43 protein-coding genes, 1 tRNA gene and 1 pseudogene (1 of these 45 only partly in view) are annotated in these 48,927 nt (G+C 60.8%); 20 read left to right on the top strand and 25 right to left on the bottom strand.

Annotation, left to right across the window (positions count from 1 at the left end):
* The coding region (locus I6E74_RS05155; RefSeq protein ID WP_231604471.1) for a hypothetical protein at positions 1 to 873 on the top strand (873 nt) is incomplete at its 5' end.
* A gap of 22 nt (positions 874 to 895) precedes the next feature.
* Here the strand turns inward: I6E74_RS05155 and glf are convergent.
* From glf to I6E74_RS05140, 3 genes are read right to left on the bottom strand one after another with little or no spacing between them, the layout of a single operon-like run.
* A complete protein-coding gene (gene glf, locus I6E74_RS05150) occupies positions 896 to 2,053 on the bottom strand; it encodes a UDP-galactopyranose mutase (protein WP_197123553.1) in 1,158 nt (385 codons plus the stop codon).
* A gap of 10 nt (positions 2,054 to 2,063) precedes the next feature.
* Positions 2,064 to 2,903 carry a glycosyltransferase gene (locus I6E74_RS05145; RefSeq protein WP_197123551.1) on the bottom strand — a complete coding sequence of 280 codons (840 nt, stop codon included), beginning with the start codon at positions 2,901 to 2,903 and terminating at the stop codon, positions 2,064 to 2,066.
* The gene (locus tag I6E74_RS05140) at positions 2,900 to 3,823 is read right to left on the bottom strand and encodes a glycosyltransferase (protein WP_307784387.1); all 924 of its coding nucleotides are present in this window, start codon (positions 3,821 to 3,823) and stop codon (positions 2,900 to 2,902) included. Before I6E74_RS05140 ends, I6E74_RS05145 begins: the two co-directional genes overlap by 4 nt.
* A 182-nt stretch (positions 3,824 to 4,005) precedes the next feature.
* Between I6E74_RS05140 and I6E74_RS05135 the strand changes: the two genes are divergently transcribed.
* Together I6E74_RS05135 and I6E74_RS05130 are read left to right on the top strand one after the other, a co-directional pair.
* Positions 4,006 to 5,976: a DUF6541 family protein gene (locus I6E74_RS05135; RefSeq protein ID WP_197123547.1), complete on the top strand. Its 1,971-nt coding sequence runs from the start codon at positions 4,006 to 4,008 to the stop codon at positions 5,974 to 5,976.
* Between the two features lie 16 nt (positions 5,977 to 5,992).
* Positions 5,993 to 7,150 (top strand): glycosyltransferase family 1 protein, encoded by a 1,158-nt coding sequence (locus tag I6E74_RS05130; protein WP_231604470.1) that lies wholly within the window; start codon positions 5,993 to 5,995, stop codon positions 7,148 to 7,150.
* A 32-nt stretch (positions 7,151 to 7,182) separates the two neighbouring features.
* Here I6E74_RS05130 and I6E74_RS05125 read toward each other — a convergent pair whose 3' ends face one another.
* The 3 genes from I6E74_RS05125 to I6E74_RS05115 all read right to left on the bottom strand — a co-directional run bounded on the left by I6E74_RS05125 (position 7,183) and on the right by I6E74_RS05115 (position 10,214).
* Positions 7,183 to 8,487, bottom strand: a complete 1,305-nt coding sequence (locus I6E74_RS05125) for an LCP family protein (RefSeq protein WP_197123545.1) — start codon at positions 8,485 to 8,487, stop codon at positions 7,183 to 7,185.
* A 47-nt stretch (positions 8,488 to 8,534) separates the two neighbouring features.
* Positions 8,535 to 9,029, bottom strand: a complete 495-nt coding sequence (gene purE, locus I6E74_RS05120) for a 5-(carboxyamino)imidazole ribonucleotide mutase (protein WP_197123543.1) — start codon at positions 9,027 to 9,029, stop codon at positions 8,535 to 8,537.
* 72 nt (positions 9,030 to 9,101) lie between these two features.
* Positions 9,102 to 10,214 (bottom strand): 5-(carboxyamino)imidazole ribonucleotide synthase, encoded by a 1,113-nt coding sequence (locus I6E74_RS05115; protein ID WP_197123541.1) that lies wholly within the window; start codon positions 10,212 to 10,214, stop codon positions 9,102 to 9,104.
* Positions 10,215 to 10,317: 103 nt separating this feature from the next.
* Between I6E74_RS05115 and I6E74_RS05110 the strand changes: the two genes are divergently transcribed.
* Positions 10,318 to 10,893 (top strand): GtrA family protein, encoded by a 576-nt coding sequence (locus tag I6E74_RS05110; RefSeq protein WP_197123539.1) that lies wholly within the window; start codon positions 10,318 to 10,320, stop codon positions 10,891 to 10,893.
* On the opposite strand, the gene I6E74_RS05105 is transcribed toward I6E74_RS05110, so the two are convergent.
* The 3 genes from I6E74_RS05105 to I6E74_RS05095 all read right to left on the bottom strand — a co-directional run bounded on the left by I6E74_RS05105 (position 10,792) and on the right by I6E74_RS05095 (position 13,497).
* Complete coding sequence (locus I6E74_RS05105) at positions 10,792 to 12,093, bottom strand: UDP-glucose/GDP-mannose dehydrogenase family protein (RefSeq protein WP_197123537.1); 1,302 nt, start codon at positions 12,091 to 12,093, stop codon at positions 10,792 to 10,794. The two genes, I6E74_RS05110 and I6E74_RS05105, sit on opposite strands and share 102 nt — an antisense overlap.
* An 84-nt stretch (positions 12,094 to 12,177) precedes the next feature.
* Positions 12,178 to 12,717 carry a PH domain-containing protein gene (locus I6E74_RS05100; RefSeq protein ID WP_197123535.1) on the bottom strand — a complete coding sequence of 180 codons (540 nt, stop codon included), beginning with the start codon at positions 12,715 to 12,717 and terminating at the stop codon, positions 12,178 to 12,180.
* A gap of 3 nt (positions 12,718 to 12,720) precedes the next feature.
* Positions 12,721 to 13,497, bottom strand: a complete 777-nt coding sequence (locus I6E74_RS05095) for a biotin--[acetyl-CoA-carboxylase] ligase (protein WP_197123533.1) — start codon at positions 13,495 to 13,497, stop codon at positions 12,721 to 12,723.
* 153 nt (positions 13,498 to 13,650) lie between these two features.
* Between I6E74_RS05095 and I6E74_RS05090 the strand changes: the two genes are divergently transcribed.
* Positions 13,651 to 15,222 (top strand): acyl-CoA carboxylase subunit beta, encoded by a 1,572-nt coding sequence (locus I6E74_RS05090; RefSeq protein ID WP_197123675.1) that lies wholly within the window; start codon positions 13,651 to 13,653, stop codon positions 15,220 to 15,222.
* A complete protein-coding gene (locus tag I6E74_RS14355; protein WP_197123531.1) occupies positions 15,219 to 15,455 on the top strand; it encodes an acyl-CoA carboxylase epsilon subunit in 237 nt (78 codons plus the stop codon). Before I6E74_RS05090 ends, I6E74_RS14355 begins: the two co-directional genes overlap by 4 nt.
* Positions 15,456 to 16,017: 562 nt before the next feature.
* On the opposite strand, the gene I6E74_RS05080 is transcribed toward I6E74_RS14355, so the two are convergent.
* The 4 genes from I6E74_RS05080 to I6E74_RS05065 all read right to left on the bottom strand — a co-directional run bounded on the left by I6E74_RS05080 (position 16,018) and on the right by I6E74_RS05065 (position 20,367).
* Entirely contained in the window at positions 16,018 to 17,067 is a 1,050-nt protein-coding gene (locus tag I6E74_RS05080; RefSeq protein WP_307784385.1) for a hypothetical protein, read from the bottom strand.
* The gene (locus I6E74_RS05075) at positions 17,064 to 18,353 is read right to left on the bottom strand and encodes a sensor histidine kinase (RefSeq protein WP_197123529.1); all 1,290 of its coding nucleotides are present in this window, start codon (positions 18,351 to 18,353) and stop codon (positions 17,064 to 17,066) included. The genes I6E74_RS05080 and I6E74_RS05075 overlap by 4 nt, the downstream gene beginning before the upstream one ends.
* Positions 18,343 to 19,053, bottom strand: a complete 711-nt coding sequence (locus I6E74_RS05070; RefSeq protein ID WP_197123527.1) for a response regulator — start codon at positions 19,051 to 19,053, stop codon at positions 18,343 to 18,345. Before I6E74_RS05070 ends, I6E74_RS05075 begins: the two co-directional genes overlap by 11 nt.
* Positions 19,054 to 19,134: 81 nt before the next feature.
* Positions 19,135 to 20,367: a class I SAM-dependent RNA methyltransferase gene (locus I6E74_RS05065; RefSeq protein WP_197123525.1), complete on the bottom strand. Its 1,233-nt coding sequence runs from the start codon at positions 20,365 to 20,367 to the stop codon at positions 19,135 to 19,137.
* Between the two features lie 21 nt (positions 20,368 to 20,388).
* On the opposite strand from I6E74_RS05065, the gene I6E74_RS05060 reads away from it, so the two are divergent.
* Positions 20,389 to 21,027 (top strand): nucleoside triphosphate pyrophosphatase, encoded by a 639-nt coding sequence (locus I6E74_RS05060; protein ID WP_197123523.1) that lies wholly within the window; start codon positions 20,389 to 20,391, stop codon positions 21,025 to 21,027.
* A gap of 84 nt (positions 21,028 to 21,111) precedes the next feature.
* On the top strand, positions 21,112 to 22,866 hold the full coding sequence (locus I6E74_RS05055; RefSeq protein WP_197123521.1) for a biotin carboxylase N-terminal domain-containing protein: 1,755 nt from the start codon (positions 21,112 to 21,114) through the stop codon (positions 22,864 to 22,866).
* A 72-nt stretch (positions 22,867 to 22,938) separates the two neighbouring features.
* Here the strand turns inward: I6E74_RS05055 and I6E74_RS05050 are convergent.
* Together I6E74_RS05050 and I6E74_RS05045 are read right to left on the bottom strand one after the other, a co-directional pair.
* Positions 22,939 to 23,014 (bottom strand) — tRNA-Ala (locus I6E74_RS05050).
* 77 nt (positions 23,015 to 23,091) lie between these two features.
* The gene (locus tag I6E74_RS05045) at positions 23,092 to 23,946 is read right to left on the bottom strand and encodes a LuxR C-terminal-related transcriptional regulator (protein WP_197123519.1); all 855 of its coding nucleotides are present in this window, start codon (positions 23,944 to 23,946) and stop codon (positions 23,092 to 23,094) included.
* A 119-nt stretch (positions 23,947 to 24,065) separates the two neighbouring features.
* Between I6E74_RS05045 and I6E74_RS05040 the strand changes: the two genes are divergently transcribed.
* The 3 genes from I6E74_RS05040 (at position 24,066) to I6E74_RS05030 (ending at position 28,161) form a co-directional block, all read left to right on the top strand.
* A complete protein-coding gene (locus tag I6E74_RS05040) occupies positions 24,066 to 26,072 on the top strand; it encodes an AMP-binding protein (RefSeq protein WP_197123517.1) in 2,007 nt (668 codons plus the stop codon).
* A gap of 65 nt (positions 26,073 to 26,137) precedes the next feature.
* The gene (locus I6E74_RS05035; protein ID WP_197123515.1) at positions 26,138 to 26,530 is read left to right on the top strand and encodes a DUF485 domain-containing protein; all 393 of its coding nucleotides are present in this window, start codon (positions 26,138 to 26,140) and stop codon (positions 26,528 to 26,530) included.
* The gene (locus tag I6E74_RS05030) at positions 26,527 to 28,161 is read left to right on the top strand and encodes a cation acetate symporter (RefSeq protein WP_197123513.1); all 1,635 of its coding nucleotides are present in this window, start codon (positions 26,527 to 26,529) and stop codon (positions 28,159 to 28,161) included. The genes I6E74_RS05035 and I6E74_RS05030 overlap by 4 nt, the downstream gene beginning before the upstream one ends.
* Before the next feature lie 79 nt (positions 28,162 to 28,240).
* On the opposite strand, the gene I6E74_RS05025 is transcribed toward I6E74_RS05030, so the two are convergent.
* The 3 genes from I6E74_RS05025 to galU form a co-directional block, all read right to left on the bottom strand.
* Entirely contained in the window at positions 28,241 to 29,179 is a 939-nt protein-coding gene (locus I6E74_RS05025) for a hypothetical protein (RefSeq protein WP_197123511.1), read from the bottom strand.
* 188 nt (positions 29,180 to 29,367) lie between these two features.
* Positions 29,368 to 30,027 carry a GNAT family N-acetyltransferase gene (locus I6E74_RS05020; protein ID WP_197123509.1) on the bottom strand — a complete coding sequence of 220 codons (660 nt, stop codon included), beginning with the start codon at positions 30,025 to 30,027 and terminating at the stop codon, positions 29,368 to 29,370.
* 3 nt (positions 30,028 to 30,030) lie between these two features.
* Complete coding sequence (gene galU / locus I6E74_RS05015; RefSeq protein WP_197123507.1) at positions 30,031 to 30,921, bottom strand: UTP--glucose-1-phosphate uridylyltransferase GalU; 891 nt, start codon at positions 30,919 to 30,921, stop codon at positions 30,031 to 30,033.
* A gap of 39 nt (positions 30,922 to 30,960) precedes the next feature.
* Between galU and I6E74_RS05010 the strand changes: the two genes are divergently transcribed.
* Together I6E74_RS05010 and I6E74_RS14705 are read left to right on the top strand one after the other, a co-directional pair.
* A complete protein-coding gene (locus I6E74_RS05010; protein WP_197123505.1) occupies positions 30,961 to 31,551 on the top strand; it encodes a 5-formyltetrahydrofolate cyclo-ligase in 591 nt (196 codons plus the stop codon).
* Positions 31,552 to 31,558: 7 nt separating this feature from the next.
* Positions 31,559 to 31,699: pseudogene (locus tag I6E74_RS14705) on the top strand (FmdB family zinc ribbon protein); the annotation flags it as partial.
* Between the two features lie 14 nt (positions 31,700 to 31,713).
* Here the strand turns inward: I6E74_RS14705 and I6E74_RS14700 are convergent.
* Entirely contained in the window at positions 31,714 to 31,929 is a 216-nt protein-coding gene (locus tag I6E74_RS14700; protein WP_307784388.1) for a hypothetical protein, read from the bottom strand.
* Between I6E74_RS14700 and mscL the strand changes: the two genes are divergently transcribed.
* The gene (mscL, locus tag I6E74_RS05000) at positions 31,928 to 32,329 is read left to right on the top strand and encodes a large conductance mechanosensitive channel protein MscL (protein ID WP_197123501.1); all 402 of its coding nucleotides are present in this window, start codon (positions 31,928 to 31,930) and stop codon (positions 32,327 to 32,329) included. The two genes, I6E74_RS14700 and mscL, sit on opposite strands and share 2 nt — an antisense overlap.
* Positions 32,330 to 32,638: 309 nt before the next feature.
* On the opposite strand, the gene I6E74_RS04995 is transcribed toward mscL, so the two are convergent.
* Entirely contained in the window at positions 32,639 to 36,436 is a 3,798-nt protein-coding gene (locus I6E74_RS04995) for an AAA family ATPase (protein ID WP_197123499.1), read from the bottom strand.
* A gap of 115 nt (positions 36,437 to 36,551) precedes the next feature.
* Here I6E74_RS04995 and I6E74_RS04990 point away from each other — a divergent pair, with 115 nt between their 5' ends.
* Entirely contained in the window at positions 36,552 to 37,850 is a 1,299-nt protein-coding gene (locus I6E74_RS04990) for a hypothetical protein (RefSeq protein WP_197123496.1), read from the top strand.
* 62 nt (positions 37,851 to 37,912) lie between these two features.
* On the opposite strand, the gene I6E74_RS04985 is transcribed toward I6E74_RS04990, so the two are convergent.
* Entirely contained in the window at positions 37,913 to 38,194 is a 282-nt protein-coding gene (locus tag I6E74_RS04985) for an iron-sulfur cluster assembly accessory protein (protein WP_197123494.1), read from the bottom strand.
* Positions 38,195 to 38,437: 243 nt separating this feature from the next.
* Here I6E74_RS04985 and nhaA point away from each other — a divergent pair, with 243 nt between their 5' ends.
* Together nhaA and pdxH are read left to right on the top strand one after the other, a co-directional pair.
* On the top strand, positions 38,438 to 39,703 hold the full coding sequence (gene nhaA / locus I6E74_RS04980) for a Na+/H+ antiporter NhaA (protein ID WP_307784384.1): 1,266 nt from the start codon (positions 38,438 to 38,440) through the stop codon (positions 39,701 to 39,703).
* A gap of 36 nt (positions 39,704 to 39,739) precedes the next feature.
* Complete coding sequence (gene pdxH / locus I6E74_RS04975; RefSeq protein WP_197123492.1) at positions 39,740 to 40,381, top strand: pyridoxamine 5'-phosphate oxidase; 642 nt, start codon at positions 39,740 to 39,742, stop codon at positions 40,379 to 40,381.
* 200 nt (positions 40,382 to 40,581) lie between these two features.
* Here pdxH and I6E74_RS04970 read toward each other — a convergent pair whose 3' ends face one another.
* A complete protein-coding gene (locus tag I6E74_RS04970; protein WP_197123490.1) occupies positions 40,582 to 41,799 on the bottom strand; it encodes an ammonium transporter in 1,218 nt (405 codons plus the stop codon).
* Between the two features lie 327 nt (positions 41,800 to 42,126).
* Here I6E74_RS04970 and I6E74_RS04965 point away from each other — a divergent pair, with 327 nt between their 5' ends.
* Positions 42,127 to 42,426, top strand: coding sequence for a hypothetical protein (locus I6E74_RS04965; protein ID WP_197123488.1), 300 nt, complete (start codon positions 42,127 to 42,129; stop codon positions 42,424 to 42,426).
* A gap of 42 nt (positions 42,427 to 42,468) precedes the next feature.
* Here the strand turns inward: I6E74_RS04965 and I6E74_RS04960 are convergent, their stop codons facing one another.
* Positions 42,469 to 43,146, bottom strand: a complete 678-nt coding sequence (locus I6E74_RS04960; RefSeq protein WP_197123485.1) for a response regulator transcription factor — start codon at positions 43,144 to 43,146, stop codon at positions 42,469 to 42,471.
* A complete protein-coding gene (locus I6E74_RS04955; protein ID WP_197123483.1) occupies positions 43,143 to 44,381 on the bottom strand; it encodes a histidine kinase in 1,239 nt (412 codons plus the stop codon). Before I6E74_RS04955 ends, I6E74_RS04960 begins: the two co-directional genes overlap by 4 nt.
* A 132-nt stretch (positions 44,382 to 44,513) precedes the next feature.
* Between I6E74_RS04955 and I6E74_RS04950 the strand changes: the two genes are divergently transcribed.
* Positions 44,514 to 45,212, top strand: a complete 699-nt coding sequence (locus tag I6E74_RS04950; RefSeq protein WP_197123481.1) for an ABC transporter ATP-binding protein — start codon at positions 44,514 to 44,516, stop codon at positions 45,210 to 45,212.
* A complete protein-coding gene (locus I6E74_RS04945) occupies positions 45,209 to 46,519 on the top strand; it encodes an ABC transporter permease (RefSeq protein WP_197123479.1) in 1,311 nt (436 codons plus the stop codon). The genes I6E74_RS04950 and I6E74_RS04945 overlap by 4 nt, the downstream gene beginning before the upstream one ends.
* 67 nt (positions 46,520 to 46,586) lie before the next feature.
* Here the strand turns inward: I6E74_RS04945 and I6E74_RS14560 are convergent, their stop codons facing one another.
* Positions 46,587 to 48,927, bottom strand: the 3' portion of a protein-coding gene (locus I6E74_RS14560) for an HAD-IC family P-type ATPase (RefSeq protein ID WP_197123477.1). The gene runs 317 nt beyond the window's last position; 2,341 of the gene's 2,658 nt are visible here — the last part of the coding sequence; its start codon lies off the right edge, out of view; the stop codon is at positions 46,587 to 46,589.

Genomic DNA, 48,927 nt, shown 5'->3' with positions numbered 1-48,927 from the left:
GTCGCCTGCTTTACTGGCGGCGTGGACTCCTTCTTCACGCTACTCAAACATCAGGATGAGATTACGAGTCTCGTCTACGTCCACGGGTTCGACATTCCTTTGACGCGAACCGACGCCTACGAGCAGACGGTGGCACATCTGCGAACTGTTGCCGATGACACTGGCAAGAATCTGATCGAGATGTCGACGAATCTCAAGTCGTTCCTCAGCTCGGTACGCTGGGGGCCAATTGCCCACGGTCCCGCCTTAGCAAGCGTTGCGATGCTCCTAACACGTGAACACGGAACATTCTTGATTCCCGCCACGCACACATACAGTGATAGTTTCCCGTGGGGCTCACATCCACTCCTCGATCCGCTCTGGTCGACTGAAAACGTCGCGATCGTTCATGACGGTGCGGAAGCAACGCGAGTGCGTAAGACCGTAGCACTAGGGCAGAGCCCAGTGGCGCAGCAGCACCTCAGGGTGTGCTGGAAGAACACGGGAGCATACAACTGCGGAGTGTGCGAAAAGTGCTACCGGACAAAAATCTGCTTGCGTCTGGCAGGAACGCTTGGCCAGTTCCACACCTTCGAGGACCCGAACGTCGACCCGGACGTCGTCCGCCGTATCGTGATTCACAACGCGAATGCCCTGTCGTTCACAGTCGAGAACCGCGATTTTGCGTTGGAGGTGGGCGACGTCGCCATCAGCGAAGCGCTGAATGCGGCGATCGCAAAATACTGGCGCCGCGAGCCTCGGACGAGGCAACTGGTGAGAGACAAGAAGCGACTAGTGCAAGAAATCAAGTCGCTCCGGTCTCGGAAGTCAGTGCGTCTGGCTGACGCCTTGGGTAGTCTGATCGCTCCCGTTCGACGGAGGAAGTCAAGCTGACACGCTCGCGAGAACGCTCCGCCTACTTCGCAGGAAGAATCGCGCGCAGCTTGTTCTCGAACATGCTCAGCGCTGACGCAATCGCCATGTGCATGTCGAGGTACTGGTACGTGCCCAAGCGGCCGCCGAAGAAGACGCCAGCCTCGGCATCCGCATGCTTGCGGTATCCCAAGAGTCGATCGCGATCCTCTGCCGTGTTCACCGGGTAGTACGGCTCATCATCGCGCTCCGCGAAACGCGAGAACTCGCGCATGATGACAGTCTTCTCTGACTGGTAGTTGCGCTCGGGGTGAAAATGACGGAACTCGTGGATGCGCGTGAATGGCACATCGGCATCCGCATAGTTCATGACGGGCGTGCCCTGGAAGTCTCCGACCTCAAGCACCTCTTGCTCAAAGTCGAGCGTGCGCCACGACAACTCGCCCTCGGCAAAGTCGAAGTAACGATCGATCGGGCCCGTGTACACAATCGGCACCTGGCCGACCATCGACTTCTTGTTGATGGGCTGAGTCTCGTCGAAAAAATCGGTATCGAGACGAACCTCGATGTTGGGGTGATCCGCCATCCGTTCGATCCACGCCGTGTAACCGTCAACGGGCAGACCCTCGTAGGTGTCGCTGAAGTAGTGGTTGTCGTAGCTGTAACGAACAGGAAGTCGGCTAATTACTTCGGCGGGCAACTCGGTCGGAGCCGTCTGCCACTGCTTCGCGGTGTAGTCGCGAATGAATGCCTCGTAAAGCGGGCGACCGATGAGCGAGATCGCTTTCTCTTCCAAGTTCTGTGGCTCAGCATCGCCCAGCTCAGACGCTTGCTCTGCCACGAGCGCGCGAGCAGCATCCGGCCCGAAAGCGGCGCGGAAGAACTGATTGATCGTGCCCAAGTTGATGGGAAGGGGAAAGACCTCACCCCCGTGGTTGGTATACACCCGGTGCTGGTAGTCGGTGAATTGCGTGAACTTCGTCACATAGTCCCACACGTGCTTGTTTGAAGTGTGGAACAGGTGTGCCCCGTAACGGTGCACCTCAATGCCTGTCTCCGGCTCGACCTCGCTGTAGGCATTGCCACCAATGTGGGAGCGGCGATCAATGACCAAAACCTTGAGGCCCAGCTCATTCGCGGCGCGCTCCGCGATCGTGAGGCCAAAAAAGCCAGAACCAACAACGAGCAAATCAGGAGTCACAGTACAACCTTTATGAGTGGAAGCCGCGGGCAATAAACCGACGGTAAGCGATACGACGAATCGCGACCGGCACCAGACGGTAACCCCCGCGCACAATCACATTACGAACATTTTGCAACGGGGTGGTGAAGCCCAGCCTTCTAAACTCCCTTTGCAAACGCAACTCCGCCGATAGCTGGCCGAGCCCGCCACGCCGAGTGTACGCGCCAGCGCTTACGCGGTACATCACGAGAGCCTCTTGCAAATTTTCTACTCTGGCGCCGGAATCGATCATGCGCGCGAACAACCAGTAGTCCTCCATGAGGCCCACATCGATATAGCCACCCGCCGCTTTCACCGCAGAACGGCGATACATGACGGTCGGATGATTGAACGGATCATGAAAACGCGAATAGCGCTCAATCGCCTCTTGACCCTGCGGAGGAATCCGCTTGCCAATAACCGACCCATCATCTTCAGCGAACTCGAACATCGCTGTTCCGACCAAATCGAGCCCGCCAGCGATCGCCACCCGCTGCTTTTCAAAGCGGGTCGGCAACGACACATCGTCGGCATCCATTCGGGCCACGACGTCGAAATTGCACTGAGCCAAGCCTGCCTCAAGGGCGCGCGCCAAACCACGGTTGTGTTTCAACACCAATAGCGTGGTCGGGACCGTCGATGCTGCGATCAACTGCTGCATCATCGCAGAGAGTTCAGCAGACACCGGGCCATCCTGAACTATCACCACCTCAGTGGGAGGCAGCGTCTGGTCATCGACACAACTGCGAAACGCGCGCTCCAAAAAACTTGGCTTATCACCCGAATACACAGGTAAGAGCAAAGAGAAGTTGTGCTCGGCGGCGGTCACGCGCGATCCCTCGCTGCTTCAACCTGCGCAACGGCATCGGCAACCACGTTCAGGTCAGCGAAATAAGACTCATTCGACTTCGGACGAGTGCGCGATCCCTCGCTCAGCCCGCGACGCAGCCCGCTCCACAGCACGGGGCGCTGCTGCGAGCGCCGAATCGTACGAATCCACCGTCGGATGCTCGACGCCCCGTACATCGCCTTCTCCCATGCCTTCAGTCCGCGGGAATGGCGCATGAGCCAGACCTTATTGCGCACCTCAAAGAAGAACCGCTCCCCCGGGTCGAGATCTGTGGACCCCAGCAGCTTCGTCTTGTGCACCACAACACTGGCAGGGACAAAGATTCCGAGGCTATCGCGCAATACTCGTGTAGAAAATTCGAAGTCATCATTCCAGATGAAGTAATCAGCTACCGGTAATCCCGCTTGTCGAACTGCTGAAGCAGAAACGAACATTGAGACGAAAGATGAGCTGCGCACGGCTAGCGTGCCTGCCTGCACTGCTGCCGCACGTTCTGCCCGTGAGACGAACGGCTTTTCCCGCGGAGTGTTCATGGGATGGTCACGACCATCGGTCCAGATCACCCGAGAACCGGCGATCGATACGCCCGGCTGCGCTTCGACGGCCGACAATAATTCGGCTGCCGCTGACGCGGTGGGAATGGTGTCGTCATCCATCAGCCACAACCACGTCGGGTCGTGAACCTTGAGCGCGTGTGCCATGCCGGCAGCAAAGCCGCCAGCGCCGCCAGTGTTGCGTTTCAACGTGACCAGATCGATGTCGGGAAAGTTGGCGCGAACCGCGTCGCCGGAGCCATCATCCGACGCATTATCGACAACAACGATGGCATCGAGGGCACGAGACTGTGTCGACAGGGCAGTGAGAGCTTCCATGAGAAGTTCGCGCCGGTTAAACGCCACTACCACCGCCACTACACGGGAAATCTGCGGCATTTTTGGTATCTCGATCTCACTGTCGCGAATGGAAGGGCAACACTCACTGTAGACGAGGTGCGCACGCTGCACACTTTACAGGCCGCCTCTGCATCCTGAAGATAGGATTGCCCAGTGAACAGCGACAAATCACCCATCGGAGGGCTCCAGTGAGCTGGTGGGACACCATCCCCGCTTTCTTCGTTGTAGTAGCGATCGGAATCGGCCCAGGGCTACTGCTGTCATCGGTGCTCGGGCTACGCGGAATCGCGCTGCTGGGCTCCGCACCAGCGTTCTCCGTCACCACCGTGGCGCTTGCGTCAATCGCCGCGCCATTGATCGGTATCCCCTGGGGTCTCATACCGATCGGCGGGACCACTGCGGTACTCACTATCGTCGTCGTTTTATTCCGGATGCTGTGGCACCGACTGCGCCCCCGACCAGCGTTTCAGCATCCCCCCGTGCGACTGCTCACGTGGGCCGCACTCGGCACCGGAGTCGCCGCCCTCATCATTACTATTCGATTCATCGTTGCGTTCGGTGAGCCCGAAAACATCTCGCAGACCTACGACAACATTTTTCACCTCAACGCCCTGCGCTACGTGCTCGACACCGGAAACGCATCATCGCTCACCCTCGGCGGCCTGAATCTCGACAACCCGCAATCCGGCACCTTCTACCCGGCGGGCTGGCATGCCATCACCGCAGCCATCGCAAGCACCACTGGTGTCAGCATCCCTGTCGCGATCAACCTCGTCTCCATTCTTATCGGTGCCATCTATTGGCCGCTCGGCTGCGTCTTTCTTGCACGAACCATTCTTGGACCCCGTGCGATCGCCATCGTCGGTGCTGGAGTGCTGTCCGCCGCTTTCGGAGCATTCCCCTACAGGCTCATCGACTTCGGCGTTCTCTACCCCTACCTTCTCGGCATTAGCCTCCTGCCTGCAGCGCTCGCCTTCGCGGTAACCGCCGTCGGCATGAGCAACCACCCCGAGATGCGTAACTCGCGTGCGTGGTTTGCCCTACTCGGCGTCATTCCCGGAATCGCCCTCGCCCATCCCGGCGCCGCGATGGTATTCGTCGCCCTCAGCAGCGTGATCGTGGTGGTCGGCGCTCACCGCAGCTATAAGAGACTCACGGCAGCCAACGCAGCACCGGCCACGATACGGGCGCTCATTACCGCCACCATCGCCGTGCTGATCACCTACATCGCCGCTTGGCTCATCGTTCGAGTCAGCGTTGTGTGGGAACCGACCGAGACCGCAGCTCAAGCTCTGGGCGAGGTGCTCACGAATGCCACCACCGGGCTTCCCATCGCCGTCGTTGCCACGGTCCTGGTCGTCATCGGTGCGCTACAACTCCGCCGCCGTCCCCACAACTATTGGCTCCTCTTCAACTTTGCACTCGTCGGAGTGCTCTATATCGCCGCAGCAGCAATGCCTCACTCGCTTCTGCAGTCACTACTTGTCGGCACGTGGTACGGCGACAGCTACCGCCTTGCTGCCGTGATGCCGGTCGTCGCGCTCCCGCTGGCCACACTCGGCCTTGTGGTGGTCTACGACACAATTCGTACACGCGCGCCGCAGCTCATCATCACCGCCACGACAAACAGGGAGGGCCGCCACCAGCGCGGGCTCGCCATCATTACCGTCGTGGTTGTGCTCCTCGCGACACAGGGCTACTCGCTGCACATCGCGACCGTTGAAGCCCGCAGCCAGTATGTCGTCGCCGAAGAACCTGCCAAAGAAGCTCCGCTATTGACAGAGGACGAACTAGACGTGCTGAACCACGTCGCTGATTACGTTCCCGAAGGAGCCATAGTCGCCGGAAACCCCTGGACAGGAGCCGGGCTTGTCTACGCCATCTCCGACCGCGAAGCTATGCTTCCGCACGTCAGCGGATTCGATACGGCAGAATCCCGCCTCATCGGCGAACACCTTCGCGATGCCGATCGTTACACTAGCGTGTGTGATGCTCTTGCGACCCTCGAAGTGGGGTATGCATTAGATTTCGGTACGCGCGAGATTCACGGAGACACACACGACTTTGGCGGACTCACTCGACTTGCGAGCTCCGACGCGGTAGAGCCGCTCTATACGAGCGGTGACGTGGGACTATACACAATTACCGCGTGCGAATAACAGACAAAGGAACCTTATGGCGATGACCACCCTGCGTGTAGTCCTCGATGACATAGCCGCGCCCGCATCGCGTAATCTGCGTCGCTACTCCGAAGAACTGATCAAGCAGCTCATTGTCAGCGCGCCCCCGAACTGTGAAGTCGCCGGCATCGTCTCTAACAACAGCACTAGCTCCGCAAAGATCGAGGAGACCTTCCCCGGCCTTGCGGAACTGACCACCCTGCGCTTGGGACACGACGCCCTCACGCGTGCGTGGCAGCATGGCGTGACAAGCATCCCCGCAACGCGCATGTCTGGCAAAGGCCTTATCCACTCTCCGAGCTTGTTCGCACCCCTCTCCCGCCACGACCGGGTTAATGACGTAGGTACACAAACCGTAGTCACTGTCCACGATGTTCTCGCTTGGACCAGCCCTGAATCCATGAGCACGCGACAGGTCGCCTGGAACAAGGCCATGGCCAAACGAGCATTCAAATATGCGGACGCGATTGTGGTTACGAGCCATTCCGTTGCCGATGAGCTCAAAAACATCATGAACTTTGGCGAGCGAGTGCGCGTCATCCCAGGCGCAGCAACCGAACGGGTGAAACAACCTTTCAATGCGCCCGCTCGTGCGCTCGCTCTGGAACTTCCCGAACGCTACATTTTGGCCACAGGAACACTCGCTCCTCACACCCGGCTGGATGCACTCATCCAAGCAATGGCACACCCTGATGCACCGGACATCCCCTTGCTCATCTCGGGACCGCCCGCCTGGGGCGAGAGAGACATTGCCAGCACTATCGCCGCCGCTGGCCTCAGCTCAGAACGCGTTCGATACCTTGGGGCGCTCGACGACAACGATCTTGCCGTTGCCCTCAACAGCGCCACCATCTTCGCCCACCCCGACAGTTCAGAAGGCTTCAGCCTTCCTGTTCTTGAAGCGTTCTCGCTCGGTACCCCCGTTGTGCATTCTGATGCCGCCGCTGTCGTCGAGCTCAGTGCAGACGCAGGAATTGCGGTTTCCCACGAAAGCGCAGACACCTACCCCGAACGGCTTGCCCAAGCTCTGGCCTCGGTTGCTAACGACAGCGAACTCGAACGCCAGCTCGGTTTTCGCGGCCTCGACCGCTCACACGTATTCACGTGGCGAGCCGCCGCCGATAAAGTGTGGCAACTGCATGCCGACCTGTAAGTCGGCACGCGCAGCCCTGCACTAGTAAGCGGCTACTCGGACTCGCTCTCGGCATCCGGAGTGCCAACGACCGATTCCGCGACGAGTTCACGGATGAGTTCGTAGTCGGGGTTACCCACGTCAATCGTCGGCGGCGACAGCTCCAGCGTCGCAATCGGGAAATCTTGCGCGCCGCTGGCAAGTTCAGTAAACAGGCTGAGCATTACTGACGGGATATCTGTTGTCACTACCTGTTTGCCCGCATCCGCGACCGTACGGAACTTTGTCAAAATGTTTGCTGGTTCGAACTGCCGAAGGATAGCTTCCTGCACCTCACGTTGACGGAGCATCCGGTCATAGTCATTTGAACCGTGTCGTGCGCGGGCGTACCAAAGCGCTTCATACCCTCCAAGCACTCGTTCGCCAACCTCAACCCAGCCATCAACGTTAATGGGCTGACCATATTGATCTTCATCGCCGCCGATTGGTTGGCGTTCCGTCACATTGATCAGCACCCCGCCGAGCGCATCAATGAGATCATCAAAACCCTGCATATCGATCAGCACGTAGTACTGCAGGTCGAGCCCTGTGACTCCCTCAACAGCATCGCGCATCGCCTCAACGCCGGCCGAACTATCATTCGCTTCAGCATCCGGGTACAACTCAGGATGCTCTTCACCGTAGGTGTAGAGGTAACTGATCAAGCATTCATCGCCGCAGTCATAGCCCGAGGGGAAATCCTGGTACAACGGAGAACCCTCAACGAACGGGATGAACTCGAGGTTGCGAGGGATACCGATGAGGGTGGTTTCCCCCGTCTCTGCATCGACGCTGGCAATCGAAATGCTGTCTGGACGAAGCCCAACCCGGTCGGGCCCAGCATCCCCACCAAGAAGCAGGATGTTGTAACGGCCATCAGTCGGTGGTGCGTAATCCGCGCTCGTGAAAACCTCAGTGATAGTTGACCGCGCTGAGTCAACAATGTTGACCGCGGCCACCGCCACACCGGAATAGGCGACTAAAGCGATGAGTGAGAACGCCACCACAAAGGGGCGCGCACCGACGCTAGCTCTCTTTACTTGGGCAAGACGCAGCGAATCCACCGCGAGAACAATCCACAGAATCACGTAGGCAATCAGCACCACTTCGATGACCGCGAGAACAAAAACGTTGGTGACCGCAGCGAGGAAGAGTTCGCGAAACCAAAAAAACAAAACGAATGCAAGAATCGCCAGCACCCACAACAGCGCTGTAACAACAACCGCAAAACGACCAAGCTTGCGACTACCCGCCAGCATTTGGGCCGAACCGGGCACGAAAACGTTCAGCGCGACCAGCCACCATGCACGGCGGGTCATCGTTGGCGCGGAACCTAAATCGGGCGCCCGCAACGAGGATGTTGTGCTCACAGCAGCAGCTGTAAAGCAGCGTTCTTGTCGGCGACCATCGCCTCGAGACCGCGTGCATAGTCCTCGAGCTTCGTCGCTACAGCAGCATCAGTTGCGCCAATAATGCGCAGCGCGAGGAGGCCAGCGTTGGTAGCGCCGCCGATCGAGACCGTCGCGACGGGGATGCCAGCGGGCATCTGCACGATAGAGAGCAACGAATCAAGACCGTCGAGCTTCGCCAACGGAACAGGAACACCCACTACAGGCAATGTCGTCACCGAGGCCACCATGCCAGGAAGATGGGCAGCGCCACCGGCTCCCGCAATGATCACTCGCACGCCGCGCGACGCCGCCTGCCTGCCAAATTCGATCATTCGTTCAGGGGTGCGGTGGGCAGACACGACTTCGACCTCGTAAGAGACGTCGAACTCAGCCACGATATCGGCTGCACCCTTCATCACTGACCAATCGGAATCTGATCCCATGACAATCGAAACGAGCGGTGAAGACATAGGAGGATACTATCTTCCCGCTCCCGAGGAGTTGCCTTCAACACACGGCGCACTAATGGCGCACGGGAGAAATTACTCGAACTCTGCAGCGGCAGCCCGAGCAGCGCTGCGCACAGAATCAAGATCTGCGCCCGACGCCGTGACGTGCCCCGCCTTGCGGCCAGGTCGCGACTGCTTCGAATAGTCGTGAATTTTGATCGCCGGCGAAGCCACGGTCGCCGCGGCAATCCGCTCATGCATTTCTTGCCCGACCGGACCACCCAAAATGTTCACCATTACCGACCACTCGTCGCGTGCCGCAGTGGCTCCGAGCGGAAGGTCGAGCACCGCACGAAGGTGCTGTTCGAACTGGCTTGTCTGGCATCCATCGATGCTCCAATGGCCTGTGTTGTGCGGACGCATCGCAAGCTCATTAATGAGGATTCGACCATCGCTGGTTTCGAACAGTTCGACGGCGAGCACTCCGGTGACGTCGAGACCTTCAGCGATAGTGCGGGCAATCGCCCCAGCCTGCTCCGCAAGCGCTGTGCTCAGGTCCGGAGCCGGCGCCACTACCTCGGCACACACGCTATTGCGCTGGATGCTCTCGACCACGGGCCACAAGGCAACGTCACCCGAAGGGTTGCGGGCAACGGACTGCGCCAATTCACGGCGGAAGTCGACGAGCTCCTCGATCAAGAGCTCACCATCAGTCAGCCACTGTGCGGCGTCCGCGCCTGCACGCACGATCAGAACACCCTTGCCGTCATAGCCGCCGCGAGGAGTCTTGAGAACACCCACCCCGTTGTGCGCCGCAAGAAAGTCGTCTACGTCGCCCACACTGGCGACCCGCGCCCACGCCGGCATTGGCAAACCCAATTCCGCGAGGCGTTCGCGCATCTGCAGTTTGTCTTGCGCAAAAAGCAACGCATGGGGGCCAGGATGCACGGCTATGCCGTCAGCAACCAGTGCCTTCAATACATCCTGAGGAACGTGCTCATGGTCGAATGTCACGACATCAACTTGTCGCGCGAAAGCGAGCACCTGCGCGATGGAACGGTAGTCGCCGACAGCGGTCGCGGCCAGATTGGCCGGAGATCCTTCGGCTTCAGCAAGCACTCGAATGTCGATGCCTAAATTGAGAGCAGGAGGAATCATCATGCGGGCCAATTGGCCTCCACCGATTACACCGACTTTTACTGACATGATCTCTCCAGAGTTAGCGCTGACTGATTTTCAGGATTGCGCAAGATTTCGCAGCTAGAATTTCACCGCTTCTTCTATCTTTGCTTATCGACCGGGCGGATTCGTGCGTTTACTCATTACCCAGTTGAGCCGCTTCGGGCTCGTTGGCAGCGTTGGACTCGTGATCGACGTCGTCATCTTCAACATTTTGCGCACGACAATCCTTGCGCCCGAAGTTCTGCATGAGGGACCAGTACTCGCCAAGGTCGCATCCACTGCGGTCGCCATCGTCGCCAACTGGCTCGGCAATCGCTACTGGACTTTTCGACGCACCAAGCTTCAACATCCTGTTCGCGAAGGCCTCAAATTCGGGCTAGTAAGCCTCGGCGGCATTCTGATTGGTCTGAGCTGCCTCGTCGTGTCGCATTACGTGCTCGGCTTCACTTCGCTGTTAGCCGACAATATCTCCAGCAACGTGATCGGGCTTGTTCTCGGCACCGTCTTCCGTTTTTGGGGATACCGCACGTGGGTCTTTGTGCAAGAGCCGCTCAACGACGAGCTGTCTACGGCGGCACCCGCCGCCACAACCGGTGCCGCGCTAGGGACGACCGAGCGCGCGATACGTCCAGCCGGCCTCTCGCCACTGCACCGGGTCCAGGCAGTTTCGCCCGTCGAGGATCGCGCGCACCGAAACGATTGAGTCCAGCGTGCTCGGATCAATGGCACGGTACTCGCGCCATTCGGTGAGCACGAGGACGACATCGGCATCCTTCGCCGCTTCTTCGACCGTGGTGACGTAATCGAGTCCAGGACGTAGCCGCCGCGACGTCTCGATTGCCTGCGGGTCAGTCGCGCGAACGTGAGCCCCAAGCTCTGCAAGTCGCGCCGCCACGTCGAGCGCGGGAGAATCCCGAACGTCGTCAGAGTCAGGTTTGAAAGCGAGACCCAACACAGCCACCCGCGCGCCCTCGATGGTCCCGCCAAGCACCTCGCGGCACAGGTCAACCATGCGTTCGCGTCGGCGAAGATTAATCGCGTCTACCTCGCCCAAGAAGCTCAGGGCATCGCCAGCACCGAGCTCTGAGGCACGAGCCATGAAAGCGCGGATGTCCTTGGGGAGACAGCCGCCGCCGAAACCGAGACCGGCGTTCAAGAAACGACGACCGATGCGCTGGTCGTAGCCGATGGCATCCGCGAGTTGCGTAACGTCGGCACCCGTGACTTCAGCCACTTCTGCCATGGCATTGATGAACGAAATTTTGGTGGCGAGAAACGCGTTCGCTGCGACCTTGACCAGTTCAGATGTCGCGTAGTCGGTGACAACCCGCGGGATGTTCTGGGCCAAGACGCTGGCGTAAACCTCGTCAAGAGCAAGGACAGAGTGCGTGTCTTCGGGGCGGACCCCATAAACGAGACGGTCAGGACTGATGGTGTCCTTCACCGCGTAGCCTTCGCGCAAGAACTCAGGGTTCCACGCCAGATGAGCGCCAACGGCCTCGATTCGAAGAGCAAGGCGCTCCGCTGTGCCCACAGGCACCGTGGACTTGCCAACAACGACGTCGCCCACGGAGAGATGCGGAATAATCGCGTCGAATGCAGCTTCGACAAAGCGTAAGTCGGCAGCGTTCGAGTCGGCTTGTTGCGGAGTACCGACCGCAATGAAATGCACCGTCGCCCCCTCGGCCAGACTCATGTCGGTACTAAAGCTGAGCGTGCCCGCGGCGAGCGTTTCGGCGAGCAGTTCGGGCAACCCTGGTTCATAAAACGGCGCGTGCGCCGACGACAATAGCGCGACTTTCGCCGCATCAATGTCAATACCAACGACCTCATGGCCGAGCTTTGCGAGAGATGAGGCGTGGACGGCACCGAGGTACCCGCATCCGATAACTGAGATCTTCACGTTGCGCACCCTATCTGATGAGAGTTGACGCCGAGTAAATTGCCCAGACGGATGCCGCGAGAGCGTCGTCTGCGAGGGTGCGTTTTAGCGTGTTCCCCACACGGTGGTCTCGTCTGACGCCTGCGATTCTTCGCGCTGCCGACGCAGCGAAACCACGTTTTGGTTGTTCTCCATGAGATCGTGCAGTGCTGCTTGAGTAAGGGCGACCGAGGGAATATCGCGCAGCACCACGGGGTGATCGTGGCCGGCGTTGATCAGCAGATCGCCGCTGCCGAACATCCGCTGAACCCAGGATTGACGCACGGTGACGTCGTAGCCGCGACTGTGCAGCAGCTCTTGGCGGATGCGCACGAAGACACCGCTGGAGAGCACCACGCGACGCGTCGTGATCGTGTAGTTGCGGGCAAGCCAGCCGAAGAAGGGCAAGAACCACGCGACAATGATGACGAGCAGCCCGGCGGTGAGAAGAGCAAGGTTCTGCCAATTCTCCGGGAAACTACCAAAGAAGTAGCCGAGCGCTCCCGCTGTCGCCACAAAGACGATTCCTGGGAGAGTCAGTGCGCGCGCGTGAGAGCGAACGCGGGCAACAATGGCCTCGCGCTGAACGCTCATCTCATTCGGCATAGATCATTCATACCGCAGGTGAGTGACGTCGCCTGCCGCGACGTGCTGCCGGAGCCCGTTCGCATCGTCGATAACCACGAGTTGGCCCCGGTCGTCGACGGTTTCGGCGGTTCCAAAGATTCGGGCGCCGCCGGGCAGCTCGACCCGCACGCGACGACCGATAGTCCCGCACTCAGCTCGAACGGCATCCGCGATTCCGCTGGGCACTGCATCAAGTCCAGCAGCGCTGAACTGGGTCATAAGTTGCGTGAGCTCGGTGAGGTACCGGCTCAGCGCCTCATCAAGGCCGGGCTCGGCCCCTTCCAGAGCGAGAGAGGTGGAAACGGATGTCGGGAGCTCGTCGCGCTCGATCGTGAGGTTCAATCCCGCTCCCACGACCACTCCTGTGCCGCCCGCCACGAGTTCAGAAAGCAATCCCGACACCTTCAGGCCTTCGATCTGCACGTCATTGGGCCACTTGAGGGTGACCTCGCGGTCGGTGACCAGGCTGCGCACGGCGCGTGCCATCGCCAATCCGCCCATGAGCGGCATCCACGACAGAGTTTCAATGGGGGCACCCTCGGGTGCGACGAGCACGGAAACGGCGAATGTTTTACCGGGAGGCGCCACCCATTCCCGCCCCAAGCGTCCGCGACCCGCCGTCTGATTGGTGGTCACGAGCGCCGAGAGATGTTCGGCATCCCCCCGAGCGGCGCGCGTGAGGAGCTCTTTGTTCGTCGAGCCGATTTCATCGACGTGCTCAAGCAGCGGCAGAACGGCGGTACTCAATGGCAAGTGCATCGCTTCAGCGTAGAGCGCTGCAGCACCCCAGAGATGCCGTCTCTAGTGTTTCCTCAATGAAACCGGCCTGAAACTTGTGGGTTCCGCCAACCCCACAAGCGGTGGATGGGTGGGTAAAGTGACACAGTGACCGAAGACAACTCGACTCCAGACATGTTCACGACCGCCGGCCGGATCGCCGATCTTAAGAACCGCTATCACGAGGCCGTGACGGCCAGTGGCGACGCGGCTATTGAAAAGCAGCACGCTAAGGGCAAGATGACCGCCCGCGAGCGCATCGAGCAGTTGCTTGATCACGGATCGTTCGTCGAGCTCGATGAGTTCGTTCGTCACCGCACCCACGCCTTCGGCATGGAAAAGAAGCGTCCCTATGGTGACGCTGTTGTGACGGGCGTTGGCACGATCCACGGTCGCCAGGTCGCGGTTTACGCTCAAGACTTCACCATCTTTGGTGGTTCGTTGGGCGAGGTCGCCGGCGAGAAGATCATCAAGGTCATGGACCACGCGATGAAGACTGGTGTTCCCATCATCGGCATGCTCGACTCCGGTGGAGCCCGCATTCAGGAGGGCGTTGTTGCTCTCGGCAAGTACGGCGAGATCTTCCGCCGCAACACCCAAGCTTCGGGTGTCATCCCTCAGATTTCGATCATTATGGGTCCGGCTGCCGGCGGCGCCGTGTACTCCCCCGCGCTCACCGATTTCGTGATTATGGTCGACAAGACCAGCCAGATGTTCGTGACCGGCCCCGACGTCATCAAGACCGTTACCGGTGAAGACGTCGGCATGGAAGAGCTCGGCGGCGCGCTCACCCACAACAAGGTGTCGGGTGTTGCCCACTACCTTGCCAGTGATGAAGAGGATGCCCTCGACTACGCCCGCACGCTCGTCGGCTTCCTGCCCGACAACAACATGTCGGATGCTCCCATCTATGAGAGCGAAGTTGAGCTCGAGATCACGGATGAGGATCGCAAACTCAACGCGATCATCCCCGACAGCCCCAACCAGCCCTATGACGTGAAGACGATCATTGAGCACATCGTCGACAACGGCGACTTCCTCGAGACTCAGCCTCTCTTCGCCCCCAACATCGTTGTCGGCTTCGGTCGCGTTGAGGGCCGCTCAGTGGGCATCGTCGCCAACCAACCGCAGGCGATGGCCGGAACGCTCAATATCGAGGCCGGCGAAAAAGCGTCACGCTTCGTGCGCTTCTGCGACGCGTTCAGCATCCCGATCCTCACTCTCGTTGATGTTCCCGGCTACCTGCCGGGCACCGACCAGGAGTGGACCGGTGTTATCCGTCGTGGCGCCAAGCTCCTCTACGCCTACGCCGAAGCAACAGTGCCTCTCGTCACCGTCATTACTCGCAAGGCGTACGGCGGGGCCTACATCGTCATGGGATCCAAGCAGTTGGGCGCAGACCTCAACTACGCGTGGCCGACTGCTGAGATCGCCGTCATGGGTGGCCAAGGCGCCGTCAACATTCTGTACCGCGGTGAGATCAAGGCCGCCGAGGCCGCTGGCGAGGATGTCGCAGCCGTGCGCACGCGCCTCGCCAACGAATACACCTACAACGTTGCCAGCCCGTTCCTCGCGGCAGAGCGCGGCGAGCTCGACGGCGTTATTGAGCCCGCTGCTACTCGTGTGCAGGTTGTGAAGGCGTTGCGGGCTCTGCGCACCAAGCGCGCGAGCATGCCGCCCAAGAAGCACGGAAACATTCCGCTGTGAACGGCAAGCACAGGCAGGAGGAGCCTGCAGACATCCGCATCGTTTCCGCCAATGTCTCTGCTGACGAGGTCGCGGCGGCTACGGCGGTCGTGCGGGCTGCCCTGCTGGAATCAGCAGAACTTGCGGGAGCCGACGAAACGGCCCCGATCACGGCGTGGGCCCGCAGCCAACGACCGATTCGGCAACCGCTCTCTCGCGGTCCTGGGGCTTGGAATGCGAGCGCCCGCCGCTAGCAACGGTGCTTTTGCGCCGTGTTTCGACGAAAACATGTGGTTTCGTAGTCGTACCCCGTTCGCGGGGTGCGGAATTCGTCGAAAACTGTATATTCGGGCTACTTTGTCACCTGAATTCACAAATTGTCCCCCGAGAGTCCCCCTAAAAACCGACTTTGTTAGTTGTTTGCATGATGCAGAATATTAACTGCTAGGTGGATCTCCATAGGAGTTACACCGCCAAAGGTTGGCCGACTAGGGTAAGCGGGCCAATTCTTTGGGGGCGGATCAGGACGATATTCGGGTTATCGTCCTGATCCGGGTTCTAGCGAAGGACCGGAGAAGTGCTTCTTATAGCCACTCCGGTCCTTCCGCCTTTAACCGGCTAATGAGCTGCGTTCGGTGTGAGGCCCGTCCGTGCAGGTTCAGATAGCGTTCGCCTGTCGGATCGAACAGCGAATCACCCAGCGCCCTTCAGAGCGCACCGCGAAGCCATCAGCGGGGCTCTCGCGCCTCAGGCGCCCCTGGGCGCACCCGAGCAACGCACAATGTCCGCGCGCCCTGCAGGGCGCAAGCAGGGCGGTTAAACGCTGACGATGTCGACGCGAGGAATCTCGAGCCAGATGTCGACGACATCCTCTTCGAGAGAGTCTTGGCCGAGAGCGCTGGATTCGCCATCGCCGGCGCTGTGTAGCCCGACGACCGTGATCGCGACATCCGACCCTTCAGGAACAGTGCGAGCAATCACTTTGTCGGCGCTGGTTGATTGGATCGCCTGAGCGAGACGGTTGAGCACCCGATCGAGATCTTCGTCAGAGAGGTCGTCAATTCCGCCCTCGTCGAGAAGAGTGACAGTCGCACCGCGACGGCGAGCGATCATGACCTGATCGCGCACGGCATCGTTGAGGAGCTTGCGCCCGCGAATCTCGTCGCGGATAGCTCCTTCAAGGTTCAGGCACTCGCGGCGTTCGGCATCCGATAAATCGCCGTCGGTCTCTTGGATGCGTTCGAGCATCTCAAGCGCCATCATTCCCGTCTGCTCAAGCCGGAACTGTCGCTCATGAACGTGAGCGTCTTGCGCGGCTTGCCAATCGGTCGCTTCCTGCTCAGCAAGAACAAACCGCTGAGCATCCTTGGATGCCTTTGCCAGCCCGCTCGAGAGAACGTGAGAGACGGCCACCCATGATGCACTCCCGACGATGCCCAAACTAAAGAGGCCTGCTGGCCCTACGGGACCGAGGCTGAAGGTATGCGCGACAAGGAATCCGATACCCAACCAGGCGAAGGTGTGGCGCCCACGGGTCGAGGTAATTGTGAGCAGAGTTCCGCTGGCGGCCACGTACCACGTTGCATAGCCCGTGCCGCCCTCACGAGTGAAGTCGAGCTCATTTGCGACGAGCAGTGAGATCGCAACGACCGTGGCGAAGTTGAAGGTCGCCATCCAGATCGGCATTCGCACGGGGCCCCACGGCACCAGACTGACAACCGTTGCGATGCCGTAGAGAACCATCGCAACATAGATCGGACCGGGGCGGTCAGGGATATCAATCGTGTAGTTCGCCAAGACGATGTGGTACGCCGAGAAGAGCGCAGCCATGCCGACGATCAGGTAACGAGGAACTCCAATATTCACAGCTCATCCCCCTCAACGTCGTTCGTGATAGTGCGCACACTTTCCGTGTTTATCTCGTCGCTGCGATTGCCGTGCGGCCACTGGATACAGATTTGAGTTCCCGCACCAGGCACTGAGGCGATTGCGGTTCGACCGCCAGCGTTGGCGACTCGCTCCACAATCGACACTCGCACGCCCAAGCGTTCTTGCGGCACGGAGTCCAAATCGAATCCCGCTCCGGTATCGGTGACAAGAATTTCGATGCCGTTGCCTTCGAGACCGCGAACCTCGACGCTGCGTTGAGTATCTGAAGCACCCGCGTGCTGAATGCTGTTCATCATCGCCTGCACGGCAGCCGAGTGCACCGCTTCTGCCGCGACCACAGGAAGCGAGCGTGCTCCGACGCTGCGCACAGCACACGTGAAGTTCGAGGCGAGCAACTCTGCAGAAGTAATAACCCGCTGTGCAAGATCGGTGGCTTGCACAGTAGAGATGTCGTCAGGCGACGTTGCGGCAGCTTCACGCAAGTGGCCGATAGCGTTGCCCGCCATGACCGCGGCCAGCCTTTCGGCTTCCGGTGTGTAGGCGCGAGCGGCGGAAATCAGGGTCGTGAGCACGCTGTCGTGCACGATCGAGTCAACCTGCACGCGTTCAACTTCAGTCGCGTGCTGGCGAACCGCGTTCCCGTACCGGAGCAGTGCGGTTGCTTGAGCACTGTCAACGTTGGATGCTGCCTGCCGAAGCATCGTGACGATGATCATGATCGCGCTGCCGAGAATGAGGGCATAGAACGTTTCGAGCACAGCAAGCTGCCACGGGGCACCACCGCCCACCGGGAGGATGCGCACGATGAGGTACACCAGCGGCGCCGCAAAAAGGTAGATGGTTGCGAGCACCCTGTTGAACGCAATCGCGGCCATCGCTGTCGCTACCGTGATGAGGTAGTTCAGCCAGTGAATTCCACTAAAAACTTCGACGCCAGGGATGACCGTGAACGGCCAGCTCAGCAACGCAAGAAAGTAAACAACCGCGAAGGTGCCGTGCATGAATCGCACTGCTTTGTTAGCGAACGAAGCGACGACAACCACGATAAGCATTCCGAACAGTGCCGGAACGAAGAGCAGTAGCCACCACGGCTGCGCTTCGCCCGCTTGGCCCAAGAGCCACGGGAGCGTTTGGGCGCCAAAGACCAGACCGATGACCGCTACGGAGCGCGAAATAACCCGCTCAACCTGTTTGCGGCTGATCGGGTTTCGCGGCTGCTTTACCGTCGGCGCCGGTCGCGCCCCAGCCAGGCTAGTGGCCATCGCCGCCTTCAGAGTCGAGTCCCGGCAGGATGCCGTCTTCGACTGCGCGGCGCAAGAGGTCGACCTTGGTGGGCGCTGGGCGTCCGACCTCGACATACTTCACACGAATACGGTCAAGGTATTCGCGTGCGGTTGAGTAGCCGATTCCCAGCTGCTGAGCGGCAAGCTTGAGCGGGAGACCCGAAGCGTAGAGGTGCAAGATTTCACGTTCACGGCGACCAAGCTGTGCCTTGGAGAAGTCTCGGTCGGCATCGATAGCGGTGGCCCACTCAAGGTTGTTGAGCACCTCGCCGCGGGCGACGGTAGCCGCTGCTGCGAGCACGGTCTTGGTGGCTGACGATTTAGGGATCACTCCGGCAGCACCGGCGGCAAGTGCCTCTCGCACGCTGGCGACGCGGTCCGCGATGCTGTGCACCAGCACAGCAGAGCCAGTGGCCTGCACGTTCTTCACGTTGTCGGTGACGGTCGAGCCATCACCGAGCGACAGGTCGAGCACAACGACATCAACTTCACGGCCGTTGAGGCCCTCTACAAGTTCTTTCACGGTTGCTGCGGCGAGAACGAAGTCGTATCCCTCGTCAATAAAGGCAGCCTTTAGTCCCAATCGGACTGATTCGTGGTCATCGACAACAGCGACGGTGATTTTGCGCTGGGCACTCTCACTGGGCGTTTCTGTCCCGGATGATTCTGTCTGGGCCATGTGGCGTCCTCCTGAGTTTCTGTCCCCCATAGTAGTGCGAGAGAGCGCGAACATGCGGCTTTGTCACCCCAACACACTGAGCTATTTACGTGTGAACGTTCCCACAGCCTCGACATGGTGAGTGTGCGGGAAGAGATCGAATGCTCGAACTCCTGAGAGCTCGTAGCCGCGCTCGGAGAAGAAGGCAACATCCCGCGCAAAAGCAACGGGGTCGCATGCCACATAGACGATCTGCGCGGGGCGCGCCTTGGCAACGAGGTCGACGACTTCCCGGCCTGCGCCAGAACGAGGCGGGTCAAGAATGATCGTTGAACGCTCTAGACGGTCGCGCTCAACAGCGGTTGCTTCCTTCAGGTGCTGGCGCAGCCAACGGTCAACGCGGCCTGTTTCGGCATGAGCGCCCAACCACTCCGAGAGGTTATTGGCGGCGTGGTCGGTGGCCGACGACTCCGCTTCCACCGTGGTGATCTTGGTTGCTGGACCAAACTTGTCCCCCACTGCCGCCGCGAAGAGTCCCACTCCTCCATACAAATCGAGGTTGGATGCCGCGGGGTCAAACAGTGCGGGATCAATAGCGTCTTGCACGGCAGACGTCAGCATCGCGGCAGCGCCATGGTGCACTTGCCAGAACCCGGAATCGAGCAGCGTGAATTCGCGCTCCCCTACCGTCTCGGTAATGACTTGCGGCTTCTGCTTGCCCATAATCAGGCGAACGCCGCCCGAGCTGGGGTTCAGGATGTCCACGCGCTCAAACCCGTCGAAGTTTTCGCCGAGCGGTGCTCCAGCAGAAAGTTCGGGCGTTGCCAACGGTAGGTCAGCGACAGAGATAACGCGGTGGGAACGAGCCGCAAACGGGCCAACATTGCCGTGTTCGTCAACGTGCAGGCTCACCCGGGTGCGCCATCCGAGTCCCTTGCGTTCATCGTCACCCGGCACTGCTTCGACGAGAGGAGCGAGCGAGACTTTTGCCATGCGCTCGAGCGATTCGTTGAGGATCTGTGCCTTAAGCACACGCTGATGACCGAGTTCGATGTGGCCGAACTCGGCGCCACCGGCACGATTATCGGGGTCGCGGTCAACACTCGCGGCTGACCACACATGCTCTTGGCGGTGCTCACTCGGCGTGATCACCTTCACCGTTTCGGCGCGCCAGAACGACTTCTTGTTGTCGTCGGTAATGCGCGCTTGCACGCGTTCACCCGGGATCGCGTCGGAGACGAAAACGACACGACCATCATGCCGCGCCACACTGACACCCCCGTGCGCAATGTTGGTAACGTCTACTTCGATCATTCGGCCAAGCAATTCACCCATCCCATGAGCATAGGAGCCTTTGTGCGCCTTTATCTTGCTTCGACTTCTCCCGCGCGTCTGGCAACGCTGCGTGCGGCCGGCGTCGACCCCGTACTTTTGGCCTCTGGCGTCGATGAAGACGCGGTGGCTGCCGCCGCTCCTGGTCCCCTCGATGGCCCCGCACTTGTTGAGTTGTTGGCGCGCGCTAAGGCCGAAGCCGTTGTCGGCGCCTTGGTTAATGGTGCCCCCATCGACGGCTTCATTCTCGGCGGTGATTCTGCTTTCGAATTGGATGGCGAATTATTTGGAAAGCCGCACGAACCCGAGATTGCGCGGCAGCGCTGGCTCGCCCAGCGGGGTCGCACTGGAGTGTTGCACTCCGGCCACTGGCTCATTGACCACCGCGGCGGCGAGGTGCGCGGAGCCACGGGTGCCGTGTCGAGCGCCAGCGTGAGTTTCGCGTCCAACATCACCGATTCTGAAATCGATGCGTATGTCGCCACGGGCGAGCCGTTGAAAGTCGCGGGCTCGTTCACGATTGACAGTCTCGGCGCGGCCTTTATCGAGAGCATCGAAGGCGATCCGCACGCCGTCGTGGGGCTTTCGGTGTCGTTGGTGCGTCAACTCATGCGGGAATTCGACGCCGAGTGGACTGAGCTCTGGAACATCGATCGGCCGTGACTGTAGGCATTCACAGTGCTTGCCCTCTTTTTTTGTGCGCTTCCGCCCAAGGCTTCGGCCGACATCCCCATAAGCTAGGTCACTATGGCTCGTATTACGAAGGTACTCATCGCCAACCGCGGAGAGATCGCCGTTCGCGTTATCCGCGCGGCTAAAGACAGTGGCATCGGTTCTGTGGCGGTCTACGCCGATCAAGATCGGGATGCCCGGCACGTGAAGCTCGCGGACGAGGCTTATGCCCTCGACGGCTCGACGAGTGCTGAAACGTACCTCGTTATCGACAAGATCCTGTCGATCGCGCGCCGTTCTGGCGCTGACGCCATTCACCCTGGTTATGGCTTTTTGGCCGAGAACGCCGAGTTTGCTCGCGCTGTCATCGACGCTGGCATCATCTGGATCGGCCCGTCCCCCGAAGCCATCGAGAAGCTGGGCGACAAGGTTTCTGCCCGCCACATCGCTGAGAAGGTGGGCGCACCACTCGCCCCGGGAACCCTCAACCCCGTCTCGGGTGCAGACGAGGTTCTTGACTTCGTTGACATCCACGGTCTTCCCGTTGCCATCAAGGCTGCATTCGGCGGCGGCGGTCGCGGCCTCAAGGTCGCTCGCACTCGCGAAGAAATTCCCGAGCTGTTCGACTCCGCTACTCGCGAGGCTGTTGCCGCGTTCGGTCGCGGCGAGTGCTTCGTAGAGAAGTACCTCGACCAGCCCCGCCACGTCGAGACCCAGTGCCTGGCGGATGCCCACGGCAACGTTGTCGTGATCTCCACCCGCGACTGCTCGCTGCAGCGTCGCCACCAGAAGCTTGTGGAAGAAGCACCGGCTCCGTTCCTCTCTGATGAGCAGAACAAGGCTCTGTACGAGTCCTCCAAGGCCATCCTGCGCGAAGTGGGCTACCTCGGTGCTGGCACCTGTGAGTTCTTGGTTGCCAAGGACGGCACGATCTCATTCCTCGAAGTGAACACGCGCCTTCAGGTCGAACACCCCGTGTCTGAAGAAGTCACCGGCATCGACCTCGTGCGCGAACAGTTCCGCATCGCTGAGGGTGGAGTTCTCGATTACGACGACCCCATCCCGCGCGGTCACTCCTTCGAGTTCCGCATCAACGGTGAAGACGCGGGCCTGAACTTCATGCCCTCCCCCGGCCCCGTGCACGTTCTGCGTGTGCCTGGCGGCCCCGGCATCCGTGTCGACAGCGGTGTCACGACCGGTGACGAGATCAGTGGAGCGTTCGACTCTTTGCTCGCCAAGCTCATCGTTACTGGCTCCAGCCGCGAGGATGCCCTCGAGCGTTCGCGTCGCGCCCTTGACGAGTTCGAAGTTGCTGGTCTTCCCACGGTGCTTCCGTTCCACCGCAAGATCGTTCGCGATCCGGCGTTCACAAGCGAACCGTTCAGCATCTACACACGCTGGATCGAAACCGACTTCGACAACGACATTGAGCCATGGACCGGATCGCTCGCTGACGAGACGCCCGTCGTCGCCCGCCACAACGTGGTCGTTGAGGTCAACGGCAAACGCGTCGAAGTGAATCTGCCCTCGAAGCTAGTGCCGAGCACCTCAACCGGCGCAACGCTCTCGGCCGCTCCGAAACGTCGCGCAGCATCCAGCGTCAATACGATCACCGGCGACTCGGTCAAGGCACCGATGCAGGCGACGATCGTCAAGGTTGCGGTTGCCGAAGGAGACAAGGTCGTCAAGGGCGACCTCATCCTCGTGCTTGAGGCCATGAAGATGGAGCAGCCGCTCGTCGCTCACAAAGATGGCGTTATCGCGACGATGAACGCCGCTGTTGGCCTCACGGTGTCCTCGGGTCATCTGCTCCTGAACATCGCCGACTAGACCACGGCAGGCCCCCAACGTAAAGAAGGCCGCACCGCCCGTCATGACGACAGGCTGTGCGGCCTTTACAGTTGGTGGACCCTAGGAGATTTGAACTCCTGACCTCCTCGATGCGAACGAGGCGCGCTACCAACTGCGCCAAGGGCCCGTACTGCAGAACCAACGATATCACTCAGGAAACATCATGCGGCACCTGACTTCACGCGCTGCGGCGCACCGCGAGGACTACGGCATCAGTCCAAGCTTGCGCGCGGTCGAAACTGCCGTAAATCGTGACGACGCATCGAGCTTTTTCATGGCGCTACCGAGGTATCCCTTCACTGTTTGTTCGGTGAGCGAGAGAAGAGCCGCCGTTCGAGCGTTGCTGTAGCCAAGCGCCACGCACGAAAGCACATCCGTCTCTCGGGGCGAAAGTCGTACCGTCGATCGGGCAAGTGCGTCATCGCCACCGCCGCACACCGCTTGCGAAAGTCCGCGCCCGATCTCGTGGAGCTTCTGCCTCACATCGCGGTCCGAGACCGTCGCCGCAAGCTGGCGCAGCTGCGCAAACTGCTCCCTCAGGTGCTCCTCCGCGACCGGAGACAATCCCCCACCCTGATTCGACCGCAATGCCACCATTCGACGGGTGACCTCATCCCGAATGGCGAGCTCGTTTCCGAGTGCGGTAGCGATCGCCACCGCCGGTCGAGCCGCAGCCGTATCTGGCTCGACGAGAGAGTGTGATCCGGCATAAATCAACCCGCGCAGTGTTCCTCCGGCAATGATTGGAATCGCCAAAAGCGAGACAACTCCTTCGCCCAACACAGCGCCGTCATAGTCGTGTGTGATGTCAGCCGAATGCTCGTAATCACGCGTAAACCGCGGGCTGCGTTGCGCCATAGCCAACCCACCAAGCCCACGCTCTCGCCGCACCTTGAGCCCATCGAGGTTGCCAGTGCGAGCACCGCTGAAGGCACTTACGGTGAGCTCTATGCCCGAGGTGAGACCGCCAAACGACAGGCTGAAACCAGTGCTCGCGGCGATCTCGCGAGTGGCCTGCTGGATCAATTCGAAGTCACTTGGTTCAGACATCTGCGTCATTGCGGATTCCCAACTTTCGGGGGTATTACGTTCGGTACGCCCCTCCGTAATGTGAGGCTAGCACGGGATTCTTCAGCCCCCACTGAGAATCCACATCAAGCATTTCAAAGGAGAAATTGATGTCAGATGCCCCTTCGCTAGAGCGAGTCTCTGCTCAGAACACGGCCGCCCGCTTGCGCCAGCAAAGTGGTTCTTTCGCCGAAATTCAGGACCAGGCTACCCACGATCCCCACGGTTTCTGGCTTGAGCAAGCAGCGCGCGTTGATTGGATCACCCCACCGACGCTGTCCTCCCCCTCGCCGGCCCACGAGCCCGGAACAGCGCAAGGTTGCTGGTTCGCCGACGGAACACTCAACATGAGTGTCAACGCCCTTGACCGGCACGTCGCCGCCGGCCGAGGAAACAACCCCGCCCTCATCACTGACTCCGCGATGACGGGTGAGCAGAAAACTCTCACCTATGCCGAGCTCCTCGAACGCGTTCGCAAATTTGCCGGCGCACTTCACGAACTCGGAGTCGGTGTTGGCGATCGCGTCTTGATCTACCTTCCGATGATTTCCGAGGCCGTAGTGGCGATGCTCGCGTGTGCCCGCATCGGCGCCATCCACTCCGTCGTCTTCGGAGGTTTCGCCGCCAATGAACTGGCCGTACGAATCAACGACGCCACGCCATCCGTGATCGTAACGGCGACCGGTGGCCTCGAGCCGTCACGCCAAGTGGAATACCTGCCGATCGTGCATCAGGCCATTGCCTTGAGCACGGGGAGCGTGCGCTACGTCGTGGTCAAAGACCGTCCGCAGATCAATGGCGATATCGCCGAGTACGCCACCGGCGCCACGAGCGGTGGCTCGCTAGACGTCGCTTGGCTCGATTGGGATGACCTCGAAGCGGCCGCGCTCCCTGCCGACGCTGTGGAGATGCACGCCCACGACCCGCTGTACATTCTCTACACCTCGGGCACCACCGGCAGCCCCAAGGGTGTCGTGCGGGACACCGGCGGTTACGCCGTCGCCCTGCAGTGGGCTATGACTCATATCTACGGCGTGGGAAACGACAGCACGATCTTCACCGCGTCGGATGTCGGCTGGGTCGTCGGCCATTCCTTCATCGTCTATGGTCCGCTGCTGGCTGGCGCGGCCACCGTGCTGTACGAAGGAAAACCCATTGGCACCCCCGACGCCGGAACGTTCTGGCGCATCATCCAGGACTACGCGGTTGATGTGCTGTACACAGCGCCGACGGCGCTGCGCGCGATCCGCCGAGAAGACCCCGCGCTCGCTGAACTGGGCAAGTACGACACGTCCAGCCTGCAAGCGGTGTATTTGGCTGGCGAGCGCCTCGATACCGAGACCTGGCACTGGGCCAATGACGGCATCCGCGTTCCCATCATTGACCACTGGTGGCAGACCGAGACCGGGTGGCCAATCTGTGCCAATCCGCGCGGTGTGCAGCAACTGCCGTCCAAGGCTGGCTCAACGGGCATTCCGATGCCGGGCTTCCTCCCCCGCATCCTCGATGCGGACGGCAACGATGTGACGAAGCCGGGCACCGAGGGAAACATCGCCATCCAGTTGCCGCTCCCTCCCGGCGCCCTCATCGGACTCTGGGGAAGCCCGGAGCGGTTCGCTAGTTCCTACCTCGAAGAGTTTCCCGGGTACTACGCCACCGGTGACGCCGGCTATTTCGATGACGAGGGCTACCTCTTCGTCATGGGCCGCACCGATGACGTGATCAACGTGGCCGGGCACCGCCTCTCGACAGGGTCGCTCGAAGAAGTGATTTCTCAGCATCCCGATGTGGCCGAATGCGCTGTTCTCGGGCTGCACGATGAGCTCAAAGGCCAGCGCGCTGCCGGGTTCATCACGGTGAAGCACGGCCGCAATCGCCTTGAGCACGATCTCGCCATCGAACTTGTGGCGCTCGTGCGCGAGGTGATTGGCCCGGTCGCTGCTTTCCGGGACGTGATGGTGGTCGAGCGGCTGCCCAAGACACGGTCGGGCAAGATCCTTCGCAAAACCATTCGCCAGATCTTCGACGGCGAAGAGGTGCGTATCCCTCCCACGATCGAAGATGTCACGGTGCTCGATGCGCTCTACACCGCGGCCGGACGCACTCGCTCGCAGTAGTTCCCCCTTCATCCATTCCCCACCATCCATCCCCCTCTCAATTGTTTGTGGCAAGGAGGCCCCAAATGTCTGATGAAATTTCCCCCGCCAAGAACGAAGTGTTCCCGCCAGGCGACCCCACCGATGTGCCGAGTGTGCGTGCCGGGCTCATCTATCAAGATGAAGAGAAGGAGCCGGCCTTTATTGAGCTCAAACGGCGACACCGCTCGTTTGTGTTTCCCCTCACGGTGTTCTTCTTGGTCTGGTATTTCGCCTACGTGATTTTGGCGGCCTACGCCCATGACTTCATGGCGACGCCCGTTTTCGGCGTCATCAATGTCGGACTCTTGTTGGGCTTTGGCCAGTTCATCAGCACGTTCGTGATCACCATGATGTACGTGTCATTCGCTAACCGGCGGCTGGATCCACTCGCCGCCCAAATCAGAGCAGATCTCGCCGCGAAGGAGTCAGCACTATGATCGCCAACACCCTGGCCATGGCCGCCGCTGCTGCGGTTGATGCTGAGTCTCAGAGCAATCCGGTTCTCAATATCTCGATCTTCATCGGCTTCGTCGGAATCACCCTCTTTATTGTGATTCGCGCCAGTCGCAACAACGCGACGGCGGCCGACTACTACGCGGGCGGCCGTTCGTTCACCGGTCCGCAAAACGGGTTCGCGATCACCGGAGATTATCTCTCCGCAGCATCCTTCCTCGGCATTGTTGGCGCCATTGCGATCAATGGCTACGACGGGTTCTTGTACTCCATCGGCTTCTTGGTGGCCTGGTTGGTCGCCCTGCTATTGGTGGCTGAGCTCATGCGCAACACCGGCAAATTCACGATGGCGGATGTTCTCTCCTTCCGCCTGAAGCAGCGTCCGGTGAGAATGGCAGCCGCACTAACAACGCTCGCGGTCTGCTTCTTCTACTTGCTCGCTCAAATGGCCGGAGCTGGTGGTCTCGTCTCGCTTCTCCTCGGCATCGACGACAAGGTCGGCCAGTCCATCGTGGTCGCCATCGTCGGCGGTCTCATGATCCTGTACGTGCTGATCGGCGGCATGAAGGGCACCACGTGGGTGCAAATCGTGAAAGCGTTCCTCCTCGTGGGCGCCGCAATCGCGATGGCCATCTGGGTGCTTGTCATCAATGGCTTCGACCTGTCGCGCGTGCTGCAGAGCGCAGTCGACAACTCCGTGGCTACGCCCGCTGACGCTATTTTGGCGCCGGGACTCAAGTACGGCGCAAATCCGCTCGACTTCATCTCGCTGTCGCTCGCCCTCGTGCTGGGCACGGCAGGCCTGCCTCACGTGCTCATGCGCTTCTACACGGTGCCAACCGCCAAAGAGGCACGGCGCTCAGTCGTGTGGGCGATTTGGCTCATCGGCGGCTTCTACATCCTCACCCTCGTGTTGGGTTACGGTGCAGCTGCCTTGGTAGGTTCTGCAACGATTCTGGATGCTCCCGGCGGAGTAAACTCCGCAGCTCCGCTGCTCGCGCTAGAACTCGGCGGGCCATTGCTGCTGGGGTTTGTCTCCGCGATCGCGTTCGCTACGATCCTTGCGGTCGTGGCAGGGCTAACGATCACGGCAGCGGCATCTTTCGCTCACGACATCTACTCCAACGTGATCAAGAAGGGCAAGGGAGACCCGGATGCCGAGGTCAAGATCGCGCGTCGCACTGTCGTCGTGATCGGTGTTCTCGCCGTCGCGGGAGGTATTGGCGTTCAAGGTCAGAACATCGCCTTCCTCGTGGCGCTCGCCTTCGCCGTTGCCGCGAGCGCGAACCTGCCGACGATCCTCTACTCCCTGTACTGGAAGCGGTTCAATACGCGCGGTGCCGTCTGGAGCATGGTTGGCGGCCTGTCAGCAGCAGTTCTGCTGATCGTGTTCTCTCCCGTCATGAGCGGAACCCCCACGTCGATGCTGGGTGAAGGCGTGAACTTCGCGATCTTCCCCCTGCAGAATCCGGGCATCGTTTCGATCCCGCTCGGGTTCGTTCTCGGCTGGTTGGGAACCGTGACGTCGTCTCGCACAGAAGACCCGGCGCTTGCTGCCGAGATGGATGTGCGTTCGCTCAGTGGCCACGGCGCTGAAGCGGCGACAACTCACTAGAACGAAGATGGGGCGTGCGGTGCGAAGATTCTTCGCACTGCACGCCCCATTGTTCTGCCCGGTAGGGGGGCAGCAAGTGTTAGCTAGCGCGACGACGAGCAAGCGCGGCGTCGAGGTCGAGCGAGTTGCCCGATTCTTCGACGATCCCCATGCCAGCAAACCTGTTGGGCACGGATGCCGCGGCCGGAGATTCGGCAGGCGCAGTCGCTGCACGCTGAGCATCCCGCGCAAGTTCCGCTTCGCGAGTAGCTGACGCCATCGCGGCGGTGTTTGCGCGCAAAGCCTGTTCGGCGGATTCCGCCGCAGCCCGCAGCTCGCTGTCGATCTGCCCGGCGTGGCGGGCTGCCGCGACGGCGGCTTCTGGCGCGTTGCTGCGGGTGAGGTACATGGGCTTCGGCACGGGAACGGGAGTCCAGCTGACCTTCGACGTGACGTCTTCGATGGGGGCTTCCGAGGAGAGCACAACCCGGCGACGAGGTGCAGCAGTGCGAGCCCGCGGGGCGCTGCTGTCGCGTCGACTGCGTGAACGTTCTGCTAGCCGCGACAGCATGGCACTCGCGCTCATGCCGGCCATGGTGGCGGCAGCGAGAACGAGCCACGTGCCGGAGATGATGGCGGCTCCGGCCGTAAAGATCATGACGACCTGCACAGCAATTACTGCAATGCTGGCCAGGAGCACGGCTGCAGTGAAGGCGCGCGTGCGACGCAAGCGTCGGGCGGAGAGCGCGAGCGCTTCTTCGCGTGTGGGTGGGGTGACGGCGCGACCGACGGCGACCGGCCCTTGGTTCACACTTGCCTTGGCCAGCTCTGCCGCGTGCCTCGCAACAGCTTCCGCGCGCACCTCGTCAGGAATCTCTGAGGTCTGCGCCAAGACGCGGATCGTCTGCTGAAGTCGAACGGCGTTTCGTTCGGTAGCCAAGTACTCGCGATTCTTGAACCAGTTCGGAACCAGGTACACGAGCCACAGCGCCGCGGCGAGCGCGATCATGACGCCGCCGCCGATGCTGGTGAGTTCCATGGGTATACGCTACGAGCATCCGTGCACGACAGGCAGTCGGCACGCGGTAGTGACGTGACAAGTTGCTGAGAGTCCCCCGGCAACAACGCCAAGATATGCGCGACCACACGCGTGACCACACGATCGCTGGCAGCGTGTTCGGCACCGGCTCAGTGCTTCACAACCGTCGGCTCAGCGCTGCGGAAGACTCAGCGCTGCGGAAGACTCAGAGGGTGCGCGGCCCGCACACGGTCGTCAGCCGGAATGTGAGCATCCTGCTCGGGAGCATTACCTGATTTCCAGCGCCGCAAGACACCCTGAGGGAGCTCTTCCACTGTGAGAGCAAAACAGAAGTGGTCGCGCCAGTCACCATCGATGTGGATGAAGCGGCGGCGCAGTTGTTCGTAGCGGAACCCCAGCTTCTCGACCACACGAAGGCTCGGCTCGTTCTCGGGCCGAATGCAGATCTCCATGCGGTGGAGACCAAGTTGAAAGAAGCAGTAGTCGGTGGCGAGCGCGACCGCGGTTGGCGTGAGCCCTTTGCCCGCGAATCGCTCAGAGACCCAATAGCCGAGGGATGCCGAGGCGAGCGACCCATAGGTAATGGACGACACGTTCAGCTGACCCGCAACTTCACCCTCGTACTCGATCACGAACGGCAAGCCGGTGCCCACGCGAGACTGCTGCAGCAGACCCCGGATGCTCGACTTCACGTCGAACGACGACGGACCAACCGGGCTGGTGGCTTCCCACTTGCGAAGCCACCCCCGGTTGTCACGGAGTTCTTTTTCTAACGCACGAGCGTCTCGCACCCGAATGGGCCGAATACTGATGTTTCCGTCGCCAAGCGTCGGAATGCCAAACGCCATCCGCTAGTCCAGTGTTGAGCTGAACTGCTTAAGCCACGGGCGCAGTTCAGGGCCCAGGTCATCGCGCTCAACAGCAAGCTGCACGATGGCCTTGATGTAGTCGAGACGGTCACCGGTGTCGTAACGGCGACCGCGGAATACGACGCCATAAACGCCGCCCGCAATATCGTTCTCTGCCATCTCCTGAAGGGCATCCGTCAACTGGATTTCGCCGCCCTTGCCGGGGTCAGTGCGCTCGAGAACTTCGAAGATTTCTGGCCTCAAGACATAGCGGCCGATGATGGCGAGGTTGGAGAGCGCGGTGCCCTGAGCCGGCTTCTCGACGAGGCCCGTGATGTGCACAACATCGGGGTCGTCGGTGGGCTCTACCGTTGCGATGCCATACATGTGGCTCTGGGCCGGGTCGACCTCCATGAGGGCGATGATGGTGGCGTTGCGCCCCTCTTGCTCTTCTAACATGCGGGAGAGCAGAACGTCGCGGTCATCGATGAGGTCGTCACCGAGCAGCACGGCGAACGGTTCATGACCCACATGCATTTTGGCGCGGAGAACCGCGTGGCCAAGACCGCGCGGGTCACCTTGACGCACGTAGTGCATGTCAGCGAGGTCGTTAGAGAACTCAACTTTTGACAGACGGTCGGTATCGCCCTTTTGCTCCAGAGTGGCCTCGAGCTCTGTCATGCGGTCGAAATGGTTTTCGAGGGCGTTCTTATTGCGCCCCGTGATCATCAACACATCGGTAAGGCCAGCGGCAACCGCTTCCTCTACGACATATTGGATAGCCGGTTTATCTACAACCGGCAACATCTCCTTCGGCATAGCTTTCGTTGCCGGGAGAAATCGTGTGCCCAGACCTGCAGCAGGAATAACCGCTTTAGTAATCTTCGTAGCCATAGGTACAGCGTAGTCGGCCAGTCTCGTAGAATGCTTAGTATGACCGACGACGTCAGTCACGATAAACGTGCACTCCGGGCCGAATTACGCGAACGCCGACGCATCTGCACCGCCAAAGAGCGGGAAGAATTTAACACTGGTGTAACAGAGCACCTCATCGAGCTCGCTCAGAGACTCGGATCTACCTCGATCGCCGCCTACCTTTCCACCACCGACGAACCCGAGACCCGCGGATTTTTGCACTGGGCCTGCGAGCACGACATCACTGTGCTGCTTCCCATCTCGCGCGCCGATGGCCTCCTCGACTGGGCCCCCTACGACGGCGAAGATGAAGACCAGGACCTCATCGGGATGCCAGCGCCTACGAGCGACGTGCTCGGCCCGATCGCCATCAACGACGTCGACCTCATCATCGTGCCTGCGGCATCCGTGGATCGTTCCGGCATGCGCATGGGGTGGGGTCGCGGCTATTTCGACAAGACCCTCGGCTCCATGGAGACCAAGCCGCCCGTCTATGCGGTGATCTTCGACAACGAATATGTGGATGAAGTGCCCACAGAAATTCATGACCAACCAGTAAACGGCATAGTTACCCCCACGGGAATTGTGACCATCACCGAGCACAACTAAGGATCTCGTGCCTACCTACTCCTACCGCTGCACCGAATGTGACAACGCGTTCGATATCCAGCAATCGTTCACCGATGACTCGCTCACAGTGTGCCCCGCCTGCCAAGGCAAACTTCGCAAGATCTTCTCCGCCGTCGGAGTCACGTTCAACGGCTCTGGTTTCTACCGCAACGACTCACGCTCGACCACGAGTTCGACTGACTCCAGCTCGGGCTCGAACTCGTCAAGTACTTCGAATTCGTCGTCTGACTCAAAGAAATCTGACTCCGCGAAGTCGGATTCGAAGCCGTCGACAAGCGCCTCATCTCCGCCAGCCTCTTCACCATCGGCCACAAAAGCGTCATAGTTATTACTTCCCCCACACAGAGGAGTAATCATGTTAAGCGGATTCAAAGAATTCATTTTGCGTGGCAACGTCATCGACTTGGCCGTTGCAGTCGTCATTGGCGCTGCATTCACGGCAGTCGTCAACACGATTGTTGAAGCGGTATTCAATCCGCTCATCGGTGCCTTGTTTAATGCAGAGTCGCTGGCGACAGCACTCCCGGTCGCAATTGGCACCAGCGGGGCAACGATCTACTTCGGCGCGGTCATCGCGGCGATCATCCAGTTCGTGCTCGTCGCAGCCGTCGTGTACTTCGCCATCGTTGCACCGATGAACTACGCCAACAAGCTTGCCGCTGCACGCAAGCCGGCCGTCGTGGAGCCTGAAGCTGGCCCCACCGAAGCAGAACTGCTTCTGCAGATTCGCGACCTGCTCGCCAAGCAGAGCAGCTAGCACTTCGCAGCTCACAGCTACCCTCGGTAGCTCACGAACTACCGGCGAGCGGCCAAGGCACTTACCCCCAATGCGGAGGTTTGTCGCCCTTGAGCCGCTCGTCATTTTCGTTAACCTGATGCCGCTCCGGTTCAGCAGGCGGATGCGGATCTGACCCCGCCGGCGGAGCCGTCGTCACGCGGCGACGCCTCGAGGGCTTCACGCTCGACTCACCGGCATGCTCTGTTCCCGCCGCACTGCACAGCTCGCCCTCGGACGCTCCATCGTTCGCCGGTGCGCCCGAATGCTCGGGGCGGATGCCGTCTGCCATTACTGCTGCGGACGGGTGGCGGGGATGATCGTGATGGGCTCGGTCGTGGGAGCAGGCTCTGCTCCGAGCATCCGGGCGACCTTGTCGGCAACCTGATCGGGGTCACTGAAGAGTTCGAAAGCGTGCACCCGCAGGTAGTGCCAGCCGAGGCGACGCAGCAGTTCAGGGCGCAATCGAAGCGACTCGCGCAGGCTTGATTCGTGAACCATAGCGTCGGTCTCGATCGTGCCACAGCGACCACCGCGCGAGGCAACGAGGCCAAGCTTGCCGCGGTGCCCAAGCGAGACGCGCAGTCCGCGAGCTTCGAGGCGGCGAGCGAGATCAACGAGCATGGGGTCGCTGTCATCGGGCACAGGAACTTCGGCGAAGCGGGCATCCACTTCGTCGAGCACTTCAGCCAGCGCAACAGCGCCGTGCTTCATGCGCCCGTCGTCGAGGTCTTCTGAGCGGAACGATGTGACGATTTCGAGCGAACGACGTGCTCGCGTCATCGCGACAGCAAGCAGGCGCTCTCCCCCGGGCTCACCCAGTGATCCGAAATCGGAGAGCACGCGACCGTGCGGTGTGCGGCCATATCCGATGGAGAAAATAACGCGGTCGCGGCTTTGGGCCACAGCTTGATCGATCGTGGTGACCGTAAACGGTTCGGCACGATCGCCGATGATGACATCGAGTAGTTCCGGACGACGACGGCTGACGGCATCCAACACCGCCTGCATGACGCGAACGGAATGCACGGGGCTTGCCGTGATGACCATGAGCGACTCTTGCGGACGCTTGGTGGCGTGGTCGAGCACGAGTTCGACAACGCGAGAGACTTCGGCATCAGGGCTTTCGACAGCACCAGAGTCAGGGTCGGGCATTCCGATTCCGTCAGCGACGTAACTGACAGCGAGGCTGCCGTGACCGAGGAAACTTCCAGCCCAGGGCAGCGACTCAATCTGACCGTCGTAAAAACGACGATTAACGAGCTCGGCAAGCTCTTCACCACCGGGACGGTAGCTGCGCGTGAGCGTGAGAGTCGGCAACAAGCCGCTGAGCTTCGCGAAAGCGGAGTCATCAACGAGTGCTTCGCGCGTGTCATCGTCAACGAGTGGGGCAGCATCGCCGGTCACATCGCGCACCGCCGTTTCAAACGGTGTCGGCGACTGGATAACAGGGTCGCCAATGACAACGACTTGCTTCGAGCGGCGGATCGCTCCCGCCGCTTCGGCCACCGTGACAGCACCGGCGTCAACCAGCACGACAGTGTCGAACGGCATGGTGTCGACAACAGAGTCGATTTCGTAGGGAGAGGCAAGCCAGACAGGCGCGATTGTGCGCGACAAGTGCGGTGCCGAGGTCTGCACGTCGAACGACGTGAGCCGCTCTTTGGCGAGGGCACGCTTGAGCGCACTCGCCTCATCTGGCCAGTCAACGAGACCGATTTTCCAGTTTTCGGCGATCTGCCACGAGAGCTGCTTGGCATTGGCGGATGCGTGCGCTTCATCGACGAGGCGGAAGTCTGCCTCGAGCCGATCGACAACGCTCGTATTGGCGTTCAGCAGCGCACGGTCGACTTCGAGCATGGAATCGAGGGCCGACTTCCACCACGACAGTTCGAGTTCAGCCGCCACTTGATCTTCGGGAACATGACGCTGAGCCAGGTCTTCGATCAGCGGGTTCAACTTCAGGTCGCGCAAGCTGCCCATGAGGGCGGTGCGTTCCTGCAGGTTGTTGAGCACATCAGATTCAGCCGCGAGCGACTCAACCTTCTCAATCAAGAACGGGATCGGGAGGCTCGAGAGGTTCATGTGCGAGTCAGCGATGCCGAGCGGGATGTCGAGAGCAGCGAGATCATCTGAGACCTGCTGATACGACCGCTGCACTTCACCAATACCCACGGGAACGGCAGGACTCGCACCTTCGGCCACGAAACGGTGCCACAGCACCCGCTGCTTTTGGATGCGCTTGAGGGCACCATGCATGTCGGTTACGCGAACACCGGGGCGCACGTATTCGAGCGCGAGTTTCTTGAGACGGCGGCGGTTCGTGCTCGTCATATCGGGGAAATCGCGACGCGGAGCAGTAGCGGCAATCAACTCGGTAATTGCACGGTCGAACACGGTCGGCACGAAACGGTCGAGCGTTTCTCGAAGATCAACGAGCAGGCGCAAGTAGACGCCGAGTTCATCGATGCTCTGGAATGGACGCATGCGCGTGTTCGAGACAAGACGGTTGGCAACATCCAGCAGCGACGACAACTGCTCGTTCGCCCGCTGAGCGATGCCGTGAGCCTTGAGAGCTTCCGCACCATTGGCGAACTGAGCGCCATACCAGGGCGAATCTCCGGGGCCATATTTGAACTCGCCGAGCTTGGCGGCCGCGATGATCACGCCAGTGGCAGCGCTGCGATCCTTGGCAAGCTTTTCCACTGCTTCGCGCGACAAGCGCGCGGTCGTGGATGGCGGTGTCGGCAGCAGCGCCAAGCGGCTTAGTTCCGAAACGCAATCGAGCACCGAGACACCGAGCACACCGTCGGACACCGACATCGACTCGCGGTAGTCGAGCATGATCTTGCGCAAACGCAGAAGGGCATCATCTACGTCTTCGATCTGCGGACGGCTGGCCTTCTCACTGCGAGAAATAGAGCGGATGATGTCACGGCGAAGCGTGCGAGGTGCCACGGCAAGGCCCGGAAGGCCGATGTCGGAGAAGCGATCAGCAATCGACTGCAAGGACGCGCGACGCGGGCTCACGACGAGCACTCGCTTGTTTTGCGCGACAAGGGCGCCCACGGCGTTCACGATGGTTTGCGTGCCACCGGTACCGGGCAGAGTGCGAACGACGAGAGAGTTGCCTGCCTCGATTTGGGCAATCACATTCTCTTGTTCGGCATCCGCATCAAGCAGGAGATTGTCGGTCTGCGGCGAGCGCTCATCCGCAGAGAGTGCGGGAACGGGCGCGTAGCCTTCCTTGATCGTCCAGGCGGCAGCAGTGTTACCGGCAAGCGCATCGAGGATGGGGTGTTTGAGGTCAGCGGCGTCGTCGGCCAGACCGTGGGCGACATCCGCGAACGACGACACCACGAGACGCGGGCTCACCGAGAAGTTATCGAGGTGCGAGGTCAAACCGCGCAACCGGTCAATGACCGGGTTCGGCTTGAAGGTGCCATCGGCATCCGCGAGTGCGACAAACGACTCAGCATCGAGGCGCAAGTGGAATTGCTCGTCAAGAGCACGAGCAAGCGCAGGGTTCAAAAAGGCGCTGCCCCGAAGCTTCAGCTCGAAGTCGCGGCCGTGACGGCGAATCGCGAGCGGACGCAACAAGACCGGACCGCAGAATTCGACATCATCGTGGGTCCAGCGTGCGATACCGATTCCCAGATGTACCGAGTCAATGCCGCGGGCAGTCGCAAGCTCAAGGCCCTTGGCTGCAACAGCACCGGCAGCCGTTTTGGCCGAGCGCAGGGCGACATCATCGCGAATGAGGCTCGACAGCAGAGTGCGCTTGCCCGTGATGAACTGGGCAAGACCACCGGGATGCGTCGTTGAAAGATCGACTCGTGTGCGAGGCGAATCAACGAAATGGATGAGCGGCGAACGCCCACCCAGTTCTGACAATTGCGAACGCCACAGCGTCCACGTGGGCTCTGCAACGTTTCCGGCCATAATGTTCGGCTCACCAAAACTCAGCGTGTGAGGCGCTGTTACTTGAACGTGGGCGTGAGCGTGCTCGTTTTCGCCGTCGTCAACGTCATGGTCGCCCGAATCTGGGTCGACCGTGAAATCGTCGGAAACTCTATCTGCACGCCACACACCGCCACCTTAAGCGAGTTACCTCCAGAAAGCGTGCAACAACCACGAGTTTCGCCAGACTCACCCGGTAGCCCCACCCCCAGTTCTCGCGACAAACCGTCCTAGAATACGGTGCATGGTGCCTCATGCCCTACCCCTTCTTGTCGCGACAGACACCGCCGAACTCGTGCGCGGCACCACGATCGCTGTCGCCACGGTCGTCGTGCTCGTGGTGGCGATCGGAGTCGTGGCGTTTGTCGTCTTGTTTCGTCGCGGAGGCGACCGCGGCATCCGCGGAACGTCGTCCCAGACGGCACTGGAGACGCGCGCTGCCGGCCTCTTAGTTGTTCTCGACGATCGGGTACGCGAAGCAGATCTTGAACTAGGTTTTGCGGTGGCCCAGTTTGGTGCCGCAGCCGCCCGTGATTTCGGGAGTGCTCTTGCTGAAGCGCGCGGCCAGCTCACTGAAGCCTTTCGGCTCGGACAACAGCGTGATGACGTCTCGGCCACCGCCGATCAAGCGCGCCGCCAACTCACCCTGCAGATGACAGCGCTCTGCGAAAAGGCGCTCGCCACTCTCGACCGTTTCGATGCCGCCTTCACAGAGCGACGTCAGAGCGAGGTTGGAGCAGCGGAAACCGAACACCAATTACGCGCCCGGCTCTCGGCCCTACGCGGGCGTGCGGTAGCGACGCGCGATGCAGTCGCCGAACGCGCACCCCACTATGTGGAATCCGCTTTGACCGCCGCACGCCGCCAACTCACTGCGGCGAGCAGTGCCCTCGATGAGAGCGAAACAGCGCTGAATGCCGCAGCCCCCGGCATCAGCCCCACCGGAGTCAACGCGGTCACCGACACCCTCCACACCGCAGCCACTGCTCTCCATCGTGCCGATCGCGCCATATCGGCTGCCGACAGTGCCCTCGGCGAACTCGTCGAGGCCGACGCTGCGGTGACTCGGATGCGCGCGGACAGCGCGAGCGACCTGCTCGAAGCGCGGGTGGCACGAGAAACGGCTCCCGATCCGGAGAGCGGAGCGCGCATTGTGACCGCCATCGCGGCCAACGAAAGAGCTCTTGATCAGACGGCTCCGGCATCCGAAAGCCCGCGTGATCCCTTTGAGCAACTCGCACTGCTCAGTGATGCCGCAGCAGAACTGGATACAGCCCTAGCGACCGCGCGCAACCAACAACAGCGGTTCGAACACGCACGTGCTGCCTACCAAGGGACCTTGGTAGCGGCACGGAGTCAAATCTCGGTCGTGCGGGAGCTTGTGGGGCGCAGCGGCGCAAGCGCACGGGCCCGCACCCGACTAGCGGAGGCGGAGCGCCAGCTAATGATCGCTGAAGCCGAGACAGATCCGGTAGAAGCATTGGATGCCATCCGCCGGTCAGTTACTCATGCTCGAGATGCTGACGCTCTCGCCCGCTACTAGTCGAAGAATTCGATCGACCGCGCGCCGTCGAATTCTGGTCTAGCTATCGAACGTGCGCGTGATTACGCGTTGTCAAGAATGGCGAAGTTCACTGCGCCATTCTCGCCGACTTCGGCGTGAAGCGTCTTGTCATTCAACGCGACCGAGGCGTTCTCTTCAAGAAAAACGCGGGCGCCGTCGGCTTCAACGATAGAGTCGCCAGCCTCAGGAGCCGCAACGACGGCGACGGTGAGGTTAGGGGCACCAGGTTCCCCGTTGATGCGGAGGCCCGAGGCTTCCGTGTTGGGGTCCTGCTCGACGATCGTCTTGACGACCGTGGTGGCTGTTTCGGTGAGGGTGAGCATATGTTCGTCCTTCCAGGTTCAGCGAGATGAAACCCCCACGCTTCCTTAGTGAGCGCGCGTCAGCAAGCCACAGCGCTGATTGTGAGGCAACTCTCATTGTCAGTGGAGCGCACGGTCAGGTCAGAGCCTTTTCCGTGCACGCCCTCAGCCTCACAACCGGTAGAATTGACAGCGGAGTGCCGGGAAGTCTGGTCGGCGAATGTGTCGGCGACCCCGCTGACGAACCTCAACGTCTGGAATTTTGTGACCACATCCGTGAAGAAACTGAGCCCCCGCAAGCGAGTACGCCGGTGGGTCACCATGGAAACCACCAGTGGAATCCTGCTGATGGTTGCCGCTGCGATCGCGCTCATCTGGGCGAACTCGCCGTGGCGTGAAGGCTACGCAGCCCTTGCCGAAACCACGGTCGGCCCCGAGTCGCTGCACCTTAACCTCACCCTCGCCACCTGGGCTGCTGACGGCCTGCTCGCGATCTTCTTCTTCGTGGTGGGCGTCGAACTTAAGCAAGAGCTTGTAGCTGGCAGCCTGCGCAAACCTCGCGAAGCCGCTGTTCCGGTCTTCGCTGCGATCGGCGGGATGCTCTTTCCCGCGCTTCTCTTCACGCTGATCATCCTTGTCTCGGGTGACTCCACCGCACTCGGCGGCTGGGCCATCCCCACCGCCACCGACATCGCGTTCGCTCTCGCCGTGCTCGCCATCTTCGGCCGCGGCCTCCCGCGCGCGCTACGCACCTTCCTGCTCACGATGGCTGTCGTGGATGATCTGCTCGCGATCATCATCATTGCCCTCTTCTACACCGAAAGCATCGACCTCCTTTCGCTGCTGTTCTCACTCATCGCGATTGTGCTCTTTGCTGTTGTCGTTCGATCGCGCAAACCTCGCTGGTGGCTGCTGCTCCCCTTGGCGCTTGTGGCGTGGGCGTTCATGCACGACTCCGGAGTTCACGCGACTATCGCCGGCGTTGTTCTCGGCTTCACCGTTCCCGCCAAGCTCGTGCACGGAGAAAAAGACACCCGAACGCACGCGTTCGACGATGCGGTGCGCCCCACCTCATCCGGCATCGCGTTGCCGATCTTCGCCTTCTTTGCCGCTGGAGTCTCCCTCGGTGGAGATGGCGAAACCGCCAGCGAGGTGATTGTGCAGCCCGTTGTTGCTGCCATCATCGTTGGACTGGTGGTCGGAAAGATTATTGGTGTGCTCGGCACCACCGCTCTCATCACCAAGGTGACAAAGTTCCGTCTCGCCGACTCGATCGGGTTGCGAGACCTCTTACCCATCGGATTCCTCACGGGAATCGGCTTCACAGTCTCTCTGCTCATCGCAGAGCTCTCGTTCCCCGACAGCGAGCACACCACCGGAGCAAAGCTTGCGATCCTTATCGGAACAGGCCTGGCCGCGATCTTCGCCGCGATCAGCCTCCGCTGGGACTCCCGTCTCGCCCGCAGACGCGACATGAACGACGACGGCATTCCCGACCGCAACAAGGCTCTCATCGAAGACGAAGACTAAGCAGCGCGCCTCACGCACGCTGTCGAAAGGATCACTGTGTCCGACCCCTTGAGCACCCACACCGACTACGGCCAGCTGCCGCTCAATGATTCGGATGTGCTCGCCGACCCCATAGAACAATTCCGGCTCTGGCTAGCAAACGCCAGCGACGCGAACGTCTACGAGCCCAACGCCATGGTGCTATCGACCGTGGATGCCGACGGCTCCCCCAGCAGCCGCACCGTGCTGCTGCGCGCCATCGACGACACGGGATTCGAGTTCTTTACGAACTACAGCTCCATCAAGGGCCGCGCACTGCTCGCGAACCCAGCGGCAGCGCTTGTTTTCCCCTGGTATTCGATCCACCGGCAAGTGCTCGTGCAAGGAATAGCTCGGCCCATCGCCACAGCCCTTTCAGACGCCTACTTCGCCACACGACCGCGAGGCAGCCAGATCGCGGCGCACGCCAGCGAACAATCGCAACCCATCGCATCCCGTGCACTGCTCGAAGAACGTGTGATCGAACTTGAAGCCGAGTTCGAGGGCCGCGATGTGCCCCGCCCTGATGACTGGGGCGGTTTCATGGTGCACGCCTCCACGATCGAGTTCTGGCAGGGTCGCAGTTCACGCCTCCACGACCGCGTGCGCTTCACGCGCGCCGCCTCTGGCAACTGGGAGCGGATGCGGTTGCAGCCCTAACCTGCCTCGACGACGCGCACGCCTACCTCCGTGTACGCGCACGCGTGCGCACGACGAAACCCCGCTTCCCCTGGCATAAACCAGAGGGCGCGGGGTTCGTTCATTAGCGCCAGATTGTTCGTTAGCACCACATCGTTTGTTAACACCAAAAGAGGGACACAGTTGCGATAACAACTGTGCCCCTCCCGAGGTTGTGGGCTCTACTTAGCCGATACAGTTTCCTGCGTCGACAGTGCATAACCCGACTCGCCGTGGACGGCGAGGTCGATACCAGCAATTTCTTCTTCCGAAGTAACGCGGAATCCGATGGTCTTCTGAATCGCGGTTCCGATCAACCAGGACATTACGAAGGAGAAGATTGCTACGGCGAGCACGCTGATCGTCTGAACGGCGAGCTGTCCCGCATCTCCACCAGTGAAGAGTCCGGTGTCGGTGGCGAAGAAGCCAAGGTAGATGGTTCCGATGATGCCGGCGACGAGGTGGAGTCCCACTACGTCGAGCGAGTCATCGAAGCCGAGGTTGTACTTGAGCTCAATTGCGAGAGCACAGACGGCACCGGCGACAACACCGAGAACCAAAGCCCAACCGGGCGTCAGGTTTGCACAAGCGGGGGTGATGGCAACGAGACCAGCAACAACACCTGAAACGGCGCCGACTGCGGTGGCCTTACCCGTACGGAGCTTCTCAACAACGATCCAACCGAGGATTGCTGCGGCAGGAGCGGCGAGCGTGTTGAACACGATCAGGCCGGCCTCGTCGGGGTCGCTAGACGCACCGGCGTTGAATCCGAACCAACCGAACCAGAGCAGTGCTGCACCGATAAGGACGAGAGGAACGTTGTGAGGCTGCGTGATGTTCTTGTTGAAGCCAACACGCTTGCCGAGTACCAGGGCGAGTCCGAGAGCGGCTGCACCAGCGTTGATGTGAACGGCGGTACCACCGGCGTAGTCGATAACGGCAGGAAGGCCACCGAGGCTATCTCCGAGGTTCTGGATCCAGCCACCACCCCATACCCATGCAGCGACGGGGAAGTAAACGAGCGTTGCCCACACACCGGTGTAGATCATCCAGGGTCCGAAGCGAGCACGGTCTGCGATGGCACCAGAGATAAGTGCGGTGGTGATGATGGCGAAGGTTCCACCGAAGGCAACAACGAGGAGGTCCGAGCCGGCGACGCCTTCTTGACCGAAGTTGCTGAACGGGTTACCGGCGAATGACCAGATCGAACCATCGATCGAGCTCATGTTTGCGCCGATGAGGATCCAGAGAACGGCAACAAGGCCGAGCGATCCGAAGCTCATCATCATCATGCTGACTACTGACTTCTCTTTTACGAGTCCACCGTAAAAGAATGCCAAACCGGGGGTCATGAGCAGCACTAATGCAGTGCTAATGAGTACCCATACGACTGTATCCATCTCAACCTCTTTCGCTTTGTGCGCCCTGTGCACACGGATGCTTTTGCGGATTGTCAGTGAGTGTCGGGTTATTCCACTCCCACTGACCCGCACGACAAAGCATCCCGTCTCAGCGTTTCGGTAGCCCCTCAGTTATGTTTCGTAGACGTTAAACGTGGCCTGTGAGTGTTACGGCTAAGTTTCCACAAGCCGGGGAATGCCTCAAATTCTGGCCCGGACTGTTTCCCCGTGTGCAATTGCGGATGCTGTGTGAGATCGTTCGCAATCAAACCGTCGGGCGAAGTGTCATTCGGCAGCTCGTGCATCCGGAGAACATAGAGTTGGCACATGGACGACACCTCCCCCGCTTCAGCACCCGACAAGTCGGCTCCGGCAAAGACGTCCCTCGTACGTACGCGCATCCGTCAACTGACCACCCCGTGGTGGCGACTCGTGTGGCTCATCGGCGGCCTGGTCTGGGCTGTTGTTTTCAACGTGATTTACGTCACCAGCGGTGGCACTCAGGAATGGTTGGGGGTCGCCTCGGTCGTTCCCATCGCCCTGTTGCTTCTCGACTTGCTGCGCGTAGAACGCCTCGAACGCGCTGCTGAACAGAAGCGTCAGGCCGCGCTCAAGAAGCTGGGCTAAGCGCCCACCTCCGAACTCCTCGCTAGTCGCGCCACAGATCCGCTAGCGGGCACCCGGGGCGAGCAGGCCGCTCTCGTACGCCAGAATCACTAGCTGCGCACGATCGTGGGCATTGAGCTTGGTCATGATGCGATTCACATGGGTCTTGGCAGTGTGAGGGGAAATGAAGAGTTCGCCGGCAATTTCTTGGTTCGAGTGACCACGAGCCACGAGAAGAAGCACTTCACGCTCGCGTTCAGTCAGCTGCAATAGCTCGGGAGGGATAGTCACCGCTGCCCCCGCCACCGCTGTGGGCGGCAACACATATTTCTGGATAAGGCTGCGAGTCGCCGCCGGAGAGAGCAAGGACTCCCCGTCGTGAATTGCCCGCACGGCACGAATGATCTCCTCGGGCTCCGAGCCCTTACCAATGAATCCGCTTGCTCCCGCGCGGAGCGCGGCAACGAGGTTCTCGTCCTCTTCGAACGTCGTGAGAATGAGCACTTTCGTCGAGGCCAGAGCCGGATGGGAACAGATCGCCGCTGTGGCCGCGATGCCGTCGAGTTCGGGCATCCGAATATCCATGACGACCACGTCGGGGTTCAGCGCGAGCGACTGTTCGATCGCAGACCGACCGTTCACGGCGCCGCCAATCACGGTGACATCCTCCGCGCCACCGAGAATATCGGAGACCGCTTGGCGAATAAGCGCTTGGTCATCAACCACAAGAACGGTGGTCATCGGGACTCCCCTTGGACTATGGGCAACACTGCAGCGACACGATAGCTGCCACCAACAAATCCGGTTTCCACGGTTCCGCGCACCGAAGCGACCCGTTCGCGAAGACCGACAAGTCCGAGACCAGTTCCGGTACTGACACCGCCCCGAACGGCACCGCCGACCGTCGCTGCGGCCACGTCACTCTCGCTGAGATCGGCGACCCGACTCGGATTCGTGACGACAACGCGCACGTCGGCATCACCCACTTCGACCAGCACGTGTGCACGACCTTCCGCTCCATACTTGTGAGCATTGGTGAGAGCTTCTTGAATGACACGGTACGCGACGAGTGCCGTAGCGCCCGAGACGGCGGTTGGCTCGCCTTCGATTCGCACGTGCACGTCGAGTCCGCTGGCCTCGAACGTTTCGACGAGTTCGTCGAGCCCGTCGAGACCCGGCTGTGGGAGCGACGCGTCGCTAGGGTCATCCGAATCGGAACGAAGCATGTCGAGCAGATTGCCGATCTCGCCGAGCACGACACGGGCGGCACTTCGAATAGTGCCGAGCGACTCCTTCGCTTTCTCCGGGCGAGACTCAAGGGATGCTGACGCGACTCCGGCATTCAAGCTGATCACCGCAATCTGATGGGCGACCACATCGTGAAGGTCCCGGGCGATGCGGAGCCGTTCTTCTGTGACGCGACGCTTGGCTTCGGCCTCTTTGGTCTCTTCGGCGCGCACCGCACGATCCGTAATGGAGGCGATGAACTCACGCCGAGATCGAGCGCCGTCGCCCGCCGCGGCCGCGAAAGCAATGGTGAAGAGAAACTGCACGACCCGCGGATCGAAGACATCGCCCAGTGCGGCCAGGAGACTGAGAAAACCCATGGCAAGCATCGCAGCGACGCCGGCGATCACGGTGGTACGTCTGGTGGTCTGGTTTGCAAGAGCGAACATGGCAACCGCGATGGCGAGCACGAGGCCTGGAGCGAGAGTGCCGGCGAGCGCGCCGACTCCGTAGAAAACGATGAACCCGGCGAGCACGGGTATCGGCCACCGGTGGCGAAAGGGCAAGATCGCTGCAGGCAGCAGGGTAACGACAAGCGTGAACAGGTTCGTCGAGCGAAACCCTGTTTCGGAGAACGGCATGAACGCCGCGGCGATGATGAGGACCGCGAGAATGCTGTTGATGACCCACGCCGGGAGGCGCGGCCGAGCCTGCGTGGACGCAGGGCGTGGTTCGGTTGCGGAAGTCATCCCCCTATTGTCGCGGTTCTGCCCGACAGCAACATCCTCCTCGCGCAGCAGTCACGCGTACTGCGATTGGGGTAGTCAGGTGTCTACCGCAGGCTGATTCGTTGGAGAGCGCGGACGAGGATGCTTGTGGTTATGAAAACGCCCATCATCCGAGTCAAGGATGTCCACAAGTCCTACGGCCGCGGCCCCAACCGTTTCGATGCCCTCAAGGGCGTCTCCTTCGATATCAACGAAGGCGAAAGCATTGCCATCATCGGCAAGAGTGGTTCCGGCAAGTCGACCCTCATGCACGTCCTCGCGCTGCTCGATGCTCCGACATCCGGAAGCATAGAGCTTGAAGGCGTCGAGACGAGCACCCTCCACGGCAAGAGCCTCAACCAGGCACGCAATAAGACGTTCGGGTTCGTGTTCCAGCAGTTCTTCCTCACCGCCAACTCCTCGGTGCTCGAGAATGTGATGCTGCCGATGAAGATTTCTGGCGTGAAGCGCAGCGAACGCAAGCAGCGCGCCCTCGCCGCCCTTGAACAATTGGAAATGGCCGACAAAGCCGGCAACAAGGCAGTGAACCTGTCGGGTGGCCAAAAGCAGCGCTCAGTCATTGCTCGCGCTCTCGTCAACAACCCGCGCATCATCTTCGCTGATGAGCCCACGGGAAACCTCGACACCGCCACGGGCGCTGTTGTCGAAGATATCCTCTTCAACTTGAACCGCGAACACGGCATCACTCTCATCGTCGTCACCCACGATGAAGACTTGGCTGCTCGCTGTGACCGCCGCCTCTACATTCGCGATGGCCTGCTCGTCACCGACACCACGGAGGTGGCCGCATGAAAACTCTCGACCTCTTCACCACGGCGGTAGCAAATACCTTCCGCGCTAAAACCCGCACGATCCTGACCATCTTGGCGATCTTCGTGGGAGCGTTCACGCTCACCATCACCAACGGTTTGGGCACCGGCATTAACCAATACATCGACGACACCGTGACCTCGATCGGCGCCGAAGATGTCATGACTGTCTCCGTGACGCCGGATGCCGACAGCGGCTTCGGCGCTTCCTCAGGCCCCACCGAATATGACCCTGATGCGGTCTCCAGCGGCGGATTCGGCCCCAACGAGGGAGGAACCGTTGTTGCGCTTACCCCCGACGACCTCGACACGATCGCCGAAGTCGACGGCGTACTGAGCGTCGGAGCGACCAAGTCGATCACGCCCGACTGGATCCAGTACGGCGACGGCACCCAGTACGTCACCTCCGTCGGTGGACTCGTTACCGGCCAGAGCGTGCAGCTTGCTGCCGGTGCAGAACCGGATGCTGCCTCCGACGCGTTCGAGCTCGACCTCCCCATCTCCTTCGTCGAGCCTTTGGGGTTCGCGGATGCTGATGCGGCCGTCGGCGAAACCCTCACGATCGCCATCACCGATGCCGAGCGCACCCAGCACCTGGTGGATGCCACCATCGTGGGCGTCGCTGAAGAAAGCGTCGCCGCTCCGGGCGCTGGCGGTCTCGTCGTCAACGCTGCCCTGACCGACAGCCTCTACGACACCCAAAACATCGGCCTACCGGATGACCAGCTGGAGCGCTACGCCGAGGCGAGCATCCGCTTCGACCCCGCCGCCACCGATGCTGACGTGACCGCGTTGAAGGACAATCTTGCGGATGCCGGTTACACCGGTACGACGGTTGCCGACCAACTCGGCACGGTGAAGACGGTCATTGACGCCATCGTTCTCGTCTTGAACGCCTTCGCGATCATCGCTCTGCTCGCCGCCAGCTTCGGAATCGTGAACACCCTGTTCATGTCGGTGCAGGAGCGCACCCGCGAAATCGGTCTCATGAAGGCGATGGGAATGGGCAGCGGAAAGATCTTCGGACTCTTCAGCCTCGAAGCCGTCTTCATCGGGTTCCTCGGTAGCGCCATCGGCGCCGGAATCGGGATGCTCGCCGGAACCGCCATCAGCTCGGTCCTCTCCGGTGCGGTGCTCGCGGACCTCCCCGGACTGACCCTGATCGCTTTCGACCCGCTCTCGATCACCGTCATCATCCTCGTCGTCATGGCCATCGCGTTCTTGGCAGGCACCCTGCCCGCCGCTCGCGCCGCCAAGGCCGACCCGGTGGAGTCACTGCGGTACGAATAGGACTAAGAATGCTTCAGGCGTAGCGAGAGAACAGCATCCGTTCTCTCGCTACGCCTTTGTGTAGAACTCACACCCTCGACCGCCGGACCAACGTTCGGCGCACAAACTTTTCGACCTCGATGAAGATCAGCACGGTCGACGCGGCGGCTGCACACCCCATCCACTCCCCGACCGTGAGCGGCACGAGTTGCAGCACGCCGGCGCTCACCGGCCACGTCATCACAAGCCACTGCAGCCCAAGCGAGCCGAGGGCGGTCGCAACAAGGAACGGGTTGCTGAACGGACTGATGGTGAAGAGCGAACGCCGCTCGGTACGCGCACTACCTGCTTGGAAGAAGCTCATCAGAACAAAGACCGTCATCGTGATCGTGCGCACGCGATCCAGTTCATAGCCTGCGGCGAGCGCCAGCTGGAACGTGATGATCAGCACGGTCGCCATCCAGCTCGACGACATCACGGTGCGCATCCACAACTCCCGCGACAGGATCCCCTCGCGCGCTGCCCGCGGCCTCCGCCGTAGCTCGTCCCCCTCGGCGGGTTCAAACGCGAGCGCAACATCTTGCAGACCACTCGTGACAACGTTGATCCACAGCACCTGCACCGGGATAAGCAGCAGTGGCTGATCGAAAAAGAAGCTGATAGCGACGGCCAGCATGATTCCGAAGCCAGTCGACAGCAGAAAGAACGTTGATTTGCGGATGGCCGAGAACACGATGCGGCCCTGCCGAACCGCCTCGACAACGGTGGCAAAACGGTCATCAGTGAGCACGACATCCGCAGCTTCTCGCGCAACGTCAGTGCCCGCCTTGCCCATCGCGACACCGATAGCGGCCGCTTTCAGCGCGGGTGCGTCGTTCACGCCGTCCCCCGTTACTGCAACCGTTTCCCCAATGGCTTGTAACGCCTGAACAACGCGAAGCTTGTCTGACGGTGAAACACGCGCGATAACGCCAGCGTGAGCCACCCGGTCAGCTAGCGCAGCATCGTCTAAGTCGTCGAGTTGAGCCCCCGTGATTACATCGTCACAGTCGGCGATTCCGAGTCGTCGTGCGATCGTAGTAGCCGTCAACGGGTGGTCACCCGTCACCATGATGACGCGGATCCCCGCCCCAACACAGAGGGCGATCGACTCGAGCGCCTCCGCTCGCGGAGGGTCGGTGAGAGCAACAAGGCCGAGCAGTTGCAGCTTGCTGGGGTGCGGAAGTTCCGGACCCGTGAGCTCGTTGTGCTGCACACTTCGACAGGCGATTGCCAACACGCGGTAACCATCGCTGGCCAGTTGAGCCTGGGCGTCGTACACCCCCTGGCGTGCGGTCGCCTCAAGGAGGCCTCCCCCGGCCTCCTCGCTACACATCGAGAGCACGAGCTCCGGCGCGCCCTTGACGTAAAGCATGAGTGCCGCGTCCGTCTCCCGCTGGTCGCTACGGCGCAGCGACTGTGAATAACGGTTCTGTGGTTCGTACGGCAGCCGTGCCACCTGATCGGGCTCGTCATCGTCACTCGTGACACCAAGCGAGCGAGCGAGCACTGCAAGCGCAACATCGACGGCATCACCGATGAAACCACCTTCGTCGTCATCGCGCGAGTGTGCCTCGTTCACGAGGGCACCCGCCATGATGAGGTCGTGCAGCACCCCACTCGGCTCGTAACGCATGCCCTCAACCTCAATGACGCCGCGGTCCGGCACCCACACGCGCTCGACGGCGAGGCGGTTTTGCGTGAGCGTGCCCGTCTTGTCACTCGCAATCACCGTCGTCGAGCCGAGTGTTTCGGCGGCCGGCAGCGTGCGCACGATCGCGCCCTGGGTTGCCATCCGGCGCACGCCGAGTGCCAGCGCGACCGTCATCACGACGGGCAAGGCCTCAGGGATGGTTGCTACCGCCATGGCGATCGCCGACAGCAAGACTGATTCGAGTTCTTCGCCGAGCAACAGACCAGTGGCGATGACCGCGACGGCAACGACTGCCACAAAAATTCCAATACGGCGTTCGAGACTGTTGATACTCCGCTGAAGTGGCGTTCTCTCCGGGCGGGTTTGGATCAGTTCATTTATCCGCCCCAGTTCCGTGTCGCGTCCCGTCGCGACGACCACACCACGAGCACGGCCAGACGTGACGAACGTACCGCTGTAAAGCATCCCGCGGCGGTCGGCCGTCGCCGCATGCACGGGAACCGCTTCAGGAGTTTTGTGAACCTGCTCCGACTCGCCCGTGAGCATCGATTCATCAACTTGAAGCGCGTGAGCATCAACAATTCTGACGTCGGCGGTTACCTGCTCACCGCTCTCCAGCGTGACAACATCACCCGGAACGAGCTCCACCGCTCGAAGACGGATGACGTGGCCGTCCCGCAGAGCGCGTGCCCGGGGAACAGCGAGCGAGGCGAGGGCTCGCATTTCTCGCTCGGCC

Source organism: Salinibacterium sp. SWN139, from assembly GCF_015864625.1.
Taxonomy (GTDB): Bacteria; Actinomycetota; Actinomycetes; order Actinomycetales; family Microbacteriaceae; genus Rhodoglobus.
This window is presented reverse-complemented; position numbering and strand designations above follow the sequence as displayed.

Coding starts and splice junctions, on each gene's coding strand:
- I6E74_RS05130 (WP_231604470.1), top strand. CDS start 5,993: ATGGCGATGACCACCCTGCGTGTAGTCCTCGATGACATAGCCGCGCCC.
- I6E74_RS05125 (WP_197123545.1), bottom strand. CDS start 8,487: ATGACCCGCCGTGCATGGTGGCTGGTCGCGCTGAACGTTTTCGTGCCC.
- purE (WP_197123543.1), bottom strand. CDS start 9,029: ATGTCTTCACCGCTCGTTTCGATTGTCATGGGATCAGATTCCGATTGG.
- I6E74_RS05115 (WP_197123541.1), bottom strand. CDS start 10,214: ATGTCAGTAAAAGTCGGTGTAATCGGTGGAGGCCAATTGGCCCGCATG.
- I6E74_RS05100 (WP_197123535.1), bottom strand. CDS start 12,717: ATGCCGAATGAGATGAGCGTTCAGCGCGAGGCCATTGTTGCCCGCGTT.
- I6E74_RS05095 (WP_197123533.1), bottom strand. CDS start 13,497: ATGCACTTGCCATTGAGTACCGCCGTTCTGCCGCTGCTTGAGCACGTC.
- I6E74_RS05090 (WP_197123675.1), top strand. CDS start 13,651: ATGTTCACGACCGCCGGCCGGATCGCCGATCTTAAGAACCGCTATCAC.
- I6E74_RS05075 (WP_197123529.1), bottom strand. CDS start 18,353: ATGGCCACTAGCCTGGCTGGGGCGCGACCGGCGCCGACGGTAAAGCAG.
- I6E74_RS05070 (WP_197123527.1), bottom strand. CDS start 19,053: ATGGCCCAGACAGAATCATCCGGGACAGAAACGCCCAGTGAGAGTGCC.
- I6E74_RS05065 (WP_197123525.1), bottom strand. CDS start 20,367: ATGGGTGAATTGCTTGGCCGAATGATCGAAGTAGACGTTACCAACATT.
- I6E74_RS05055 (WP_197123521.1), top strand. CDS start 21,112: ATGGCTCGTATTACGAAGGTACTCATCGCCAACCGCGGAGAGATCGCC.
- I6E74_RS05045 (WP_197123519.1), bottom strand. CDS start 23,946: ATGACGCAGATGTCTGAACCAAGTGACTTCGAATTGATCCAGCAGGCC.
- I6E74_RS05040 (WP_197123517.1), top strand. CDS start 24,066: ATGTCAGATGCCCCTTCGCTAGAGCGAGTCTCTGCTCAGAACACGGCC.
- I6E74_RS05035 (WP_197123515.1), top strand. CDS start 26,138: ATGTCTGATGAAATTTCCCCCGCCAAGAACGAAGTGTTCCCGCCAGGC.
- I6E74_RS05030 (WP_197123513.1), top strand. CDS start 26,527: ATGATCGCCAACACCCTGGCCATGGCCGCCGCTGCTGCGGTTGATGCT.
- I6E74_RS05025 (WP_197123511.1), bottom strand. CDS start 29,179: ATGGAACTCACCAGCATCGGCGGCGGCGTCATGATCGCGCTCGCCGCG.
- I6E74_RS05020 (WP_197123509.1), bottom strand. CDS start 30,027: ATGGCGTTTGGCATTCCGACGCTTGGCGACGGAAACATCAGTATTCGG.
- galU (WP_197123507.1), bottom strand. CDS start 30,921: ATGGCTACGAAGATTACTAAAGCGGTTATTCCTGCTGCAGGTCTGGGC.
- I6E74_RS05010 (WP_197123505.1), top strand. CDS start 30,961: ATGACCGACGACGTCAGTCACGATAAACGTGCACTCCGGGCCGAATTA.
- mscL (WP_197123501.1), top strand. CDS start 31,928: ATGTTAAGCGGATTCAAAGAATTCATTTTGCGTGGCAACGTCATCGAC.
- I6E74_RS14700 (WP_307784388.1), bottom strand. CDS start 31,929: ATGATTACTCCTCTGTGTGGGGGAAGTAATAACTATGACGCTTTTGTG.
- I6E74_RS04990 (WP_197123496.1), top strand. CDS start 36,552: ATGGTGCCTCATGCCCTACCCCTTCTTGTCGCGACAGACACCGCCGAA.
- I6E74_RS04985 (WP_197123494.1), bottom strand. CDS start 38,194: ATGCTCACCCTCACCGAAACAGCCACCACGGTCGTCAAGACGATCGTC.
- I6E74_RS04970 (WP_197123490.1), bottom strand. CDS start 41,799: ATGGATACAGTCGTATGGGTACTCATTAGCACTGCATTAGTGCTGCTC.
- I6E74_RS04965 (WP_197123488.1), top strand. CDS start 42,127: ATGGACGACACCTCCCCCGCTTCAGCACCCGACAAGTCGGCTCCGGCA.
- I6E74_RS04960 (WP_197123485.1), bottom strand. CDS start 43,146: ATGACCACCGTTCTTGTGGTTGATGACCAAGCGCTTATTCGCCAAGCG.
- I6E74_RS04955 (WP_197123483.1), bottom strand. CDS start 44,381: ATGACTTCCGCAACCGAACCACGCCCTGCGTCCACGCAGGCTCGGCCG.
- I6E74_RS04950 (WP_197123481.1), top strand. CDS start 44,514: ATGAAAACGCCCATCATCCGAGTCAAGGATGTCCACAAGTCCTACGGC.
- I6E74_RS04945 (WP_197123479.1), top strand. CDS start 45,209: ATGAAAACTCTCGACCTCTTCACCACGGCGGTAGCAAATACCTTCCGC.